The 41,149-nt window shown below is 43.9% G+C and carries 38 protein-coding genes (1 of these 38 only partly in view); 17 read left to right on the top strand and 21 right to left on the bottom strand.

Annotation, left to right across the window (positions count from 1 at the left end; translation table 11 throughout):
• Positions 1 to 143: 143 nt before the first annotated feature.
• The 15 genes from DWZ47_RS03940 to DWZ47_RS03865 form a co-directional block, all read right to left on the bottom strand.
• The gene (locus DWZ47_RS03940; protein WP_004300402.1) at positions 144 to 1,229 is read right to left on the bottom strand and encodes an HpaII family restriction endonuclease; all 1,086 of its coding nucleotides are present in this window, start codon (positions 1,227 to 1,229) and stop codon (positions 144 to 146) included.
• A 79-nt stretch (positions 1,230 to 1,308) separates the two neighbouring features.
• Positions 1,309 to 2,058: a C39 family peptidase gene (locus tag DWZ47_RS03935; protein ID WP_004300401.1), complete on the bottom strand. Its 750-nt coding sequence runs from the start codon at positions 2,056 to 2,058 to the stop codon at positions 1,309 to 1,311.
• 96 nt (positions 2,059 to 2,154) lie between these two features.
• Positions 2,155 to 2,772, bottom strand: a complete 618-nt coding sequence (locus DWZ47_RS03930) for an IMPACT family protein (RefSeq protein WP_004300400.1) — start codon at positions 2,770 to 2,772, stop codon at positions 2,155 to 2,157.
• Between the two features lie 255 nt (positions 2,773 to 3,027).
• Entirely contained in the window at positions 3,028 to 4,275 is a 1,248-nt protein-coding gene (locus DWZ47_RS03925; protein WP_004311623.1) for a DUF1015 domain-containing protein, read from the bottom strand.
• 162 nt (positions 4,276 to 4,437) lie between these two features.
• Complete coding sequence (locus DWZ47_RS03920) at positions 4,438 to 5,358, bottom strand: NAD(P)-dependent oxidoreductase (protein WP_004300396.1); 921 nt, start codon at positions 5,356 to 5,358, stop codon at positions 4,438 to 4,440.
• Positions 5,359 to 5,457: 99 nt separating this feature from the next.
• Positions 5,458 to 6,525 (bottom strand): 3-phosphoserine/phosphohydroxythreonine transaminase, encoded by a 1,068-nt coding sequence (serC, locus tag DWZ47_RS03915; protein WP_004300395.1) that lies wholly within the window; start codon positions 6,523 to 6,525, stop codon positions 5,458 to 5,460.
• 205 nt (positions 6,526 to 6,730) lie between these two features.
• A complete protein-coding gene (locus tag DWZ47_RS03910) occupies positions 6,731 to 8,065 on the bottom strand; it encodes a DEAD/DEAH box helicase (protein ID WP_117512351.1) in 1,335 nt (444 codons plus the stop codon).
• A gap of 46 nt (positions 8,066 to 8,111) precedes the next feature.
• Positions 8,112 to 8,291 carry a hypothetical protein gene (locus tag DWZ47_RS03905; RefSeq protein ID WP_004306317.1) on the bottom strand — a complete coding sequence of 60 codons (180 nt, stop codon included), beginning with the start codon at positions 8,289 to 8,291 and terminating at the stop codon, positions 8,112 to 8,114.
• A 250-nt stretch (positions 8,292 to 8,541) separates the two neighbouring features.
• Entirely contained in the window at positions 8,542 to 9,816 is a 1,275-nt protein-coding gene (nqrF, locus tag DWZ47_RS03895; RefSeq protein WP_074557185.1) for an NADH:ubiquinone reductase (Na(+)-transporting) subunit F, read from the bottom strand.
• Between the two features lie 18 nt (positions 9,817 to 9,834).
• The gene (gene nqrE / locus DWZ47_RS03890; RefSeq protein ID WP_004306319.1) at positions 9,835 to 10,461 is read right to left on the bottom strand and encodes an NADH:ubiquinone reductase (Na(+)-transporting) subunit E; all 627 of its coding nucleotides are present in this window, start codon (positions 10,459 to 10,461) and stop codon (positions 9,835 to 9,837) included.
• Between the two features lie 110 nt (positions 10,462 to 10,571).
• A complete protein-coding gene (locus DWZ47_RS03885) occupies positions 10,572 to 11,213 on the bottom strand; it encodes an NADH:ubiquinone reductase (Na(+)-transporting) subunit D (protein ID WP_004300389.1) in 642 nt (213 codons plus the stop codon).
• A gap of 21 nt (positions 11,214 to 11,234) precedes the next feature.
• The gene (locus DWZ47_RS03880) at positions 11,235 to 11,909 is read right to left on the bottom strand and encodes a Na(+)-translocating NADH-quinone reductase subunit C (protein ID WP_004300388.1); all 675 of its coding nucleotides are present in this window, start codon (positions 11,907 to 11,909) and stop codon (positions 11,235 to 11,237) included.
• 13 nt (positions 11,910 to 11,922) lie between these two features.
• Positions 11,923 to 13,095, bottom strand: a complete 1,173-nt coding sequence (locus DWZ47_RS03875; protein WP_004300387.1) for an NADH:ubiquinone reductase (Na(+)-transporting) subunit B — start codon at positions 13,093 to 13,095, stop codon at positions 11,923 to 11,925.
• 133 nt (positions 13,096 to 13,228) lie between these two features.
• The gene (locus DWZ47_RS03870; protein WP_004326958.1) at positions 13,229 to 14,578 is read right to left on the bottom strand and encodes a Na(+)-translocating NADH-quinone reductase subunit A; all 1,350 of its coding nucleotides are present in this window, start codon (positions 14,576 to 14,578) and stop codon (positions 13,229 to 13,231) included.
• 172 nt (positions 14,579 to 14,750) lie between these two features.
• Positions 14,751 to 16,145: a C1 family peptidase gene (locus DWZ47_RS03865; protein WP_004326957.1), complete on the bottom strand. Its 1,395-nt coding sequence runs from the start codon at positions 16,143 to 16,145 to the stop codon at positions 14,751 to 14,753.
• A gap of 213 nt (positions 16,146 to 16,358) precedes the next feature.
• Between DWZ47_RS03865 and DWZ47_RS03860 the strand changes: the two genes are divergently transcribed.
• The 8 genes from DWZ47_RS03860 to DWZ47_RS03825 all read left to right on the top strand — a co-directional run bounded on the left by DWZ47_RS03860 (position 16,359) and on the right by DWZ47_RS03825 (position 26,452).
• Positions 16,359 to 17,369, top strand: coding sequence for an acyltransferase family protein (locus tag DWZ47_RS03860; RefSeq protein WP_004326956.1), 1,011 nt, complete (start codon positions 16,359 to 16,361; stop codon positions 17,367 to 17,369).
• A gap of 107 nt (positions 17,370 to 17,476) precedes the next feature.
• Entirely contained in the window at positions 17,477 to 18,748 is a 1,272-nt protein-coding gene (locus DWZ47_RS03855) for a BamA/TamA family outer membrane protein (RefSeq protein ID WP_004300383.1), read from the top strand.
• Between the two features lie 137 nt (positions 18,749 to 18,885).
• Entirely contained in the window at positions 18,886 to 19,632 is a 747-nt protein-coding gene (locus tag DWZ47_RS03850) for a TolC family protein (RefSeq protein ID WP_004300382.1), read from the top strand.
• Positions 19,633 to 19,644: 12 nt separating this feature from the next.
• Complete coding sequence (locus tag DWZ47_RS03845) at positions 19,645 to 21,867, top strand: GumC family protein (protein WP_004326955.1); 2,223 nt, start codon at positions 19,645 to 19,647, stop codon at positions 21,865 to 21,867.
• Positions 21,857 to 23,185 (top strand): O-antigen ligase family protein, encoded by a 1,329-nt coding sequence (locus tag DWZ47_RS03840; RefSeq protein ID WP_117512350.1) that lies wholly within the window; start codon positions 21,857 to 21,859, stop codon positions 23,183 to 23,185. Before DWZ47_RS03845 ends, DWZ47_RS03840 begins: the two co-directional genes overlap by 11 nt.
• Positions 23,182 to 24,108 carry a glycosyltransferase family 2 protein gene (locus DWZ47_RS03835; RefSeq protein WP_008647266.1) on the top strand — a complete coding sequence of 309 codons (927 nt, stop codon included), beginning with the start codon at positions 23,182 to 23,184 and terminating at the stop codon, positions 24,106 to 24,108. The genes DWZ47_RS03840 and DWZ47_RS03835 overlap by 4 nt, the downstream gene beginning before the upstream one ends.
• Before the next feature lie 5 nt (positions 24,109 to 24,113).
• Complete coding sequence (locus tag DWZ47_RS03830; protein WP_032843438.1) at positions 24,114 to 25,307, top strand: glycosyltransferase; 1,194 nt, start codon at positions 24,114 to 24,116, stop codon at positions 25,305 to 25,307.
• A 26-nt stretch (positions 25,308 to 25,333) separates the two neighbouring features.
• Entirely contained in the window at positions 25,334 to 26,452 is a 1,119-nt protein-coding gene (locus DWZ47_RS03825; RefSeq protein ID WP_117512349.1) for a glycosyltransferase family 4 protein, read from the top strand.
• A gap of 103 nt (positions 26,453 to 26,555) precedes the next feature.
• Here the strand turns inward: DWZ47_RS03825 and DWZ47_RS03820 are convergent, their stop codons facing one another.
• The 4 genes from DWZ47_RS03820 to DWZ47_RS03805 form a co-directional block, all read right to left on the bottom strand.
• Positions 26,556 to 27,002, bottom strand: a complete 447-nt coding sequence (locus DWZ47_RS03820) for an N-acetylmuramoyl-L-alanine amidase (RefSeq protein ID WP_004326953.1) — start codon at positions 27,000 to 27,002, stop codon at positions 26,556 to 26,558.
• Positions 27,003 to 27,006: 4 nt separating this feature from the next.
• Positions 27,007 to 27,312, bottom strand: coding sequence for a hypothetical protein (locus tag DWZ47_RS03815; RefSeq protein WP_008647257.1), 306 nt, complete (start codon positions 27,310 to 27,312; stop codon positions 27,007 to 27,009).
• Between the two features lie 56 nt (positions 27,313 to 27,368).
• Positions 27,369 to 27,911 carry an HU family DNA-binding protein gene (locus DWZ47_RS03810; protein WP_004300374.1) on the bottom strand — a complete coding sequence of 181 codons (543 nt, stop codon included), beginning with the start codon at positions 27,909 to 27,911 and terminating at the stop codon, positions 27,369 to 27,371.
• 193 nt (positions 27,912 to 28,104) lie between these two features.
• Complete coding sequence (locus DWZ47_RS03805; RefSeq protein ID WP_117512348.1) at positions 28,105 to 29,664, bottom strand: ATP-binding protein; 1,560 nt, start codon at positions 29,662 to 29,664, stop codon at positions 28,105 to 28,107.
• Positions 29,665 to 29,856: 192 nt separating this feature from the next.
• Between DWZ47_RS03805 and DWZ47_RS03800 the strand changes: the two genes are divergently transcribed.
• On the top strand, positions 29,857 to 30,114 hold the full coding sequence (locus tag DWZ47_RS03800; RefSeq protein ID WP_004300371.1) for a DUF4248 domain-containing protein: 258 nt from the start codon (positions 29,857 to 29,859) through the stop codon (positions 30,112 to 30,114).
• 41 nt (positions 30,115 to 30,155) lie between these two features.
• Here DWZ47_RS03800 and DWZ47_RS03795 read toward each other — a convergent pair whose 3' ends face one another.
• Entirely contained in the window at positions 30,156 to 31,949 is a 1,794-nt protein-coding gene (locus DWZ47_RS03795; protein WP_117512347.1) for a bifunctional DNA primase/helicase, read from the bottom strand.
• 181 nt (positions 31,950 to 32,130) lie between these two features.
• On the bottom strand, positions 32,131 to 33,087 hold the full coding sequence (locus tag DWZ47_RS03790) for a Lin1244/Lin1753 domain-containing protein (protein WP_175353847.1): 957 nt from the start codon (positions 33,085 to 33,087) through the stop codon (positions 32,131 to 32,133).
• Between the two features lie 148 nt (positions 33,088 to 33,235).
• Between DWZ47_RS03790 and DWZ47_RS03785 the strand changes: the two genes are divergently transcribed.
• From DWZ47_RS03785 to DWZ47_RS03750, 8 genes are all read left to right on the top strand, one after another.
• The gene (locus DWZ47_RS03785) at positions 33,236 to 33,574 is read left to right on the top strand and encodes a hypothetical protein (RefSeq protein ID WP_008999386.1); all 339 of its coding nucleotides are present in this window, start codon (positions 33,236 to 33,238) and stop codon (positions 33,572 to 33,574) included.
• Positions 33,575 to 33,648: 74 nt separating this feature from the next.
• Positions 33,649 to 34,761 (top strand): glycosyltransferase family 1 protein, encoded by a 1,113-nt coding sequence (locus tag DWZ47_RS03780; RefSeq protein WP_117512345.1) that lies wholly within the window; start codon positions 33,649 to 33,651, stop codon positions 34,759 to 34,761.
• Positions 34,754 to 36,208 carry a lipopolysaccharide biosynthesis protein gene (locus DWZ47_RS03775; RefSeq protein WP_087321877.1) on the top strand — a complete coding sequence of 485 codons (1,455 nt, stop codon included), beginning with the start codon at positions 34,754 to 34,756 and terminating at the stop codon, positions 36,206 to 36,208. Before DWZ47_RS03780 ends, DWZ47_RS03775 begins: the two co-directional genes overlap by 8 nt.
• 2 nt (positions 36,209 to 36,210) lie before the next feature.
• A complete protein-coding gene (locus DWZ47_RS03770; protein ID WP_117512344.1) occupies positions 36,211 to 37,122 on the top strand; it encodes an SP_1767 family glycosyltransferase in 912 nt (303 codons plus the stop codon).
• Positions 37,123 to 37,186: 64 nt separating this feature from the next.
• Positions 37,187 to 38,314: a glycosyltransferase family 1 protein gene (locus tag DWZ47_RS03765; protein ID WP_117512343.1), complete on the top strand. Its 1,128-nt coding sequence runs from the start codon at positions 37,187 to 37,189 to the stop codon at positions 38,312 to 38,314.
• A gap of 39 nt (positions 38,315 to 38,353) precedes the next feature.
• Positions 38,354 to 39,511 carry a glycosyltransferase family 4 protein gene (locus DWZ47_RS03760; RefSeq protein WP_087317923.1) on the top strand — a complete coding sequence of 386 codons (1,158 nt, stop codon included), beginning with the start codon at positions 38,354 to 38,356 and terminating at the stop codon, positions 39,509 to 39,511.
• A gap of 14 nt (positions 39,512 to 39,525) precedes the next feature.
• Positions 39,526 to 40,380 carry a glycosyltransferase family 2 protein gene (locus tag DWZ47_RS03755; RefSeq protein ID WP_004300359.1) on the top strand — a complete coding sequence of 285 codons (855 nt, stop codon included), beginning with the start codon at positions 39,526 to 39,528 and terminating at the stop codon, positions 40,378 to 40,380.
• 13 nt (positions 40,381 to 40,393) lie between these two features.
• Positions 40,394 to 41,149, top strand: the 5' portion of a protein-coding gene (locus tag DWZ47_RS03750; RefSeq protein ID WP_008647236.1) for a hypothetical protein. It continues 744 nt past the right edge of the window; only the first 756 of its 1,500 coding nucleotides appear in the window; it begins with the start codon at positions 40,394 to 40,396; its stop codon lies beyond the right edge, outside the window.

Genomic DNA, 41,149 nt, shown 5'->3' with positions numbered 1-41,149 from the left:
GAAGATTATTTATTCACAATAGAAGAAGTACCACCAAATTTGACGAAGAACCTCTAAAACTTCATTTATTTTCATGGATAACAAGTATTTTATATAAGTATGACATCATTATTAGTTTAACTGCATCAATACATTATACTTTTCTACCGTTTGACCAGCCCAATCTTTGCATTCAGTTTGAAATAATAGACTCCATTCTCTCTCTCCAGGAACCCGTATTTGTCTTTCTCTAAAGATCCTTTTTCTAAACGGGTATTTAAAAACAAAAAATCCTCCATTATTTGCTTTTCCGATTTATGATAACAGAGCACTTCTCCATTTCCATCCACCAATAGAATACCTTCCACTGCCGAATCCAATCCATTGTAAATCTTTGCAGGACGCATTCCCAATACTAATGCCATCAAGAACTGCTTCATCTTGAATTCATAGAACTTATGCTTATTGATTAGTTCATCTTTAATCTTCAACGGATTCATTTGTTTAATAACTTCCGTCAACTCACTAATACGGGAGATACCATCCAAATGCATGATACGAACCATTTCTGTCAGTACACGTGGAAAATGCAGATCAATCATCAAAAGATTACTGCGGAATACGCGGTCGGCTACATCAGCGTATTTAAGTACGCCCCCCAAACGTTCGATCATCATCATCCGTTCGGCAACTTCATTCGGAGATTCAGGCAAAGCATTGATTTTATTCACTGTTGGAGTGGCAAATTTGACTCCACTCTGTTCCAGTTTAAGATTCGCTGCACGTCCTCCGTCCAACAACGGATTCATTACGCCCAACCGTGAACGGACATTGAAACCTCTTAACGGAGCTTTCGGATGCCAAAATGCAATGGAAAAATCTGTGCGATCTTCTGTTTTTGCTTCCAAATCGAAAATTGCAGCTTCGTCTAAAAACTCTTCTACTCCTTCCGGAGAAACAACATCATTTTCCGACGAAGATTTCACAGCCTGTAATATCAGATCAGCTACAATACCAAAATCTTCACGAGGCATGGACTTACTCCCATTCTCTCCTTCTATACGAATCGTATCTTCTTCAATATAATATTGACGTGTTCCATCATGTTCTTCCCGTTGAATCATTGCAACAGGCCAAAATGTATCTCCCGCCTTTGCTTCTGCTGTGCCTAACACTACTTTTCCATCTGCTAAGAGACGAAAGAAAGAATAGAGTTCGCACCATTCTTTTTTGGTTGCTTCAAATGCCATATATTTTTGTTCTTCTTTATTTTACTACAAATGTTCTATCTTAATTCTACTACTGAATTTTCCTAACTATGAGTTGCTTCTACTGATTGATAACCTGCGGTAAGGTTACAGACGACACAACCGGAGGAACTATATGAGTCACCTCCTCCAATGGAGGGAGCTTGCCTACCTGTGCAAACAGGGAGTTTCGTATCCATTCTCTGGGAGTGACTATGATAAATCGTCCCGTCCAACAACCATCAAAATAGGAAGGGTTACCCGGCTGTTTCTTAATGGGATAACAGATGTTTTCTCCTTTAGTCCGCATCTCCGGCGAACGTCCGGGATCATTCACCCACACATGTTTATCATCAATGCCACGAAGCACCATCCAGTGCCCTCTCGGACCAGGACGCAAACCACGAACTGCACCTGTATATCTCACATTTACAAGCACAGGAATGCCACGATCAATATAATCTTTCAATATCCGATAATCTTTCTGCTGGAAATGTTCGGCACTTATCATGTTTTCATAATAACGTGTCAACGAATCAATCTCAAAAGAATAATATCCTCCCTGCCCTATTGAAGTACGGCGACGGAAAGGAGCACGTTTTTTCAGAAAGTAGTTCCGCTGATATTCAATCAGTTTCTTTTCTGCATCCTGGGCTGTACGTTGTGTATCAGCCGTCATTCCCTTAAAATAATCAAAGACCATTAACGAAGAAGCCAGAGAGCAATGCGAGTAAGGGCATCCCGCGATTTTCTGCGAATACCACGGAACAGGAATATTATTAGGAGCCAGTTTTTGAGTTTCCTGTATTTGTGCTTGCGCCTGAACGCTCATCCATACAAAGGAACTTAAAAACAGACTAAAAATTATGTGACATTTATTTATCATGCAATCCACTCTCTATCTCTATTACTACTTCTAATACTTTACCTACAAAATATTCTCATCATCAAGAATCCGCGCTGTCTCCACCTTCTCCAAACGTGCACGCAACTTAGGCATCATCGAACGACGAATCCGCAATGTCATGCTACAATCCATGTCATACGACTGATTAAGAATCTCCGGTTCCTCTTCTTTCACAATGCGCATGACATCATTCATAAAAGGATATTCAAACATTACCGTCACATCCTCATCTACCGTCTTTTCTATAATAGTAGCGGCAGCAATCGCTTCGGCAGCAGCGGCCTTGTAAGCAACAATCAATCCACTTGTCCCCAACTTGATTCCTCCAAAATAACGAACTACTATAATCAGTATATCCGTCAGTTCATTCGAGTTTATCTGTCCGAGAATAGGTTTACCCGCTGTTCCGGAAGGTTCTCCGTTGTCATTGGCACGGAAATCCTTTCGCGCAGCTCCCAACATATAAGCATAGCATACATGCCGTGCATCATAATACTTTTTCTGATACGTTTCAAGATGCATCTTTATCTCATCGAGAGTACGCACAGGAAGGGCTATAGCAATGAACTTGCTTCGTTTTTCCGTATAAATACCTTCGGAAGGCTCAATGATGGTTTTATAAGTATCTTCAGCAGTCATGTTGCAAAGATACGGCTTTAATGAGAAAAGTCAATCTATCATTTGGAAATATTAATGTTCCACTTATCGATGATAGGCAGTTGGGGGAATTAAAAATAGTGACGCTATCCAATAAAAATAGTGACGGTATACCACAACGATACCGTCACTATCCCGGGCATATCCCGTCACTATTTTTTCTACATCAATCAAGCGTCACATCTACTGATATAGTCCCTATCAACAATGATTTTCGCATCATCTTACAGATATTTTTTAATCTAACTTATGAATCACCAGTCCCGAACGAAGTTTCGGTTCAAACCAAGTAGTCTTCGGCGGCATAATATTGCCTGTATCTGCAATATCCATCAACTGTTTCATAGATACGGGATAGAGAGCCAAAGCCACTTTCATTTCACCGCTATCCACACGCTTCTTGAGCTCTCCCAATCCACGGATACCACCGACAAAATCAATACGTTTATCAGAACGCAGATCCTTTATACCTAAAACTTCATCCAAAATCAAGTTGGAAGAGATTGTAACATCAAGCACACCAATAGGGTCGTTATCATTATACGTACCGGCCTTAGCAGTCAAGCTGTACCATTTACCACCCAAATAGAGTGAAAAATTATGTAAGCCGGATGGTTTATAGATATCCGCACCCTTCTCTTCTACTATAAAGTTTTTATCAAGTGCAGCCAGGAATTGCTCGGGAGTCAAACCATTGAGATCTTTCACTACACGATTATAATCGATGATGGTTAGCTGGTTTGCAGGGAAGCAAACAGCCATGAAGTAATTATATTCTTCATCACCACGATGATTCGGATTTTGCTTTGCTTTCTCTGCTCCCACCAATGCAGCAGCGGCAGAACGGTGATGCCCGTCAGCAATATAAAGAGCAGGCATTTTAGCAAATTCGGCAGTAATGGTAGCAATATCTGCATCCTGGTCGACAATCCAGAAAGTATGTCCAAAGCCATCACCCGGAGCGATAAAGTCATAAACCGGCTTGTTTGCTGTATATTTCTTTATAATAACATCCAGCTTCTCATTATCAGGATAAGCAAAGAAAACAGGCTCAATGTTTGCGTTGTTCACACGTACATGTTTCATACGATCCTCTTCCTTGTCACGACGGGTAAGCTCATGCTTTTTGATAATACCATTCATATAATCGGGAACATAAGCACCGACCACCAATCCGTATTGCGTTTTCCCGTTCATCGTCTGGGCATAGATATAATAGTTTTCCTTATTATCCTGCACCAACCAGCCTTTGTCCTGAAACAGTTGGAAATTCTCGGCAGCTTTAGCATACACCCGTTCGTCGTGTTCATCCATACCAACAGGGAAATCTATTTCCGGTTTAATAATATGATAAAGAGACTTTTCGTTACCTTCCGCTTCTGCGCGGGCTTCTTCAGAGTTCAGTACATCATAAGGACGTGAAGCGACCTGTTCTACGAGGTTTTGCGGAGGACGAATGCCCTTGAAAGGTTTGATTATTGCCATGATATTAGTATTTTATATGTAAAAAATTAAAGCCACAGACTTCTTGAAAATCTGTGGCTCAAATATACTACTTATTTCTAAAAAAGACATTCTGCAACGGATTGTTTTTATTCAGATACTACCATAGTTATCCTGAAAAATCCGGCAGACTTATTCAGAATCTTACTTGTTTACTCTAAATTTCTCGCAACCATCTTTCAAGAAGCCCACAATTTGTTGAGCAGCAGCAATACCGGCATTGATATTTGCTTCGGCAGTTTGAGCACCCATCTTCTTAGGAGTTGAGAAATAACGTCCGGCAAACTTTTCTGCAAACTCTGCGTTAGCAGCAGGCATAATATCTGTGATATATTTGAAGTCTGCACGCTCTTCCATCAGTTTGATTAGTTCTGCTTCGTTAATCACTTCCTTACGGGCAGTGTTTACCAACATAGCACCTTTCGGCATATCTTTCAACAGAGCATAATTGATAGAGTTCTTTGTTTCGGCAGTTGCCGGAATATGAAGAGATACCACCTGGCAAGTCTTGTACAATTCTTCTGCAGAATCAAGTGCTTTCACACCATCTTTTTCGATTACTTCTTTCGGGCAGAATGCATCATAAGCATACACTTCCATTCCGAAACCTTTGGCAACACGAGCTACATTGCGGCCTACGTTTCCATAAGCATGAATACCCAATTTCTTGCCCATCAATTCTGTACCGGAAGTTCCGTTATAGAAGTTACGGACAGCATATACCATCATACCCAAAGCAAGTTCGGCAACAGCATTAGAATTCTGTCCCGGAGTGTTCATCACGCATACATTGTGAGCTGTGGCAGCAGCCAGGTCCACATTATCGTATCCTGCACCGGCGCGAACTACGATTTTCAATTCTTTAGCAGCATCAAGCACCTCTGCATCAACAATATCACTACGGATAATGATGGCATTAGCATCTTTCACTGCATCCAGTAACTGGGCTTTTTCTGTATATTTCTCAAGTAAAGCAAACTCGTATCCGGCTGCTTCTATTTCTTTACGGATACCGTCTACTGCAACTTTAGCAAACGGTTTATCAGTAGCTACAAGTATTTTCATAATCTAATTCTGTTTATAAAGACTCACCACAGATTACCCAGATTCTCACAGAATAAAAAAAATCTGCGTCCGTCTGTATAATCTGTGGTGAAAATATTATTAATGAAGTTTTTCAAATTCCTGCATACAATCAATCAAAGCTTGTACGCTTTCTTTCGGCAGAGCATTGTAGCAAGATGCACGGAAACCACCTACAGAACGGTGTCCCTTGATACCTACCATACCTCTTTCAGTAGCAAACTTCAAGAAGTCAGCTTCGAAGTCTTTGTATTCGGGAGCCATCACGAAACAGATGTTCATACGTGAACGGTCTTCTTTGGCAGCAGTACCCACGAACATTTTGTTACGGTCGATTTCAGCATACAACATATCCGCTTTTTCAATGGCACGACGTTCCATTTCTTTCACACCACCCTGTGCTTTGATCCAGCGAAGCGTCTGCAATGCTGCATAAATAGGTACAACAGGAGGAGTGTTAAACATAGAGCCACTGTCAACATGAGTCTGATAATTCAACATCGTTGGAATGTAACGGGAAACCTTACCCAATGCGTCATTCTTAACGATAACGAATGTAACACCAGCAGGAGCCAGATTCTTTTGTGCACCACCATAAATACAGATATATTTAGAAACGTCGATCGGACGTGAGAAAATATCAGAAGACATATCGGCAACCATCGGAACCGGAGAATCGAGGTCTTTCTTCAATTCTGTACCGTAAATTGTGTTGTTAGTCGTGATGTGGAAATAATCTGCGTCTGTCGGGATTGTATAATCTTTGGGGATATAAGTATATGTAGCTTCAGCAGAGGAAGCAACTTCTACAACTTCACCAAACCCTTTAGCTTCTTTCATAGCTTTCTTTGCCCATACACCGGTGTTTAGGTAAGCAGCTTTTTTTTCGAGGAAGTTATAAGGAACCATGCAGAACTCCATACTAGCACCTCCACCCAGGAACAGTACCGAATAGCCTTCGGGGATATTGAGTAATTCCTTGAATAATGCCTCTGCTTCGTCAACCACAGGTTGGAAGTCTTTGGCGCGGTGGCTGATTTCCATCAAAGAGAGACCAGAGCCGTTGAAATCTAAAATAGCCTTCGCTGTATCCTCTATCACCTCACGCGGAAGAATGGAAGGTCCTGCATTGAAATTATGCTTTTTCATTTGAAGTTTGTTTTTGGTTTAACAATTTCGTTACTTTTGTCTTTTGACCTTGCGAATTTACGAATTTATTTCCGCCGCACAAATCTTTCCTTATAAAAATACTGTTTTAAAGCAGATTTTCCTTTCTTTTTATTGGTTTATACAGGATATATACACCATTTTGTTATCCATAGATGTCAAGTAAGGTATCTTACAGAAAAGATCTTTACTTCGCTTCTTCTATAATAGTCTTCATTCCTTTGATTTTCTCCCCCTGAATCAGATTCAAGAGTTGCTTCACCTTAGCCTGGCGAACAGCGACAAAAGCATAATGTTCTTTGACGTCAATCGCTCCGACATCTTCGCGGGTCAGATTTCCTTTTTTATATAAGAATCCGGCAATATCTATCCGGCTAAGTTTCTCCTTTTTTCCTTTACCTATATAAATGGTAGCCCAGACCGATTTCGGAGGCCGGGGAGGGTTTTCAGGCAACACTACTATCTCCATTTCTTCCAGAATATAAGAAGGAAGTTTCTCTTCGGCATGAAGAATCAGATAAGACGTTCCGGTCGCATCCCAACGTGCTGTTCGTCCGTTGCGGTGCGTAAAGGCTTCTTCATTGACCGGCAAATGATAATGGATGATATGTCCGACTTCCGGAATATCCAGTCCACGGGCAGCCAGATCGGTAGAAATCAATACATGACAACTGCCATTACGGAACTTGTAAAGCGCACGTTCACGGTCCGGCTGTTCCATACCACCATGAAAACGTTCTGCGAGTAGTTTTTTATCCGCCAATAACTGATGTACACGGTCCACCGCATCCCGATGATTACAAAACACAATGCTCGAACTGCTCCCCAATGTACAAAGCAGGTTATATAAAGTATCAATCTTATCTTTGGAAGGCGAAAGCACCTTCATCAATTTCAAGCGCGACTCTTGTTCTTCAGAATCGTCCGAAAGGAAGTTCAACTTAACTGTGCGGTTCAATCCTGTAAATTCGGGAATCTCTTCGGCATCGGTAGCTGAAAGCAACATACGTTTTTTTAATCCCGGAAGCTGGGTGATAATCTCTGCCATTTCATCGTGGAAACCAAACTCCAACGATTTGTCGAACTCGTCGATAATTAAAGTTTCAATGGTTTCGGGATTGAAATTTCCTTTAGACAGATGGTCGGTGATACGTCCCGGAGTACCAATGATGATAGCAGGATGATTGCCCAATATACTTTTCTTTTCTTCGGCGATAGGATGCCCACCGTAACAACAGCAGGTTTTCCAGGAAGTCCCCATTGCTTTGAATACAGAATCTATCTGTAAGGCCAGCTCACGCGAAGGAACGAGAATCAAAACCTGCACGCTGTCATCGTTCGGTTTTAGAGTAAGGAGTAAAGGTAACAGATAAGCCAATGTCTTGCCCGATCCTGTCGGTGACAACAGTATAACGTCTTTTCTTCCGGTAGCTTGTTCAAGTGATGCTTCCTGCATCGGATTCAGCTCCTCAATCTTCAAATTGCGGAGAGCCGACTGTATAATTTCATTTTTCTCTAACATGGGGGCAAAGATACAAAAAGGAAAGAGTACGGAGATAAAAATGCAATCAAACTTTAGCCATGCCGGTCAATATATAATAACCTTTCAGATTATTCTCTTTCATGTAAATGGTTACTTCTGCCCTACAAGCTGTCACCAAGGCATATCCCGTTAAACTTGAACTCATAGCTTTGACAAATGAATACTCTGTATCATTGTGAATAAAAGATATACGATGATATTCCATAACCTATTGTACTTTAATAATTCTATTGTGTAGCCAAATATACGAATATAATAGATAAGTACGGATAAAAAAGGAGAACTATCTTTAAAACAGACATAAAATAGATACAAACCATAACGGAAAGACATTATGAGATAATAGTAAAAAAAAGCGGGAAATCGAAGAAGCATTACTGCTTTTCAGATTTCCCGCTCTGTGTTTATGTAACCTTTCCAGTCATTGTTCCGACCGGTTTGTTCTCTTCTGCGAATTATCCTCCGAAGTTGTCGAACATCAGGTTCTGTGCCGGAACGCCAAGATCGTCGAGCATCTTCTCAACAGCTTTCGACATCGGACCAGGACCACACATGTAGTATTCAATATCTTCAGGAGCTTCGTGATTCTTCAGGTAAGTTTCGTAAATTACGTTGTGAACGAATCCCGGAGTGTACTTCACACCTGCAGCATCAGCAGCAGGGTCCGGACGGTCGAGAGCCAAATGGAAAGTGAAATTCGGGAAGTCCTTTTCGATTTGCAGGAAATCTTCCAGATAGAACACTTCGTTCAGCGCACGGGCACCGTAGAAGTAAGACATCTTACGGTCAGTAGTATGCAATGTCTTGGTCAAGTGCATGATTTGCGCACGCAACGGAGCCATACCGGCACCACCACCAATCCACATCATTTCCTTCTTAGAATCGAAGATTGGGTGGAAGTCTCCGTAAGGACCGCTCATTATTACCTTGTCACCCGGTTTCAGAGTAAAGATATAAGAAGAAGCGATACCCGGCATTACGTCCATAAATCCAGGACCTTGTTCTTTCGGTTTGAACGGCGGAGTAGCGATACGTACTGTCAGCATGATACGGTCACCTTCGGCAGGATAGTTGGCCATAGAGTAAGCACGGATTGTTTCCTCGTCGTTCTTACACTTCAGACCCAGCAAACCGAATTTCTCCCATGCAGGAAGATATTCATCACCAATCAAGCTCTTATCAATGTCCTTGTCATAGTCCATTGAGAATTTAGGAATCTTAATCTGTGCGTAAGAACCCGGGATAAAGTCCATGTGTTCGCCTTTAGGCAGAGCAACGATGAACTCTTTGATAAATGTTGCCACGTTCTTGTTGGAGATTACTTCGCACTCCCACTCTTTTACGCCCAGAATAGATTCGTCGATCTTGATAGACATATCATTTTTCACTTTCACCTGACAGCCCAGACGCCAGTGGTCTTGTTGTTGTTTACGGCTGAAGTGAGGAGCTTCGGAAGGCAGGATTTCTCCACCACCTTCGAGCACCTGGCATTTGCACTGTCCGCAAGAACCCTTACCACCACAAGCAGATGACAGGAATACTCCGTTTACAGACAGCGTATTGAGCAAAGTAGAACCGGAAGCCACTTCCAATTCCTTTTCACCGTTGATTGTCAGTTTTACGTCTCCTGATGGCACCAAGAAATTCTTGGCAACCAACAAGATTACAACAAGCAACAGAATAACCACAAGGAATACCCCAATGCTCGCTAATATTAAATTCATATCCATTGTCTTATTCCTTTCTTTTTAGATGTTCAAACCAGAGAAACACATAAACGCAATTGCCATCAGACCTACTGTGATAAATGTGATACCCAAGCCCTTCAACGGAGCAGGTACGTCAGAGTAAGCCATTTTCTCGCGGATAGCAGCCAGACCTACGATAGCCAGCAACCAACCGATACCGGAACCCAATGCATAAGAGAGGGCATCCCAAATATCACCAATGTATTTCGGATCACTCGGACCAACGTTAATACGTTGTTGCATAAACAGAGAGGCACCCATGATTGCACAGTTAACGGCAATCAAAGGCAGGAAGATACCCAGCGAAGCGTACAGTGACGGAGTGAAACGTTCTACCACCATCTCCACCAATTGCACGATACCGGCAATTACGGCAATGAAAAGAATAAAACTCAAGAAGCTAAGGTCGACACCTTCAATGATAGCATTGGCAGCCAGCACCTTAGTTTGCAACAGGTAGTTGACCGGAAGCGTCACCAGCAACACGAAAGTCACGGCGATACCCAGTCCTACGGCAGTCTTCACATTCTTCGAAACAGCCAGGTATGAACACATACCCAAGAAGAATGCGAATATCATGTTGTCCACAAAGATAGAGCGGACGAATAAACTTAATAAATGTTCCATAATTCTTTTTGATTTATGATTTATGATTTATAATTTATGATTCAGCAGACTTATCATGCGACTATGACTATAAAGCTAGACATAAATCATAATTCAGAAATCAGAAATAATTAATTACTTTGTTCTTGCAATTCTTTATGACGTGCACGTTGATACCAGATAATGCATGCTACGATAATCAATGCCATCGGCGGCATCAACATCAAGCCGTTGTTTACGTATCCGATATTTTGAATCGGTTCATAATTCAGGATATTGAAACCAAGCAATGTTCCCGAGCCAAACAGTTCGCGGAAGAAAGCAACGATAATCAAAATCTTGGCATAGCCTAAACCATTACCTACACCATCCAAGAAAGACTCCCAAGGACCGTTCTGCATGGCAAATGCTTCCAGACGTCCCATCAAGATACAGTTGGTGATAATCAAACCTACATAAACAGAGAGCTGTACGCTTACGTCGTAAGCAAACGCTTTCAGGATTTCACTTACGATAGTTACCAAAGCAGCTACCACAACCAACTGGACGATGATGCGGATGCGGTTAGGAATAGTCTTACGCAACAGTGAAATAACAACGTTGGCAAATGCAGTAATCACCGTTACTGAAAGTCCCATCACGATGGCAGGCTCCAGCTTTGCGGTAACAGCAAGTGCAGAACAGATACCGAGCACCTGTACGGTTACCGGATTATCAATTCCCAGCGGAGCAGAGAATACTTCTTTATTTTTCTTTGAAAACAGTTGTCCCATATTCTATCTTTCTCCTCCTTATTATTTAGTTAAAAAACTCAAGTAACTATTCAGGCAAGACTTCAACATGGCATCTACACCTACTGAAGTGATTGTACCACCGGAGATACCATCCACTTGGTAATCAGGTTTCTCTACCTTGCCATTTTTTACGACTCCCAAAGTGATAGCTCCATTTTCCAAAGTCTTCTTACCTACAAATTCATTTTGGAAATGTTCGGTTGCAATTTCAGCACCCAGACCCGGAGTTTCACTAGCGTGTGAGAAGTAAGTACCGTAAACGGTATCTTTATCTTCGTTCAGTGCAACGTATCCCCAGATAGCGCCCCAAAGACCGGCACCGTATACAGGAACTACGTATTTAGTCTGACCGTCCACTTCGCATACAAACACGTGCAGACGTTGTTGTTCTTTTGCTTCTTTCTCGTAGTTGGTAGCAAATTCGCCCGTATTTTCGGTCAGCGTACCGTCTACGTTCATCAGCATATCCCCTTTCACATATTTCTGATATTCAGCATCCGCATCTTCCACATTCTTAATGTTCAATGCAGCGAGGATTTGTTTCTTAGTGTCCAACTGCACATTCTTGTCTTGTGTAGATTTCAGTGAAGAACTAACGAATGCCAGCAGGAATGCTACGATAATAACCATTACCGAAGCATAAATGATAGTATAACTATTACTATTCGTATTCATTTTCTTTCGGTATTTATTGGTTAGACTTGATAGTGCGTTTCTCGCGACGGCTGATATTGCTTTGTACTACACAGTAGTCAATCAGCGGAGCGAAGATGTTCATCAACAGGATGGCAAGCATCATACCTTCCGGATAACCCGGATTCAATACGCGGATAACGATAGCCATCACACCGATCAGGAATCCGAAGATATATTTACCTCTTTCTGTACGTGCGGAAGTCACAGGGTCAGTAGCCATAAATACGGCACCGAAGCAGAAACCACCAAGAACGAGGTGTTCGTACCAAGGCATTTGAGCCATTGTGTTGTTTTCCATGCCGATTGAGTTGAATACCCATGCCATGAATGCGCCACCTACGAATACGGAAATCATTGTCTTCCAGCTTGCAACACCTGTCCAAAGCAGGATAACGGCACCAATCAGGATGGCGATTACGCTGGTTTCACCGATAGAACCCGGAATCAGACCTGTAATCATATCCATGTTGAATGCAGGCACACTGCCTGATGTAGCAGCTTGTCCCAGCGGAGTGGCAACGGTGAGTCCGTCTACGCTTTGTCCTAAACCGAAGATGCTGTCGCCTGACACCCAAACGGCATCACCGGACATCTTGGTCGGGTATGCGAAGAACAGGAATGCACGAGTAATCAACGCAACGTTGAATACGTTCATACCTGTACCACCGAATACTTCTTTTGCGAAGATAACAGAGAATGCAGTAGCTACGGCAAGAATCCACAACGGACAGTCTACCGGAACGATCATCGGGATCAAGATACCGGAAACAAGGAATCCTTCCTGGATTTCTTCTTTCTTCCATTGAGCTACGACGAACTCAATGCCAAGACCTACTACGTATGATACGATTATTTTAGGCAGTACTGCCAGGAATCCGTAGATAAACATTTCGATGAAGCTGCCAGTAGCACCTGTGTGAGTGAAATGCTGGTAACCTACGTTGTACATACCGAACAGCAAAGCCGGTATTAACGAAATAACCACAATCGACATGATGCGCTTGCTATCGATTGCGTCATGTATGTGCGTTCCCGTTTTCGCAGTCTTGCTGGGCACGAACAGGAATGTTTCGAAGCCGTCAAACACCGACTGGAATGCGTGGAATTTGCCGCCCTCCTCAAAGTTCGGCTTTATCTTATCGAGATAATTTCTTAACGCTTTCATTTATTTAATTGAAAATTGAAAGTTGAGAGTTGAAAATTGGCTGTGCTGGGTTTATGCTGTATCCACAGAGAGCCGTTTCGCAAGATTTCAACTATCGCTTATTTTAATTTTTATTATTTAATCTCTTATTCGATTACGCCATTTCTGAACGGAGCATATCGAGTCCGGCACGAACGATGCGTTGCAGTTCCATCTTTGAAGAGCAGACGAATTCGCAAAGGGCGAAGTCTTCGGGAGCTACTTCGTAGATGCCGAGTGCTTCCATACGGTCGATGTCACCGGCGATAATTGCTTTAATCAGATATTCGGGCAGAATGTCCATTGGGAATACTCTATCGTATTCACCCGACATAATCATGTGACGTTCGCCACCTTTGATACGGGCATCCAACGTATATTCCTTCTTACCCATCAACCAGCTGAAATAAGAACGATTGGCACTGAACTGGTTGAAGCGTGGCATGATCCATCCAAGCATTTCGTGAATGTCGTCACCTTCGGGGATAACAGTCAGTTGGCTATGGAATGCGCCCAAGAATCCGTTCGGGGATACTTGCTTTCCTGTCAGCACGTTACCGCTGATGTAGCGTAAATCTTTGTCTTTTGTTACATTGCCGGCAAACACGTTGGTGAGCAATGCGCCTACCTGTAGTTTGCAGTATGCAGGTTTCAACACTTCGGAACCTGTCACAGCTACTGTACGGGTGAAATCTACATGGCCTGTATTGAAGAGGCGACCGATGAAGATTACGGCTTGCGGATCAATAGTCCATACCGTTTCGCCCTTGGATACGGGGTCGAGGTGGTTGATCTGAACGCCTACATTACCTGCAGGGTTCGGTCCGTCGAATGCGGTGATTGTAACGTTCTTAGCCTGTGTCAGTGCGGCAGCGTTCTGTTTCACACTGATGTTCAGGTAGGTTTTTGCCAGTTTGGCAAGAGCATCAAGCCCTGTCTGGAAGTTTGCTTCTTCGCCTTTGAGGGCGAACTCGAAATCCGGAGCCAATGGATTGGTATCGAATGCGGAGATGAAGATTCCTTTCGGGGTTACCGTCGGATCTGCAATGATGTCATAAGGACGCTGTTTGATAAACGCGAAAAGTCCAGCTTCCAACAGAGCGGATTTCACAGCTTCAGCATCCATCGAAGCAACATTCTTTTTCCCAAAATCTTCATAGTCCTGCTCTGCAGCAGCTTCTACTACGATGTTCAATACCTTACGACGAGCACCACGTTCTACACTCGTCACCACGCCGCTCACCGGCGAAACAAATTTCACTTCAGGATGATACTTGTCGATAAACAAGGGTCCACCAGCCATTACATATTCCTGCTCTTTCACAACTACCTTAGGCGTCACTCCAGGAAAGTCATCGGGTACAAGTGCGTAGAATCCCGGTTCTTTTACTGTTGCGTACGTTTCAGCAGCTTTTCCTTTCAGGTTTATGTCAAGGCCTTTACGTAACTTTATTACATTTGCCATGCTATATAAAATAATGGTTTCATAAATTTGCCGCAAAAGTAATAAATAAGATTGGGATTCGGGAGGAAAAAAGAAAGGAATTACGGAAAAATATCCGTAATTCCTTTCGTGTTCGTGCACGTAATCTTTTATCTTTTGTTCCGGAACAAAAGACAGAAGCAAAGAAAAAGAACTATTCAGCAAACATAGGATCCCAAGCAGGAAGTCGGATAGGCTTCTGTTTCAACACCTCGAGAGCTTTTTTCGATGCATATTTCGTTTCTACTACTAGGCGGAACATATATTCGTTAAACCAATCATCTGTCATAATGAGATAACCCTGATAACCGGCGGCGGGTCCCCAACTATTTTCAACCATCCATTTCGTCGGTTTTCCATTTTTGTCAAGATCGACGGCCATAAGAGTCATGGCGTGACTGGAGCCACTGGCAAAACTTTGGATACGTTGCTTCTTGTTCATGCCAAAAGAAGTACCCATAAGAGATTCGTAGTCGTAGTTTTTGACATCCAGCAGACCACGGTCAGAGTTTAGGAACTTACCTACATCGCAAGAAAAATACATCATCGTGCTATCCTTGAGAGAAGAAATAGCCATTTCTTTGATATCCTCGATGGGAAGATTGACATAAGTCCAGTTTTTGCCGTCGTAACGGTGGCGGTCGTAGTCTATCTCATAACACTTATAATATTCACGGCTCGGATCGTTCATTAACATGACATAATTATCAATCAGTTTTTCGTCACCATACTTTTTCAGGAAAGAAAGCGGAGTGTAAGTTTCGGTAGACACAGGCTCACCCTTAGCGTTATATTCAGTCCAGGTAAATTCAGTAGGAGGAACACCGAGATTCAACACTAACATGCGGTAGATGGTGCTCAACATCTCTGTTTTTGTTTTCTCAAGGGCAGCAGGCTTGGCACCTTGCGCAGCGAGATCACGGAGTTGAAGCCCCTGTTCACGAAGTTTCAGGGCGATCAGGCCTGCCATACGGGAGGTATTTTCACTACTGTTGGTTTCCGGCATCACATCTTTGGGAACAAGCCCGTATTTACTGACAATATCGGCTACACCGGTAAATGTTCCACCGTCACTCAAAGGATTGCGGAAGAGCCATTCCACCATTTTATCATCCATCGGCTTACTGCTGGTGTCGATAATACCTTGCAGAAAGAGATTAGCTTTCTCCAGCTGATCGAAGAAGAAAGGATAAGTTTGCGAAAATTCGAAAGAACCGAGGTTATGCTTGGCGATCGCTTTGGCACGCATCACATTCAAACCTGTGAAAAGCCAGCAACGGCCGGAAGATTTCTGATCGGTGATACCTTTGGAAGGCACTTTGATGGAGAAATGTGTGTCCATCCCTTTCAGGTTATCCTGATTGAGAGCCAGTTTACGAATGTCGTTGCTACCGATAGCGTTGCGGATAGCCTTGTCAGTAGGAGTGTTTGCGTAACTCTGCTTGATTTGTTGCATCATGGAGTCGCTGATGCCTCCTTTCACTTCTTGCGCTTGTGTAGAATAAGAAAAAGCACATAAAACAAAAATTGATAAAATCTGTTTATTCATTGATTTGATATTAAAATGTTGTCATATTTCACCTTCTTATAATAGATAAAACATATTACTCTTTTGCAAAGGTTGTTGAATTCTTAGATATATGCAAACAAACTCCTAAAAAACGAATAATGTTTTTTAGCAAACAATAATAACTTATTGTAGAAAAACCTGCAGATAGAATAAATAATCGTATATTTGCACACAAAATTAAAACACAACAAAATGACAAGCGCAAAATCAGTACGATATAATTGGATTGACTGGAGTAAGTCAATAGCTATATTTCTAGTTATTTGGGGACATGTACCAATGCAATCAGAGACGCACACGATCATCTATTCCTTTCACATGCCACTTTTCTTTCTTATATCCGGTTACTTATACAACCCTAAAGGAACAATAAAAGAAGAATTATATAAGGATCTCAAGACTTTGCTGCTCCCCTATCTCATCTATCAATTCATATTTTACCCGTATTGGTTTGTTAGAGAACTTATAGTACCTCATCAAGTCATCAATATACACAATAGTATCATACAACCCCTCATTCAATCACTGTCGTCAGACCCCATTAACGGCCCCACATGGTTTATATATTGCCTGTTTATGATAAAAATATATTCCTACACTATACAAAAAAAACAATCAATATACTGGTTGACGGCAGGTATCAGCAGCCTAGTCTCCATACTCATTTGTTATTGGCTCAACCAACACTCCATCTATGGTACCTATGCTACACATAGTTTTTTTGCATTGCAAATATTCTTTTTTACCGGACAAGCATTGAAACGGACAAAGATAAAAAACATCGCAAATTCCTTGCATCAAAGTATCATCTGGCTGATTTTATCCATTGTTTCATTTGCCACATTTTTTTCGATGGGATACACCAGTAACTATACAACACTGCCCGAAATAGTAAATTTCCACCTCCTGGGATTCACCGGAAGCTGTATGATTCTTGGAATCGGATTTATACTCAACCAAATTACATCCACCATAAATTATAATGTATCAATAGGCACAATGGTTATTTTAGGTATACATTGGATGTTCATAGGTGTATTCAATTTTGCTATAGAAAAATACCTGCATATCGATAATATTACCTACTCTACATTCATAGCCTTTATTATAAGTCTACTTATTACAGCAATCAATTATCCACTCATTATATTCTGCAAGAAGCATATCCCTCTACTGTTAGGAAAAATCCGCATACCAAAATAGCCTTTATTTGCCCTTAGAATGACTTTTTTAGATTTATTATCTAAGAACTTCAAAACTAATCAAAATAAAAGAGTTTTCTTTGCAGTCGAATTCCTCACAGAGAAATTATGAAGAAATATATAATAGGAATATTGATGATGCTTCCATCCATCAATATGATGTCAGCCGCGGCTGATAGTACGGCAGTAAAGAGCGATGAACTGCAAAGGTCTACAACTTCTATCAGTGATACTACTCCTACAGATATTGAAGACATCCCGTCAGATACCATTCCTGTCCTTTCAAAGCGCGAGCTGCGTCGCCAGCGCGTGGCAAACCGGAATTTACACTATAACATATTGGGTGGTCCCAGTTATACGCCGGATTTTGGTTTACTGGTGGGCGGTAGCGCACTGATGACATTCCGGATGAATCCGAGTGATACCACCCAACGACGTTCGGTAGTGCCGATGGCCATTGCCTTGATGTTCAAAGGCGGCTTGAACCTGATGACAAAACCACAGCTCTTTTTTAAAGGCGACCGCTTCCGTATCTTCGGAACTTTCTCATATAAAAATACAATCGAAAATTTTTATGGCATCGGATATTCCACTAATAAAGATTATGAACGTGGAGAAGATACCAGTGAATACCGTTATAGCGGCATCCAAGTAAACCCCTGGTTCCTGTTCCGTCTGGGAGAAAGCAATATTTTTGCAGGTCCCCAAGTCGATTTGAACTATGATAAAATTACCAAACCGGCTGCCGGAATGGTTAATGAGCCCTCATATATAGCGGCAGGAGGAACAGAACACGGATACAAAAATTTCAGTTCCGGACTTGGTTTCCTGCTGACGTATGACACACGTGATATTCCTGCAAATGCATATAGCGGAACCTACCTCGACTTTCGGGGAATGATGTATAACAAGGTATTCGGCAGCGATAATAACTTTTACCGTTTGGAAATCGACTACCGCCAATACAAAACAGTAGGACGCCGCAAAGTGATAGCCTGGACAGTGCAAAGCAAAAACGCATTCGGAGATGTACCCCTAACAAAATATGTACTTAGCGGGACCCCCTTCGATCTTCGCGGTTACTACATGGGACAGTTTCGCGACAAGTCCTCGCATGTCATGATGGCCGAATACCGCCAGATGATAAATACGGACAAAAGCACTTGGGTAAAAAAGATGTTAAGTCATATAGGATATGTAGCCTGGGGAGGATGCGGATTCATGGGACCCACTCCAGGCAAGATAGAAGGTGTGCTTCCCAACCTCGGATTAGGGTTACGCGTTGAAGTTCAACCCCGTATGAATGTACGCCTTGACTTCGGCAGAGACATGGTGAACAAGCAGAATTTGTTCTACTTCAACATGACAGAAGCCTTTTGACGCCATTTACGCGACAAATTGTGCACAAATTACAAGAAAGATTGTAAAATAGATAATAAAAGACTGCACATAAATGAAATTAATCCTTATATTTGCGCAAGCTATAACACAGCAAGAGCAAATAATAGGATTTTTTTATGAAGCAATTTATATGTTTTTTTTCGGGGTTATTACTTCTGTTCGTCTCTACCACTCGTGTAGTTGCACAAGAAGTGTCTGACTATTCTCAACTAAGTGAAGAAGATTATACTAAAATAGTACTTCCCCCTCTATCCGTTTTATTCGAAAATGCCAAGAACAGCCCCATTTATGAGATGGCGGACGTAAAGGCGAGAATCGAGCGCAAATTACTCCAAAAAGAGAAATGGTCATTTCTGGGTTTCTTCAGTCTACGGGGAAGCTATCAATACGGAATGTTCGGCAATGAGTCCACCTATACGGACGTGGCACTCGCCCCATACCTCACCTACTCCACCCAGGCACAAAATGGCTACACAGTAGGTGCCGGTCTAAGCATCCCCTTAGACGACCTATTCGACCTCAAGGGTAAAATCAGCCGGCAAAGGCTCACATTACGCAGTGCAGAATTGGAACGGGAAGTGAAGTACGACGAAATCAAGAAGAATATTATTGAGATGTATGCGATGGCTACCTCACAGATAAGAGTACTTAAAATGAGAAGTGAAAGTTTGGTACTTGCTAATGTGCAATATGAAATTTCTGAAAAGAATTTTGCCAACGGAACCATAGAATCTTCCGACTTGGCCGTAGATAAAGAAAGGCAGTCAACTGCACGTGAGGCATATGAGAATAGCAAGTTTGAATTGACAAAGAGCTTAATGATACTTGAGGTTATTTCACGTACTCCCATCATAAGAAAATAAAAAAACTAAGATATGAACTTCATCATTTCTATCATACGGACCCTCTTTCGCCACCGTTGGCTAATACTGGTAGGGACCGCTATCTTCACGTTACTCGTCTTCTACTATACGCGTCACATGCAAGGTGGATACGACGTGAAAGCAACACTTTATACCGGAGTAGCCTCGGGATACAACTTGGAAAGCGATAAACGCACAGACTGGGCGACAGTACAAAATTCGATGGACAACCTGATAAGTATCATGCAAGCCGAGAGCACCCTGAAAAGAGTATTCCTGCGATTATTTGCCCGTGTACTTATCCAGGGAAATCCGGACAATGACAACGACGGAGTCACCCCATCCAGCTACAATTACACCTATAACCACTTAAAAAACAGTCCGCATGGACCGGAAATATTAAAGCTGATCGACAAATCGAGCGAAGATAAAACAGTTGCCAATCTGGAAGCATATATGCGTCCGAAAAAAGGTAACTACATCTATGAAATGTTCTACTACAATCACCCTTTCTATAGCTACAACGCTTTGAAAAACATCAAAGTGCAACGCCGGCTCACGAGTGATTTGCTGGACATCAGCTATACTTCCGGCGATCCCGGCATAGCCTACAACACGGTAAGCATCCTGATGGACGAATTTGTGGAAGAATACCGCCGTATTCGCTACGGAGAAACAGACAAAGTCATCAAATACTTTGAGGAAGAGTTGAAACGCATCGGCAAAAAACTCAACTCGGAGGAAGACGACCTGACCAAGTACAACGTAGAAAAACGTATCATCAACTATCTGGACGAAACCAAAGAAATCGCGGCCATCAGTAAAGAATTCGAGCTGCGGGAACAAGATGCACTTTTTGCATACAACAGTACCAAGTCAATGCTCGAAGAACTGGAGAAGCACATGGACAGCAATGCCAAGCAAGTGCTCAAGAATATGGAATTTGTGGACAAATTAAGAGAAGCATCCAATATCACCAGCAAAATCTCGGAAGTGGAAGCAATGAGCGACTCCAAACAAAAAGATACCGGATCTCTGACAGGTGACAAAAAACGGTTGAGCGAACTTAAACAAGAATTAAATGATTTAACCACTTCCTACGTAAGTCATAAATACACCAAAGAAGGTGCCAGCCGGACCAATATCATCGACCAATGGCTGGAACAAACTCTGTTGTTTGAAAAAGCTAAGGCCGAACTACTAATTGTACAAAATGCCCGTCAGGAATTGAACGACCGTTATGTATTTTTTGCCCCTGTGGGTACCACCATCAAGCAAAAAGAACGTTCCATCAACTTTACGGAACGCAGTTACCTGACCGTGTTACAAAGCTACAACGAAGCCCTGTTGAGAAAGAAAAATCTGGAAATGACTTCTGCTACATTGAAAGTGCTCAATGAACCGACCTATCCGATTGCATCCAATTCAACCAACCGCAAGCAGATTGTCATTGCCGCCTGCATAGGTAGTTTTCTGATAATCATCGCTCTATTATTATTAATCGAGATTCTTGACAGAACGTTGCGTGATGCAAACCGAACCAAACGAGTGACCGGATTTAAGGTAATAGGAGCCGTTCCCAGCCCCTCCTCTTCCCGTTATGGCGGACTAGCCAAAACTTACGTCCAACTCTCCATCAAAGAATTGAGCAACTCCATACTCCGCTTCCTGACAAAGCGGAAATCCCCCGGAGTATTTATCATCAACCTGTTCAGTACCAGCGAAAACTCCGGTGAGGACATCGTTGGAAATCTGATCTGCGGATATATGCAAAGCCGGATGTTAAATACGAGATTCATCACGTATGGAGAAGATTTTAACACAGATTCTACTCAATATCTGCTTGCAAAAAACATTACCGATTTTTATACCCTGCAAGGAGAAGACATACTAATCGTTGCCTATCCGCCATTGTCATCAAGCAATATCCCGACTGCACTGTTGCACGACGCTAATGTCAACATTTTGGTCAGCCCGGCAGACCGCGGATGGAAAACCATCGACAAACAACTTTGCGAACAGCTCACGACACAAATGGGTAAAACGGATGTTCCGTTCCGTGTGTGCCTGACCAACGCCAAGCGTGAGGCAGTGGAAGATTTCACCGGACAACTTCCGCCATATACCTTATTACGCAGAGTCAGCTATCGTTTCAGCCAATTGTCACTTACAGAAAAAATCATATTCAATCTAAGTAGAAAAGCGAAAGAGACTGAAGAAGACGATGACGAATAATAAGATAGTGACTTTCCATATCCTGTTTGCTTTACAATTTGTGTTGGTTGCAGCAGGTATGTTAGTAAATATCAAGGTAGGGTTATTCTCTATGATAATTATCTTGTTATTTACTACTATCTGTTTGATACAACTTAACAATGATGAACAAACCAACTGGAAAGCAGGTCAAAACATCATGACCTATATGTTCACAATCTGGTTGTGCTTCTATCTTCTCGAAATTCTTAATCCCAACAACGTGCTGGCAGCATGGAACATCAATCTTACCCCTTATGCGCTGATACCTTTAATATGCGCCTTTGTTGTTCCGCTCGTTGTCCGCACAAAAAAAGACATCGAGCTGCTATTAATCATCTGGTCGGTATTCGTCCTCGTCTTTACGATAAAAGGTTACTGGCAAAAAAACTATGGTTTCAGCTCCAAAGACCTCTATTTCCTGCACGTGCTGGGTGGATGGCGTACACATATCATCTGGTCGGGTATCCGCTATTTTTCCTGCTTCTCCGACGCAGCAAACTACGGAGTACATGCCGCCATGTCCGCTGTAGTCTTTGCCATCTCCGCCTTCTTTGTGGAGTCCAAATGGCTACGCATTTACTTCCTCTGCATCGCCGTCGGGGGACTTTACGGAATGGGTATTTCGGGAACCCGTGCAGCTATGGGAGTCATCATGGGAGGAATGTTGATGATAACCGTCATTGCCAAAAACTGGAAAGCGTTATTGGCAGGTATATTCATATCCATCAGCGTTTTCGTGTTCTTCAGTTATACCAATATCGGAAGCGGGAACCAATATATCCACAAGATGCGCTCCTCTTTCCATCCATCCGAAGACGCTTCCTACCAGGTGCGTGTCGAAAACCGGCAAAGAATGAAAGAGTTGATGGCAAAGAAACCGTTAGGCTACGGCATTGGACTCTCCAAAGCCGGTAACTTCGATTCACGAGAGCAAATGCCCTACCCTCCCGACTCATGGCTAGTCAGCGTATGGGTGGAAACGGGAATTGTGGGACTGATACTCTACCTTTCCATACACGGCATTCTCTTTGCCTGGTGCTCCTGGATACTCATGTTTAAAGTACGCAACAAAGGCCTGCGTGGACTTATCGCAGCGTGGCTCTGTATGGATGCCGGATTTTTTATCGCCACTTATGTCAACGACATTATGCAGTATCCCAACCAGTTGCCCGTATACATAGGCTTTGCACTCTGTTTTGCAGCTCCACATATCGACAAGCGCATCAGTGAAAAAAAAGAAGAAAGCGAAGAAAAAGAACGGCAGCTATCTAATAACGAAATCAACGAACAAGAATGACAAACAATAGTCCCGACATATCATTTATTACCATCTGTTACAACGGGTTCAAAGACACCTGTGAACTGATAGAATCACTGCACAAAAAGCTGAAGTCTGTGAGCTATGAAATCATAGTGGTAGACAATGCTTCACGCGAAGATGAAGCAGCCAAAATACACGAATTATACCCAACGGTTATCAGCATCCGCAGCAATGAGAACGGAGGTTTTTCCGGTGGCAACAACATTGGCATCCGTGCAGCAAAAGGCAAATACATTTTCCTTATCAATAACGATACATATATCGAATCCGATGAAATCGCCTACTTGGTGGAACGATTGGAAAGTCGTCCGGAAATCGGAGGCGTGTCTCCTAAAATACGTTTCGCCTTTCCGCCGCAACACATACAGTTTGCAGGATTTACCCCGCTGACAAAGATAACATTGCGCAACAATATGCTGGGTTTCGACTGTCCCGATGACGGAAGTTACGATACCCCCCATCCTACCCCCTATCTACACGGGGCAGCCATGATTATCAAACGCGAAGTGATCGAAAAAATCGGAATGATGCCGGAAATCTTCTTCCTTTATTACGAAGAACTCGACTGGAGCACAAGTATGACCCGTGCCGGCTACGAGCTATGGTATGAGCCGCGTTGCACTGTTTTTCATAAAGAAAGCCAAAGCACCGGTCAACTAAGCAAACTACGCACCTATTTCCTGACACGAAATCGCCTGCTCTATGCCCGCCGTAATATGAAAGGCATGGAACGATTGATGTCCGTACTTTACCAGAGCACCATTGCAGCCGGCAAAAACAGTCTGTCATTCGCTTTCAAAGGCCGTTTCGACCTGTTTTGTGCCACCTATTATGGAGTCTGCACAGGGCTATTCATGTCTTCATCAGATACTAACAATAGCACACTTAAAAAACTCTAGATACTATGAACATTATTGACTGGATTCTCTACATTCCCCTGGTATTTTGCGTATGCTACCTATTACTATACGCTATTGCCTCCAAGTTTTACCGGGCTCCCCAATACCCCGAAGCCCGTACGCTCCGACGCATCGTTGTGCTCTTTCCCGCCTACAAGGAAGACCGCGTGATTGTTGCTTCCATACAGAGCTTTCTTGAACAGGATTATCCGAAGGAACTCTATGAGATCATAGTCATTTCCGATCAGATGCGACCGGAAACAAACGACGCTCTGGCCGCCCTTCCCATCCGCCTGTTGATGGCAAATTACAAGGAAAGTTCGAAAGCCAAAGCACTGGCAATGGCCATGGATTCCATTGATACAAATGCATTCGACATTGTAGTCATCATGGATGCCGACAACATGACCACGCCCGATTTCCTGTCTACCATCAACCGTGTTTTTGACAGCGGCATAAAATCCGTACAGGCGCACCGGACAGGAAAGAATCTGAACACAGACATTTCCGTGCTCGACAGCGCCAGCGAAGAAATAAACAATGGATTCTTCCGCAGCGGACACAACGCAGTAGGACTTTCTGCCGGGCTATCCGGTTCGGGAATGGCATTCGAAGCAGAATGGTTTCATCAGAACGTGAAATATCTCCAGACAGCAGGTGAAGACAAAGAATTGGAAGCCATGCTCCTGCAACAGCGCATCTATACCGTTTATCTGCCCGACCTGCTTGTGTTCGACGAGAAAACGCAAAAGAAAGAGGCCATCAGCAACCAGCGCAAACGCTGGATAGCTGCACAATTCGGTGCACTCCGTGCTTCGCTGCCTCACCTACCCAAAGCATTTTTGCAAGGAAATTTCGATTACTGCGACAAGATATGCCAATGGATGCTTCCGCCACGATTGATTCAGTTGGCAGGAGTATTCGGCTTGACCTTTGTCTTTACCATTATCGGCCTTATATTGAGCCTATGCAATGGCAGCAACGAATGGATGATAGCCATCAAATGGTGGATATTGTCGGCTGCACAAGTAGCGGCCATGACGCTACCCGTACCGGGCGGCAGACTATTTACCAAACAGGTAGGGAAAGCAATCACCAAAATGCCTATGCTGGCTGTTACTATGATTGGTAACTTATTTAAATTGAAAGGAGCCAATAAAAAGTTTATCCATACGGAGCATGGTGAACACCATAAATAAAAATCAAACATAACAAGAAAATAACAATGAAAATCGCTATTGAAGCCCAACGAATTTTCCGCACTAATAAACACGGAATGGATTTCGTTGCTCTTGAAAGTATCCGGGAATTGCAAAAAATAGACCATGAGAACGAATATTTCATCTTCGTTACTCCTGGTGAAGACAGATGCTTGGAAGAATCGGAAAATGTGCATATTATCGAACTAAAATGCCCCACTTACCCCCTTTGGGAACAAGTGGCTCTTCCACGCGCAGTAAAAAAAATCATGCCCGATTTATTGCACTGCACAAGCAATACTGCCCCATTGCAATGTCCCGTACCATTAATACTAACACTACACGACATTATTTATTTAGAAAAACGTCATTCTTCCAGCTTCACCTGGTATCAGGAAATGGGATGGTTTTACCGCCGGATGGTAGTACCACGCGTATTGGCCAACTGCGAGAAAATTATTACAGTCTCGCAATTTGAGCGTGAACGAATCCTTGACGTGCTGCATCTGCCGAAAGAACAATTAGTAGCCGTGTACAACGGTTTCAATAGTCATTTCCATGTACAACCCAAAGCTCCGGAGATCACCCGAAAATATATTGATACAGACAATTATCTATTTTTTCTGGGAAACACCGACCCTAAGAAGAACACTCCCAGAGTGCTGAAAGCATATAGCGACTATCTGAAACAATCCACCCAAAAGCTGCCATTGCTCATTGCCGACCTCAAGGAAGATGTTATCGACCGGATATTGGAAGAAGAAAATATTACAGAAATCAAGAGTTATATCCACGCTCCGGGATACATTGCGAATACCGACCTTGCAGCACTCTATTGCGGTGCATTCGCATTCCTTTATCCATCGCTTCGCGAGAGTTTCGGCATCCCGATGCTGGAGGCAATGGCTTGCGGAACGCCCATCATTGCGGGAAGCACATCAGCCATGCCCGAAATTGCAGGCGAGGGAGCTTTACTGGCAGATCCGTTCAACTCCAATGATATTACAAAAAAAATACTGCAACTGGAAAATGACCAGACACTCTATCAGCAACAAGTGGAATATGGCATACAACGTAGCCAGTTGTTTTCATGGCGGAATACGGCAGAATCGCTGCTGAAAATATATAAAGAATTTGCCAAGTAAAATACCAAAAAGCAATAACTAAATCAAAAAGAGAATGTGTCAAAACTTCCCTTTTTAACGAAATCACCTTCGCCACAGATAGTTGTAGCGAAGGTGATTTTATCTAACCATCCCACTCGGCTTTCACCTCGAAACACGGACATGCCTTAATCCATTCTTCGGGTTCAATCTCTCCGTTTCCATTCAGATCGGGGCTCAAATCCCGATGTCCGCACACCCGGCAGCCGGGATAATCACGCAAGAGCGTAAGAATCAGTACGTGCATTGAATGAACCTGCCATTCGGTACGAGTATCGGCAGGATGACCGTGGCAGTCAAGTCCACCCTCATAACAGATGCCAATACTGTTCTGGTTGTGTCCTTTTGCGTGCGCACCGATTCGTTCAATCTCACGGGTGGTCTTTATATCTCCATTTTTGCGGATATAAAAATGATAACCCGTCCCGTTGAAACCACGCCGACGGTGGCACACTTCCAAATCATCTTCCGTAAAATTCCTATCTACCCTTGAGGCGGAACAGTGGATCACAATCAAATTGATGGTTCGCATAAATTCATCCCTCCGTTTCAGCGACCATCTGTACTCGTTGCACACATTCCTTGCTGCTACACTGCAGAGCCGCAGCCTGCGTCAACTGTCCTCTCAACGAGAAAATCTCCGCGTGCATCTCTTTCACTTTCGAGCTAAGGTCGAAATAATCCTTCAACACTTTCTCCAACTGCTGCATCAGAAAAGTATACTGGTCTTTCACTAGTTCGCTGAACTCTTTCACTTCTTGCGCCATAATCTGGCGCTTCTTGCGGCTACTACCCAGAAAAGGCAGAATCGTCATGATGATTTCGATAATTTTATCTAACATTTTAATAGATTGAGATGATAAATTAATAAATTGAGAACAGAGTCAATCAAAGCGGTTTATGCTGCCGGATCCGGAGCTTCTCCACCACCGCTACCACCACCGGGTTCTCCCCCATCACCTTTACCATCATCATCGGAGCCGTCACCGCCGTTTCCTCCGGCAGCGGACTTCTTCTCCGTATACAATTCGAACATCATGTTATTATCCCCGCCACGAGTAGTTGCCGTGCTGTCATTGGCAAGACGCAATGAGTTGTCGACTTTGAAACGGAGATTGATGCGAGTGATATTTTTCACCGTACAATCCTTTTCCTGTTCCACACCCGGACAGGTCAGCGTGGTATAAAAAATACCCAGTCCATCCACTTTCACCTTATTCCCTGCCACAAGCACTTTTTTCATCGCACGGACAAAGGATTTCATCACATGCGACACGTCTTCCACCGAAAGCGACCCGATAGACTCGATTTCCTGTGCCAGTGAATCGATTGAATAGATTTTCGACTCCCCAGCCTTGGGCTTGAGAAGGTACATCATCGGTGATTTATCATCACCGAGCCGTTTTCTGCGCTTGTAGCGCACAACTGTAACTGTTGCCATAATATAACTTGTTTCTACGAAAAGAAGTACATTCTCCCTTTCTGTTGATGAAACAAAGATACGACAACACGTTGACGACTTGCCGGATTGCACCGGACTACACCGGATTATGCCGGATTAAAACGGATTACACCGAATTATACAAATTATACCGGAATATGTGGAAATATGTAGGAATATGTAAGATCATTCCCTAGTTTTCAATGATCCATTCTCCAATAGTTCGCGTACTACTGTCGAAATTAACTCCCACTTTGATAACTTTCCGATGATCTGCCTGATAAGGAATCGCATACTGTTTACTATTGATCTGTGCCAACGCTTCTTCAGGAGTACCGTCTACTTTGAATTCGAATACGTAGATAGCGTCCTGCATCTTTATCACAACATCGGCCCTGCCAACAGCGCTCTTCACTTTTGCATCCACATATTGCCCCATCAGCCGGAACAGGAGGTAGAAGATGGTCTGATAGTGTTTCTCCTCCTTATTATTCATATCATTGGGGATAGAGGCGAAAAATGATTTGATCCGCTCCATACATTGATCCAGATTGCCGACCCGTAAGTCTTTGATAAACGATACTACATAAAATGTATTCTCGCGAGCAGGCAAATGCACATAAGCCGGCATTAATGATTCGATAAAGCCTTTCCGAACTTCTTTGTTAGGATAAGCCAATGTATAGATCTGAAAATCCCGGTCATACTCTTTGATAGTGAGATAACCGCTTTGGTAAAGTACCGGAAGCGGGTCTGTAATGACATTGGTAGGTGCATCAAACTGCTCGGCAGTCGCCGAAACGCCATCCAGTTGACGAATATCGAAATCGCTTTGCTGCAAGATGTCTATCAGGAAAGTGGGAGTACCGGTAGAGAACCAGAAATTGGCATATTTCTTTTGAGCAAATGCATTAAACAAACTAAACGGATTGTAAATGTCTTCACTATTTTCACTGAAATGATACCCATCATACTGTTGTTTCAAATGTATACACGCTTCATCATACGTTTCACCGTTCGCCTCGGCCATCCTTCTTATATCTTCTTCCAACTGTGTACGCAATTCATTTTCCGTTATACCGCAAATGGCACTATAAGCATCTTGCATACTTATGTTCTGAAGATTGTTCAATTCACTAAAGATGCTCATCTGGCTAAATTTACTGATACCGGTCAGAAAAAGAAAACGAAGATATTCTCCCTGCGCTTTCAACGGACTGAAAAAGTCGCGCATGATGCCACGTATTTCAGCTTGCAACTCCTCATTGTTGTTGCTATCCAACATAGGAGAATCATATTCGTCTACAAGTAACACAACCTGACGTCCGCTCTGCTCGTAAGCACGTTTGATAATACCTTTCAGACGGAGACTGAAAGTGTCTTCGCTCGTGTCGCATCCGTAAATTCGTTCCCATTCCACCAAGCGATTGTTGATAGCGGAGCGCAGCATCCCCGCATTCATATACTTACTGATACTGAAATCAATATGCAACACGGGATAAACCGTCCAGTCTTTCTCCAACTGTTCCATCATCAGACCCTTAAACAGGTCTTTTTTACCAGAGAAATAGGCTGCAAGAGTGGAAACTAACAGACTCTTTCCAAAGCGTCGGGGACGGCTAAGAAAACAAGCCTTAGCCGAATTAGCCAAACGATAAATCAACTCTGTCTTATCAATATACACACAATTATCATTGCGTAGTCTCTCGAAACTCTGTATCCCTATCGGATAGCGTCTGAATGTTCCTTCCATCCTCTTTCTATGCTTTTAACGTGAAACGTAAACAAAGATACGATAAATTTCAAGAATCGGTATTCTATTAGTATCAATTCTTTTATGAATTCTTTTATGAATTCACCCGAACATCCGCTCTCAAAATTTGCCTATTCCACTAAAAATGAGTAACTTTACTTCAAATACAACAACCTAAAAGCACAACTATAAATGAAAACAAAAAACAAGATTCTCCCCGAACAAGAAGAAGAAAAAACATTCCAATACCGCACCTATGGGAAAGGCGAACTTGCCTTGTTGTACCTCCCCAATATCCTGCAACAAAGCGCAGTAGACCGATTCAACGAATGGATTGAAGCTGCACCCGGACTAAAAGAACGGCTCCTGGCCACCGGCATGAATCCACGCGCCAGATACTACACTCCCGCACAAGTAAGGCTCATCATCGAAGTGCTACAAGAACCCTAATTAAAGTATTAAGTGTCAAGTATTACTTAATACCTAATACCCTAAAACAGTTCTTTTTCAGGTAGCCAGCAGGAGTTGTCGAACATCGTATTTCGGACACGCAGGTCAGCGGAGAGAGAAGGGTCGTGAGATTCTTCACAGGGCAGGTATCGTCCGCTTACGGGATCGTAGACAAAGGATGCCATTCCACCGACACCAAGATGCTTGAATTTCACCTTGTCCACATATACGCGGGTGACACCAACCTCCTTGTCACGTTCCACAATGATACCATAATCCGCCTTGTTATAGAAATCGGCAGAGCCGTTGATGTCGTACATTTCCACACGAGGGGTAATGCCCGTGACAGGATTACGGTTCATTTTACGAGGATGGACTACAACCACGAGCAGGCAATTATGCTGCACGGCAAATTCTGTAAATTTATTCAACAGGTTGGAAATATATTGCGTTTCCGTCTGTCCCGGTTGCGGGTTATGGTCGAAACGGTTGAGCGGGTCGAAGACAATAATGCGGCAGCCGCGGCGGACAACAAGTTCATGAGCCTTGGCCAGTACACGATCCGGAGAAACATTACCTTTCAGAGAGATATGAGAGACGTTTTCAGTCAGAAAATCTTCCGAGTTCGCAAGGAGTCCCTCCGTCATGCCACAGCCGTTTTGAAAACGGTGTCCGGTGAGTTTCTCAATCAGTTTGCGGAGATGATAGACGATAGGGGTATTTTCCGGGCTAAAGAACCCGATTTTCCATTGATGCCGCAGGCAGAGACGCAACACCAATTCGTCCACCCACTCGGATTTTCCTGCACCGGGAACTCCGGTGACGTAGACACTTCGCCCACGTTCATACGTGCAGATCTTATCCATCTCCTCCCATCCCGTTTCCGCTCCGGGACCGAAGCCGTTGTCGAAAAGAGCCCGCAGATCGTCATGCAAGTCGGCAGCGGTGAAGATCCCTTCGAGCGGAACTTCTGCTGCCTGTTCGATGGCGATACGGAGACTGGCGATACCATATTTGCAGAGATGCTCGTTGGCATCTTTACACTCTGGACCGTAAGTCACCACCCGGCAGCGTTCAGCTCCCAACCGGTTGATGAGTTCATTGCGCAACCGGATTCCGGCAGAATCGGCATCAACGGCAATGATGATTTCTTCCAGGTCCTCGAAGTGCGTCTCCATAAAACGGTCGAGCCAGGAGAGGTTCGAATTGGCTCCGGCCGGCACGGAGATGACACTTTGAAATCCGGCGGCGATGGAGGAAGCAGCATCCAGTTCGCCCTCGTGGATAATGCAGGAGGTCTGCCCCACAATGGAGTCGATGTTGTAGGGAATCAGTTCGGCACCCTGCACCATTTTGAAAAGTTTCGGGAGAGCGCGAAATTTGGTGTTTATCAGTTGCTCCCCTTCAAAATAGTTGAAGCAGATGCAACGTTCCTTTTTGCCGGATTGCGGCATAAATTCTTCCTGTTCGGTGATGCGTAGGGCAGCTATGACGGACTGCGGGATGCAACGCGTCTCCACCAGCCAACGCTCCGTGTCTTCGGAAAGCGTGGTTTTCGAAACATCGAACATCGGACGCTGAAAATGCTGCGGAATGGCTGCCGCACGACGCTTGCGGGCTACCGCACGTTCGGCATTCCTGCGCTCTTCCACATCATCGGGAACATAAAAATCAGCACCACAATGATAACAGTGACAGTGGCCCGTGTCGACGTTGACACGTAGCGAACGGTCGCGCTTATTCTTGCGGGTAGGAAGACATTTTTTACAAATCGTCTTGAGCACTCCACTCGATTTACCGTGGATGTCGACATCATAGTTGGCAAAATTTCTCATAATTTTTTCCTTTTTTCTAATTTAAAAATAGTTTAAAATAATCATTCACACGCAGAGGACTTACCTGCCGGACAAGTGTCTGCCACCTGCCGGACGAGCTTCCGTTACCTGCCAGACGAACATCAACAACCTACCAGACAAACATCGACAACCTGCCGGACGAAGCCGGTCATCTGCCGGATTAATGCGCCCATCTTTTCTTCACATCATCCCACACCGCCGATGCATCGGGACGTGGCGGCGCATCAGCCGGAATAAGATGTCCCAGATACGTTCGCCGCCCGTCGACGACGCTTTCAAAGCGGTTCACATCCTTGTCGACCGTATTCTCAAGCTCTTTCAGCAAGGTTTCCCTCAACGTGCGGCAAGTAACGGAACCGGCCGCGATATAATTTGAAAAATACCGTTTCACGTCCTCCGGGAAAAGCAGTCCGGCTCCTTTGTCATAAAGGCGGATATGTTTTTTGAAGATTTCCAGAATAAGTTTTTGATGGTCTACAAAAAGCTTTCCCAAACCGGAATGCTGCCCGGCCAATTCCATATATGACTGGAAAGTAGAAAGTTGGTCCACCAACTTTTCCCAAGGCAACACGGGTTGTAACGGACAATGATTGCCTTCATCCGCCAAACGGCTCACAAGAGACGACGGTGTTTCTATATTACTCCTATTATTGTTTACAACAGAAACACTTCCTTTACTCTCCTCTTCTCTCCTCTTCTGGTTTTCAGTGGGTTTTCTCCCTTTACTGACGGGCGTTTCAGCACTTTTTGCCACCTTTTTCGGACGCCCTCCTTTCTTACCGTTTTCGATGTCCATTTTCCGCTTCTCTTCCAAGCTTTTCATCACCCTATCCAAGTAAGAAGAACGAAACATCTGTCGTTCCTCATCCAGTTCGAAGAGATCGAATTCGCGAAGCACCCGCTCCACCGCTACTTCATCCACATCATACCGCCGGGCCATGGCCTTCAGTAAAACCGGTTTGCACGACGCCTCATAAGCATCTTTAGTGCGCAGATGCAACAGCAAGATCACGTAAATTCCGAGTGCTTCCGCGGCATTCATCTCCGACATCATACTGGCAATATTGTCGTCATTCAACAAATTTACCTCCAAATTGAAATACTGATCTTTCTTCATTTTCATTTATCATTTATTATTCCACATTTAATACTTCCGGGGCGCAAAGGTGCGAAATGTATTTTATTCCAGCTATCGCAAAAATGAGAGTTGGATTATATATTTTTTATCAGACCTTTGCCAAATATTATTAATAACCCCAAACAATATGGATACAAAACGCAACCAAACTTTGGAAGAAATAGAAGAAAATAAAATAGTAAGCGAGCATTATCAGAACAGAATAAAGCTGATAAAAGAGCTCCTGAAAACGTCACAGCTAGTCATAGGAGACCTCTGCGTTCATATCAACATCAGTGAAGCCTCCTACCACCGCTACACAAATTTCACCAGCTATATGAAGACAGACATTTTCATACATGCTTGCATCTTTCTCAAGCAATATATCGAAAGTCACCACATTCCTTATACCCAAGAAGAAAAACGGCTTATAAAAGCATTAGACCTGTTTCAGATTTCCTCAAATAGCAACTTAAACTGCAATTAAAACACAGAAAAGAAGAAACTTATCATAAGTTTTATTACATTTGCAATGTAATAAAAGTCTTTAAAACTTAAAAAATGAATGATAGCGAAACAGACAGCCCATCAATAAAAGCACTGATCGTTTTCAGAGAAAACGGAGAAACCGACAATCTATTTGTTCCTATCTTATGCGATGCTATCAGAATGGCTGGAATCGACGTGCGATGTTCCACAAAAGAGTTTTGGGACTCGGATAAACATTATGATATCATACATTTCCAGTGGCCGGAAGAAGTGGTGGGATGGGCGTGCAACGATCCCGATATCATCAGGCGTCTGGAAGAGCGAATCAGTCTTTTTCGTTCCAGGGGAACGCGTTTTGTCTACACACGCCACAATGTCCGTCCGCATTACGCAAACGGAATCATCAGCCGGGCCTATGACATTATCGAATCGCAGAGTGATATCGTTGTACACATGGGACGGTTTAGCCGGGACGAATTTCTCACGAAGTATCCTGACAGTCAGAATGTTGTCATTCCTCATCACATTTACCAATATACCTATAAAGAAGATATCAGCGTAGAGCGTGCACGTCAGTATCTCAACCTCTCGCAAGATGCATTCATCGTCACGGCTTTCGGAAAATTCCGCAACCGTGAAGAAATACGCATGGTGCTCGGAGCTTTCCGCGCCTGGGACGAGGAGCACAAGATGCTGCTGGCTCCGCGCCTCTACCCCTTTTCGAGACGCAACAGCTATGGCAGGAATATCATCAAACGATGGATTTCAAAAGCCGGATACTATCTGCTCATGCCGCTGCTCAACCGTATGTATAAACTACAGGCGGGAGCCAACGACGAGCTGATAGACAACTGCGATCTGCCCTACTATATGGCTGCTTCAGACGTGATATTCATCCAGCGGAAAGATATACTGAATTCGGGTAATGTCCCCCTCGCCTTCCTCTACCACAAAGTCGTGGTGGGTCCCAAGGTGGGAAACATCGGCGAACTGCTTTCCGAAACCGGCAACCCTACTTTCGATCCCGACGACAAGAAAGACATCCTGCGAGCACTCGAAGAAGCCCGCCGACTTGCCGCATGGGGACAAGGGGAAGTGAATTACGCATACGGTATGGAAAACATGAGCATCCGCAAAGTGGGACAAGCATACGCGCAAACATATAAACAAGCAATCAATGGCTAATAACATTAAGAGTCAACTATTTTCGGGGGTATTTTACACAGCGCTGGCCAAATACAGTGGCGTCGTCATATCCCTTGTTGTGGCAGGAATTCTCGCACGTCTGCTATCACCGGACGACTTCGGCATCGTAGCTGTTGCCACCGTCATCATCGCCTTCTTCAATCTTCTCACCGACATGGGAGTGTCTCCCGCCATCGTGCAGCACAAATCGCTGACTAAAGATGATTTGTCGGACATCTTCTCATTTACTATATGGACGGGCATCGGAATCAGCATCCTGTTTTTCGCTTCTTCGTGGATCATCGCCGATTACTACCAAAGCGACACCCTGCGCATCCTGTGCCAACTGCTGTCCGTCAACCTGTTCTTCGCCTCCGCCACCATTGTGCCGGGAGCCATGTTCTACCGGAACAAAGAATTTAAATTCATTGCTATCCGTAGCTTCGTCATTCAGATTTCGGCAGGTGCAGCCGCGGTAACCGCCGCCCTCTGCGGAGCAGGATTGTACGCATTGATTATCAACCCAATCGTATCCAGCGTACTGATCTTCGTAATTTCCTTTCAGCGTTACCCGCAACGGTTGCGTTTCACACTCGGATTGAGGGTACTCCGGAAAATATTTTCCTATTCCGCCTATCAATTCCTGTTCAATGTCATCAACTATTTCAGCCGCAATCTGGACAAACTGCTGATTGGTAAATATATGAGTATGTCCGATCTGGGATATTACGAAAAGTCGTATCGTTTGATGATGCTGCCCTTGCAGAATATCACGCAGGTAATCACTCCGGTGATGCACCCTATTTTCAGCGATTTCCAGAATGACAAGGGAAAACTGTTGAGTTCCTACGAACGCATCGTCCGTTTCCTCGCCTTTATCGGTCTGCCGCTTAGCGTGCTGCTTTTCTTCACGGCAGAGGAAGTGACGCTTATTATTTTCGGCGATCAATGGATGCCGTCCGTACCCGTGTTCCGGATACTGTCGCTCTCCGTAGGGATTCAGATTATACTCTCTTCGTCCGGCTCCATCTTTCAGGCGGCAGGCGATACACGAAGTTTGTTTGTGTGCGGAGTGTTTTCGTCCGCGTTCAACGTGGCGGGAATTTTGCTCGGCATCTTCCATTTCGGAACCCTGACAGCAGTGGCCAGTTGCATTGTGGTGACATTCACCATCAACTTCATACAGTGTTATTGGCAGATGTACCGGGTGACCTTCCGGCAAAGTGCCTGGCCGTTCATCCGTCAGCTTATTTCTCCGTTGGTGATTAGCATTTTGATAGCATTAGCCCTCATTCCAATGCAGTATGCGCTGGAAGGGATGAACATTTTTGTGACAATTATTGCTAAAGGTATCGTTAGTTTTATTATCTTTGGCATTTATATACAGATGACGCATGAGTATGACATGATCGGTAAAGTGCGGTCGTTAAGAAAAAAAAGTCTATAGCTATGAATATACGCGACATTTTTATAACGCTACGTTATAAAATAAGTTATGGTAGCACTGTGGAATGGTACAATTTCTGGTACATCGTCTTGCGGAAAAAGAGAAAAATCACACCGCAAGTAGCTTCCATCGACGAAACGATACGTAAAATCATCGACGACCGTTGCTCTGTCAGCCGTTTTGGCGATGGTGAAGTGTTGCTCACCAGTCCGGAAAAGGAAATCCGTTTCCAGAAAGGTGACCCGTTATTGGCTAAAAGACTAACCGAAGTGCTGCAAAGTCACGAAGAAGGACATATTGTCTGCATCTCCGACGCATTCCGCGATTTGTATCGCTACAATCGCAAAAGTCGCCGGTTCTGGAGAACTCATTTTTATCTGTACGGTTCGTGGTGGGACCGTTTGCTGGTAGCGGGACGAAAATATTACAATACATTCGTCACCCGTCCTTATATGGACTTTGCCCGCAAAGAAGATTCCGCCCGATGGTTTCACGACATGAAAGGCATTTGGGAGAACCGGGACATCGTCTTCATCGAAGGGGAGAAAAGCCGGCTCGGAGTGGGCAACGATCTTTTCGATAATGCCCGGAGCATCCGGCGTATTCTCTGTCCGCCCAGAGATGCATTCGAACGCCTGGAAGACATCAAGCGGGAGGCCTGCAAAGTGGAAAAAGAAGCCTTGTTTCTGGTTGCCCTCGGCCCCGCAGCCACTGTGTTGGCCTACGATTTGTTTAAAGCCGGCTATCAGGCCATCGACGTTGGTCATGTGGACGTAGAGTATGAATGGTGGCGGATGGGAGCCCATAAAAAAGTGAAACTGGAACGAAAATATGTCAACGAAACTGCCATTGGCAGCGAAGTGGCGGATGCCGGAGAAGAATACCGGAAACAAATCATCGCCCAAATCGTTTGAGGAAGAAAAAACAGTTTGAGAAAGAAAAAACAGAATAAACAATTATTGAATACTGAAAATAAGAATGAAAGCTCTTTTCCTTATATTTCACGGCTTCAATGAGGCCAACGGAATTAGTAAGAAGATACGTTATCAGGTGAAAGCCCTCAAAGATTGTGGAGTGGATGTTCGCTTGTGTCATTATGATGTGACCTCTTATGGCGAACGGCGTTGGATGGTGGATGACGAAGTGATCGCTGATTTCGGCACGGGCTTTGCCGCAAAGATTTGGAAACGTGTCTACTACTCTCCTATTCTTGACTATGCACGCCGCGAAGGAATCGACTTTGTATATATGCGCTCTTTTCACAATGCCAGTCCGTTCACCCTCCGGCTGGTGAAGTCGTTGAAACGTACAGGCGCAAAAGTGGTGATGGAAATTCCTACTTATCCTTACGATCAGGAGTACGTCACCCGTTCCATGAAATTTCATCTAGCCATCGACCGCTGTTTCCGTCACAAGCTCGCAAAGGCTCTGGACGGTATCGTCACTTTCTCCAATGCGGAAGAAATATTTGGCGGAAACACCATACGCATCTCCAACGGAATTGATTTTGAGGCGATTCCGATGAAGCAGCAGCAGAATGACACTTCGAAAGAGTTGCACTTGATCGGAGTGGCGGAAGTGCACTACTGGCACGGCTTCGACCGCCTTGTGCGCGGATTGGCAGATTATTACCGCAACAATCCGGAATATAAAGTATATTTCCATATTGTAGGCCCGCTGTCCGGCGAACGGGAACGGGCGGGGATCTTGCCTGTTGTCCGTGACAACCATCTCGAACCGTATGTTCTTCTGCATGGTCCTTTGCATGGCGACGAACTGGATGCGATGTTCGAAAAAGCAGATTTTGCCATTGGCAGCCTGGGACGCCACCGCAGCGGAATTACGTATATCAAAACGTTGAAAAACCGAGAGTATGCCGCACGTGGCTTCGCGTTCACTTACTCGGAAACCGACGACGACTTCGACCACATGCCGTATGTATGGAAGGTGGCACCCGACGAATCTCCGGTGGATATTCAGGGACTGATCGACTTCCGGAAAACGCTGAAAATGACGCCTGCCGAGATACGCGAATCAGTCTGCCCGCTATCGTGGAAGGCGCAAATGCAGAAAGTGATCGACGCCATAAAGACTAAAGATAAATAAACAAAAACACAATTAATAACAAACAATATTCTGATAAACATGAAAATAGCCTACTGCATCCCCGCCCTCTACTACCCTAGCGGCATGGAACGGGTATTGACACTAAAAGCAAATTACTTCGCCGAAGTGTTTGGTTATGAAATACATATCATCCTCACAGACGGGAAGGGCAAGAAACCGTACTACGAACTGCATCCGTCCATCACTCTTCATCAACTTGACATTGATTATGATGAATTGAACGGAATGTCATTCTATAAAAAACTACCTAAATATATTGCGAAACAAGGACGTTTTAAAAAGAAACTCAACGAATGTCTGCACCAAATTCGTCCGGACATTACTATCTCCCTGCTCCGTCGTGACATCAATTTCATCAATCGGATGACGGACGGCAGCACAAAGTTGGGTGAAATACACTTTAACAAATCTAATTACCGAGATTTCAGCAACAGCCGTCTGCCCGCATTCTTACGGACAATCGTAAGCAATTATTGGAGAGAGCAGTTATACCGGCAACTTCGCCAGTTGAAACGTTTCATCGTATTGAGCCACGAGGATGCACAGGAATGGACGGAACTGGATAATGTTGAAGTGATCCATAACCCTCTTCCTTTTTTTCCCGACCAAATATCTGACAATAGCCATAAACAGGTAATAGCGGTAGGGAGATATGTTCCGCAGAAAGGATTCGACCGCCTGATCCCGGCTTGGCAACTCGTTGCCAGAAAGCATCCCGACTGGATACTGCGTATCTACGGAGACGGTATGCGTGAGCAACTGCAACAGCAGATTGACTCTTTAGGAATTACTGCCAGTTGTATATTGGAACCTACTGTTTCCAATATTGTCGACAAGTACTGTGAAAGTTCAATTTTTGCCCTTTCATCACGTTTCGAAGGTTTTGGAATGGTTATTATAGAAGCAATGGCATGTGGCGTGCCGCCCGTATCATTCACCTGTCCCTGCGGCCCGCGGGATATTATCAGCGACGGAAAAGACGGTCTGCTGGTAGAAGACGGGAATATCGAACAACTGGCGGAGAAAATCTCTTATTTAATAGAGAATGAAGATATACGTAAGAAAATGGGACAGCAGGCGCGTATGGACGTCCAGCGCTTCCGAATAGAAAATATTGCCGAACAATGGAAACAACTATTTGAAAGCCTGATTATCCCGGTTAATGAAAACAAATAAAGCATTCAATATCTATGGAATGGTATTCTAAGTATTTACAGGTTTATGAGAAACCTTTTGCGGAAGCTCCGCAAGCCGTTATCGAGGAAGTACGCCGCAATCTGGCCGGATTGCAGAGTAACGAACCGCTTGTCACTGTATCACTCATCGGATACAATGAGGAAAAACATCTGCTCGCCTGTCTCTGGTCGTTGAGCGAGATGAAATGTAAATATCCTGTAGAAATCATTGGTGTGGACAACGAATCGAAAGATCGCACTGCGGAGATTTACGAGGCTTGCGGTGTGCCTTATTTCACGGAAACGCAACATAGTTGTGGTTTTGCCCGTCTTTGCGGACTGAACCATGCCCGTGGAAAATATCATATCAACATTGATTCTGACACGATGTATCCGGCAAAGTATGTGGAAACAATGGTGGATGCGCTCGAAAAGCCGGGTGTAGTGGCTGTCAGCTCGCTTTGGAGTTATATTCCCGACAAGGATCACTCTTGGATGGGGCTGAAAATCTATGAGGCTGCACGCGACTTGCATTTATGGTTGCAGTCTTTCAAGCGTCCGGAGCTTAGTGTGCGCGGACTGGTATTTGCTTACCGGACGGAATGTGCGAGGAAAACGGGAATCCGCACGGATATTATCCGCGGTGAAGACGGATATCTGGCTTTGCAGCTCAAGCAATTTGGAAAGATTGCATTTGTACGGAAAAGACGTGCGCGTGCCGTCACCGGATATGGGACGGTGGGAGCCGACGGAACTCTGTTCAATAGTTTCAAGGTGCGTGTCGTCAGCAGATTAAAAGGTATCGGAGGACTGTTCACCCAAAAGAAGGAATATAAGGATGAGGAGAGTAATCTAGTAAAAAAGAAGTAAGAAAGGAAAGCCTATGTGCAAGAATCTCAATATCGGTATCGTTTTATTTTTAATTATTGGCTTAGTTATGTCGGGATGTATCCGCAAACTGAATCTATATCAAGGAGATAAAGACGAGGATGAAAACAAGGATAATGGAAAGAGGCGGGATGTCATCTGCGAAACGGAATTCATATACCCGTTCGGTAATGAAACAGCCGATAAAGAAATAGAAATAACCATCCACCTGAAAGCAGACAGACAGGTAGGATATCTGTATACGGAAATACCAACATTGAAATATAACAAAGATTGGCTGTTTCTGATGACACAGGACGACTGTATGCATTCAGCCTTTTCATATACATGGGCTGCCATTCATGGCAAACCTTTATCTTATATTTACTACTGCGATCTGGCTCATCTGCAAAACGGTGATTTGCCTCCTGATTATTATTCATTGGGAAAAACATTAGCTACCACCAATGGTACCGGACAGGAAGTACGTTTCTCTTTCGGAACTACCGTGGCTGCCGACGATGATTTAATGAACACACAAACATGGGTACAAAATGGATATACAAGAGATTATTTCCGCTTTTATAAAAAAACAATGTTAGTATGGGGCAACTTGCAGGAAATGATGAATTACGGAGTAAGCATCGCTTTCCATGACTTGAATCTACCTGACGAAGATAAAACAGAAGATAAGTTGCTGGCACAATTTCCTGTTGCTCAAAGCATGATACGTGAGAAACTGAATAATCGAACTTGTAAAATGCTGGCAGAG

The organism is Bacteroides sp. AF32-8BH, assembly GCF_003435205.1.
In the GTDB taxonomy this organism is placed as follows: Bacteria; Bacteroidota; Bacteroidia; order Bacteroidales; family Bacteroidaceae; genus Bacteroides; species Bacteroides ovatus.
The sequence above is the reverse complement of the archived record's forward strand: the minus strand, read 5'-3'. Positions and strand labels throughout refer to the sequence as shown.

Coding starts and splice junctions, on each gene's coding strand:
- DWZ47_RS03765 (WP_117512343.1), top strand. CDS start 37,187: ATGAAAGCTCTTTTCCTTATATTTCACGGCTTCAATGAGGCCAACGGA.
- DWZ47_RS03850 (WP_004300382.1), top strand. CDS start 18,886: ATGAAGCAATTTATATGTTTTTTTTCGGGGTTATTACTTCTGTTCGTC.
- DWZ47_RS03870 (WP_004326958.1), bottom strand. CDS start 14,578: ATGGCAAATGTAATAAAGTTACGTAAAGGCCTTGACATAAACCTGAAA.
- DWZ47_RS03815 (WP_008647257.1), bottom strand. CDS start 27,312: ATGTTAGATAAAATTATCGAAATCATCATGACGATTCTGCCTTTTCTG.
- DWZ47_RS03840 (WP_117512350.1), top strand. CDS start 21,857: ATGACGAATAATAAGATAGTGACTTTCCATATCCTGTTTGCTTTACAA.
- DWZ47_RS03920 (WP_004300396.1), bottom strand. CDS start 5,358: ATGAAAATACTTGTAGCTACTGATAAACCGTTTGCTAAAGTTGCAGTA.
- DWZ47_RS03910 (WP_117512351.1), bottom strand. CDS start 8,065: ATGTTAGAGAAAAATGAAATTATACAGTCGGCTCTCCGCAATTTGAAG.
- DWZ47_RS03880 (WP_004300388.1), bottom strand. CDS start 11,909: ATGAATACGAATAGTAATAGTTATACTATCATTTATGCTTCGGTAATG.
- DWZ47_RS03790 (WP_175353847.1), bottom strand. CDS start 33,087: ATGAAGAAAGATCAGTATTTCAATTTGGAGGTAAATTTGTTGAATGAC.
- DWZ47_RS03875 (WP_004300387.1), bottom strand. CDS start 13,095: ATGAAAGCGTTAAGAAATTATCTCGATAAGATAAAGCCGAACTTTGAG.
- DWZ47_RS03820 (WP_004326953.1), bottom strand. CDS start 27,002: ATGCGAACCATCAATTTGATTGTGATCCACTGTTCCGCCTCAAGGGTA.
- DWZ47_RS03795 (WP_117512347.1), bottom strand. CDS start 31,949: ATGAGAAATTTTGCCAACTATGATGTCGACATCCACGGTAAATCGAGT.
- DWZ47_RS03755 (WP_004300359.1), top strand. CDS start 39,526: ATGGAATGGTATTCTAAGTATTTACAGGTTTATGAGAAACCTTTTGCG.
- DWZ47_RS03885 (WP_004300389.1), bottom strand. CDS start 11,213: ATGGGACAACTGTTTTCAAAGAAAAATAAAGAAGTATTCTCTGCTCCG.
- DWZ47_RS03905 (WP_004306317.1), bottom strand. CDS start 8,291: ATGGAATATCATCGTATATCTTTTATTCACAATGATACAGAGTATTCA.
- DWZ47_RS03785 (WP_008999386.1), top strand. CDS start 33,236: ATGGATACAAAACGCAACCAAACTTTGGAAGAAATAGAAGAAAATAAA.
- DWZ47_RS03835 (WP_008647266.1), top strand. CDS start 23,182: ATGACAAACAATAGTCCCGACATATCATTTATTACCATCTGTTACAAC.
- DWZ47_RS03845 (WP_004326955.1), top strand. CDS start 19,645: ATGAACTTCATCATTTCTATCATACGGACCCTCTTTCGCCACCGTTGG.
- DWZ47_RS03930 (WP_004300400.1), bottom strand. CDS start 2,772: ATGACTGCTGAAGATACTTATAAAACCATCATTGAGCCTTCCGAAGGT.
- DWZ47_RS03760 (WP_087317923.1), top strand. CDS start 38,354: ATGAAAATAGCCTACTGCATCCCCGCCCTCTACTACCCTAGCGGCATG.
- DWZ47_RS03810 (WP_004300374.1), bottom strand. CDS start 27,911: ATGGCAACAGTTACAGTTGTGCGCTACAAGCGCAGAAAACGGCTCGGT.
- DWZ47_RS03830 (WP_032843438.1), top strand. CDS start 24,114: ATGAACATTATTGACTGGATTCTCTACATTCCCCTGGTATTTTGCGTA.
- DWZ47_RS03855 (WP_004300383.1), top strand. CDS start 17,477: ATGAAGAAATATATAATAGGAATATTGATGATGCTTCCATCCATCAAT.
- DWZ47_RS03805 (WP_117512348.1), bottom strand. CDS start 29,664: ATGGAAGGAACATTCAGACGCTATCCGATAGGGATACAGAGTTTCGAG.
- DWZ47_RS03825 (WP_117512349.1), top strand. CDS start 25,334: ATGAAAATCGCTATTGAAGCCCAACGAATTTTCCGCACTAATAAACAC.
- nqrF (WP_074557185.1), bottom strand. CDS start 9,816: ATGGATATGAATTTAATATTAGCGAGCATTGGGGTATTCCTTGTGGTT.
- serC (WP_004300395.1), bottom strand. CDS start 6,525: ATGAAAAAGCATAATTTCAATGCAGGACCTTCCATTCTTCCGCGTGAG.
- DWZ47_RS03780 (WP_117512345.1), top strand. CDS start 33,649: ATGAATGATAGCGAAACAGACAGCCCATCAATAAAAGCACTGATCGTT.
- DWZ47_RS03770 (WP_117512344.1), top strand. CDS start 36,211: ATGAATATACGCGACATTTTTATAACGCTACGTTATAAAATAAGTTAT.
- DWZ47_RS03860 (WP_004326956.1), top strand. CDS start 16,359: ATGACAAGCGCAAAATCAGTACGATATAATTGGATTGACTGGAGTAAG.
- DWZ47_RS03940 (WP_004300402.1), bottom strand. CDS start 1,229: ATGGCATTTGAAGCAACCAAAAAAGAATGGTGCGAACTCTATTCTTTC.
- DWZ47_RS03935 (WP_004300401.1), bottom strand. CDS start 2,058: ATGAGCGTTCAGGCGCAAGCACAAATACAGGAAACTCAAAAACTGGCT.
- DWZ47_RS03925 (WP_004311623.1), bottom strand. CDS start 4,275: ATGGCAATAATCAAACCTTTCAAGGGCATTCGTCCTCCGCAAAACCTC.
- DWZ47_RS03800 (WP_004300371.1), top strand. CDS start 29,857: ATGAAAACAAAAAACAAGATTCTCCCCGAACAAGAAGAAGAAAAAACA.
- DWZ47_RS03775 (WP_087321877.1), top strand. CDS start 34,754: ATGGCTAATAACATTAAGAGTCAACTATTTTCGGGGGTATTTTACACA.
- nqrE (WP_004306319.1), bottom strand. CDS start 10,461: ATGGAACATTTATTAAGTTTATTCGTCCGCTCTATCTTTGTGGACAAC.
- DWZ47_RS03865 (WP_004326957.1), bottom strand. CDS start 16,145: ATGAATAAACAGATTTTATCAATTTTTGTTTTATGTGCTTTTTCTTAT.